The sequence below is a fragment of the Streptomyces sp. NPDC059092 genome, assembly GCF_042756365.1.
Lineage (GTDB): Bacteria > Actinomycetota > Actinomycetes > Streptomycetales > Streptomycetaceae > Streptomyces.
Window position 1 is genome coordinate 56,588 of record NZ_JBHZEJ010000009.1, and the last position, 56,272, is coordinate 112,859.

Here is a 56,272-nt window from a genome sequence, read left to right on the forward strand (position 1 = left end):
AGGTCGGCCAGCTCCCGGTCTGCTACGACACCGACAGGGACGCGGCCGTCGCCCGCGCCCACGACCAGTTCCGCTGGGCGGTCGGCCCCTGGCCGGTGAACTCGGAGCTGCCGAACCCGGCGGCGTTCGCCGGGGCCACCGGTCACGTGCGCCCTGAGGACATCGCCGAGGCCATTCCGTGCGGCAGCGATCCGGACGTCTTCGCCGCGGCGGTGCAGCCGTACATCGAGGCGGGCTTCACGGAGATCGCGCTGATCCAGATCGGCGGCGACCACCAGGAACCGTTCCTCGACTGGTCGGAGAAGACGCTGCTGCCCGCGCTGCGCGCACTCTGAGGCTCCCCGCCCGAGGCTCCCCGACCACCTGTTCCCCGGCCGCCCGTTGTCCAGCCGCCCGCCCCGCCGGTGTCTCTCCGGTACTCCCGCTGTCCTGGCGCCTGGCCGCCTCTCCCACCGGGGGCCGGAGGTCTCCCGCCGGCGCCGGAGGGTGGAAGGCCGCGGTTCGGTTCAGGGCTGTCGGAGTGCTTGCTTCCGCGCCGCGGCGGCGGCGTCGACCTCGGTGGTCTCGCTCCGGGTGCTCAGCCTGCCGCCGGCGCTCTCCAGATGCGCCCGGATGAACCACTGGAAGAGTTCGAGGCTGCGGAGGTGCTGGATCAGCATGTCCTGGCTGACCGGGTCCAGTTTGTCGACCGCTCCGACCGCCTGCCGGTGGTCGGCGACGATGCCCGCGTACACGACGTCCAGCGCCCCGAGATGTTCGATGGCCTCGGCCCGGCCGACGGCGTAGTCGTCCCAGGCGCGCTCCCGCACCAGGGCGCCCGGGGTCCCGGCGGGCGAGCCGCCGAGGGTGGAGATGCGTTCGGCGGTCTCGTCCACCATGACGCGCACCGCGTCCACCTGCGGGTCCAGCATCTCGTGCACCGCGATGAAGTGCGGCCCGACGACGTTCCAGTGGACGTGCTTGAGGGTCAGGGCGAGATCGTTGAGAGCGTGCAGCCGCATCCTGAGCAACTGGATGGTCTCGCCGCCCTCCGAGGCCGTCATACCCGGCACGGTGTACCGCGGGTCGTTCTCCGATGTCATGAGGTTTCCCTTCTTGTCGGCCTCATTCGGTTCGCCCCATCGGGTACCACCGGCTCGCCCACCCAAACCCCGCGCCGGCCCCCCGCCGCCACACCCCGCCCCTCCCCGCAGCCACACCGCACCGGTCCCGGCCGACGCCTCCACGCGGAAGCCGTACCGGGACCATCAGCCGGAGAACGCCGGCTCAGCGCCCGAGCGCCCGGGCGAGCTGCTGCTTGGTCATCGAGGAACGGCCCTCGACGCCACGCTTCCTGGCCTCCGCGTAGAGCTGGTCCTTCGTGGGCCCCTCGGCCCCGCTGTGGGAGCGCTGACCACCACGCTGCGAGGGCGACTTCGGGTCGCGCAGGGAAGTCCTGCTCGCGGTCCTCGACTCCCCCGCCCTGGCCCGTTCCTTGTTCACCGTCCGCGCCGCGATCTCCTTCGCGCGTCCGGCGGAGGTGCCACGCTTCTCGGCGCCCTCCTTGACGTGCTCGTACTGGCGCTCGCGCTTGGCGCTGGAACCACTCGGCATGACATTTCTCCTCACGGTCGGGCGGCCCCTTTCACGGGCTGCCTGGGGTCGGTCCGCCTCCCGGTGCCGTGCCTCCGGCGTCCGCAACGCGTACCCACGGCCGGCGGGTTCTCACATCACGGGCGTCACGGACATCACGGGTCGGGCCCGACGGGTCCTGCCCCCACTCCACGCGCCCGGGCCTGGACACGCCACAGGGAGACGGCCGGACGAGTCAGCCCGAGGAGGGCCGGGGCCGACCGGGAGGCTGGGTGAGGGATTCGCGGGTAGCCGGTCGCCATGAACAGCGACACACTGGCAATGACGTACGCCGCGTCGTCCGGAGCGGTGGTGCTTCTTCCGCTCGTCTTCGGCGTCGTGGTGGTCGGCGTCCTCATCGGCGCGTTCGTGCTGGGCCGGCGCGTCCGGGCCCGGCAGCCCCGCCCGCCCCTGCCCGAGGAGCAGCCGACGCGGCCCCCGGGCGGCCCGCCCGGCGAGGTCTCCGAGCCGTCCGAGGAGCAGAAGGGCAGGGACGGGGGTTCCTTCGGCAACCGATGACGGAAGCTGACAGCGACGGCGGTCGACGCTCCCCGGGCGCTCCCCATGGAGAGCTGCGGACCACTTCCGGAGTTCGGCGACACCGATGTCCCTGAGCGCCAGTTCGCCGAGGTGAGGCAACACCTGCCCCCACATCCGATACCGCGTGCTCTCCAGCGTTGGAGAGGGTGGACCTGCCCGAGGAGCTGCTGGAGGTGTTCTCCTGGACCGGCGCCGAACAGGCGTTCCTTCCAGCTCCCCGACCTGCCCGGCGGCCTACGGCCCCTCCGGGACAAGCACGCGGCCGACGACCGGTGAGGCCCTTGGTTCAGAGGGCGGTATGCGGGGCGAGGAGGCTGGTGCCGCACCAGTTCTGCTGACGGAGGTGGTCGAGCACGGCTGCCTCCGCCGAACCTGGGTGGCGGCGTGTACCGACGATGACGGGTTCGGTCAGGGAAGGCAGGAACGGGCGGGCTAGCTGTTCGAAGCTTTCGGGCACGGCCGATGCCGGAACCACGGTGACGCCCAAGCCCTGGGCTGCCAGTCGCACGGCGGTGGAGATCTGTGACGCTCGGGCCACCGTGGGCGGGCTGATGCCCGCGTCGGCGAGCAGGCGGGCGAGGTATTCGTCGAGCAGGCTGGCGCGGCGGAAGCGCACCCATCCCTGTGTCGCAAGGTCTGCCACGCGCAGGGCCCTGTCGCTGGCGAGGAGCGGGTGTCCCTCGGGCAGGACAGCGACGTAGGTCTCCTCGCCCAGGGGGTGGATGTCGAATGTGCAGCCGGTGGGGATGCGGTGGACGAGGACCATGTCGAGCGTTCCCTGGCGGGCCAGCCGTTCCATATCCGCCGGATCGGGCTCCTCGTGGAGAATGACCTGGAGTTTCGGGTGGCGGTGGCGGAGCCGGCCCAGTGCCAGAGGGAGCTGTCGTGCTCCCAGGCCCATGTGGACGGCGATGATGAGTTCACCGGCCAGTTCCCCGGAGGCGGCACGGGCAGCCAGGACGGCTCTGCGGGACGCAGCGGTCGCGATCTCTGCCTCGGCGAGGAAGGCGCGTCCGGCCATGGTCACTGTGACCCCGCCCGATGTCCGAGTGAACAGCTGCACACCGAGGTGCTTTTCCAGAACGCCGATCTGCTGCGACAAGGACGGCTGTGTGACGCGCAGAAGCTCAGCAGCCGCTGTCATGGAGCCTTCTTCGGCCACAGCCAGAGCGTATTCGTACTGCCGCAGGTTCATCCGTTTCCACCTCCCGGTGACATAGGCAATGCCAATCTCAAGTATGCGCTGACACTATTTGTCTCTATGTCTCGCGGATCCTACCGTGGCGCATGTCCGGTGGATCGCCGCCGCCGAAAGCGGTGGCCATCAGGGCGAGAGCCGGTACGGGCGTGCCTGTGAGGGGCCCGTGGCGGCGAGGCCGCCCGGCGGGTTCTGTTCGACAACGCATCGTCCCGATCCCGGGCAGTTGCCCCTGCGGCCCGCGTCACCCGGACGCTCACCAACATGGACGGGAGGGGCAATCATGGCAAATCAGACAGGTGTTGGCCGCGGCGACGGGGTATCGCCGAAGAACGCCGATTCGAGACTGGCGGGAAAGGTCGCGCTCGTGACGGGTGCTTCCAAGGGCATCGGGGCGGGCATCGCGCGGGAATTCGCTGCGGCCGGAGCGTCGGTCGTGGTCAACTACGCCTCCAGTGCCGCCGGCGCCGAGCGGGTGGTACAGGACATCCAGGCGCGAGGGGGGACCGCGATCGCCGTGCGGGGCGACGTGTCGGTGCCCGCGGATGTCGAGCGCCTCTTCGCCAGGACCGTGGACGCGTACGGCCGGTTCGACATCCTCGTCAACAATGCCGGTGTCTATCACGCACAGCCGCTGGAGACCGTCACGCAGCAGGAGATCGACCGTCAGCTTTCCGTCAACGTGACCGGACCGATCCGTACGATCCAGGAGGCCCTCAAGTACTTCGGGTCCGACGGCGGGTCGGTCATCAACATCGGATCGCTGGACAGCGCCCGCGCGGTGCCGGGGATGTCGGTGTACGCCGCGACGAAGGGCGCCGTCGATGCCTTGACGCGAGTCCTGGCCGCCGAGCTCGGCCCTCGCGGAATCCGGGTGAACACCCTGGCCCCCGGCGGTGTGGAGACGGAAGGCATCCACGCGGCCGGCTTCATCGGCAGTGACGCCGAGACGGACATGATCGGGCGCACCCCCCTGGGCCGTATCGGTCAGCCCAAGGATCTGGCGCGGGCGGCGGTCTTCTTCGCCTCCGACGACGCCGCATGGGTCACCGGAGAGCACCTCACCGCCTCTGGCGGCCTGCGAACCTGACACACCCTGACAACGCCGGAGTACGCAGACCCGCTCCGTGGGATCCCCCATGGGGACGCTGCTTTCGATCATCAACCGCTGCCGAGGGAAGCGAGCCATCGCCGCAGGTGCCGGTAGTCGTAGCCCTTGTCCCCGTGCAGCTTGTCGGGCCGTTGGCGTCGGGGGCCGCGACGGGAGCGGATGGGCGGGATGCCGCGGACCAGCGGGATGAGAGCCTGGCTGTCGTGGAGGCCGGCGGCGGAGATGCCGATCGACAGGGGCGGACCGTGGCGGTCGACGCGGAGGTGGATTTGCGATCCCTTCTTGCCGCGGTCGGTCGAATTCGGTCCCGTCAGCTGCCCCCTTTGAGCGCCCGGACACTGACGGAGCCGATCGCGCACCGGGATCTTCAGCCCACTTCACCCGCAGTCCGACAGCCCCGGCACCATGTCGGATGGCGTTGGTGACCAGTTCGGAAACGGCGAGGACGACTTCCTCGGCCCGGGCGTCCCGCAAAGGCTGACAGAGAGGACGCTCTCACGGGGCAACTCACTGCCCCGTGGCAGGACCTCCGCGCCGACGAATCGGCCCTCAAGCCGCCTCGGACCCCCTGGTCAGCGGCACCCCCGGCACCTCCGCTCCTGGGACTTCCCAGGGACTTTCAGCTCTGTCCAAGGGACTTCCGAGGGATTCTTCGCCGTCTAAAGCGGCAAGCCGCTGAAAGATCAGAAAGGGCCTCCGACGCAGGTCAGAGGCCCCTTCCGAGATAAAGCCGCAGGTGGCGGCAGACGAGTCGGGCTGTACGCCGGATTTTGTCGCTCGGTCGCCTCGCGGCGGCCGGGGAGACGGCCATCCATCTAGGACCGGCGTTGCCGCCGGTCTCGTGCGGTCTACCCGCGGACTCGGGCGGGCAGCCCTCGATCGTCCGCGCAGGGACGCCGTTCCTCGCGGAACGACGACCCCTCTTGACCTTGCTCCGGGTGGGGTTTACCGAGCCGTCCGGGTCACCCCGGACGCTGGTGGTCTCTTACACCACCGTTTCACCCTTACCGGGGACCGCCCTCTTCGAGAAGAGCACAGCCCCGGCGGTCTGTTTTCTGTGGCACTGTCCCGCGGGTCACCCCGGGTGGGCGTTACCCACCACCCTGCCGTGTGGAGTCCGGACGTTCCTCGGCAAGATCGAAGATCTTGACGCGGCCGTCCGCCCGGCTCGTCTGCCGTACTGGCCATCGTACCCGGCGGAGCCACCGGCCTCGGCCGCGACTTGACCCTGCCGCGACGTCAGGGTTTGTACTGACCCCATGAGAATCGCCGAGATCGCCGCCCTCATCGGGGTCACCTCCCGTGCGGTACGCCACTACCACCACGTGGGCCTGCTGCCCGAGCCCGCGCGCCGGCCCAACGGCTACCGCGACTACTCGGTCCGGGACGCCATTCTCCTGGCCCGGATCCGGCGCCTGACCGAGCTGGGGCTCTCCCTGGACGAGGTGCGGGACGTCCTCGCCGACGACGCCGGGCGCGAACTCACCGAGGTGCTGGGCGAACTGGACGCCGATCTGGCCCGGCAGGAGGCGGAGATCCGGGCCCGGCGGCGCCGGCTCGCCGAGCTGATGGAGTCGCCGCCGACCGCCGACGGGCCGCTCTCCCCCGGGCTCGCGCGGTTCCTGCACTCCCTGCCCGCCGTCGACTCACCCGCCGCCGCCACGGACCGCGCGCTGCTCGTCCTGCTCGACCGGCACGCCGGCAGGGGCGAGGCAGCGGGCGATCGGCGGGTGGGCGAGGCCGAGGGCGCCGGGACGTTGTACGACGCGCTGCACTCCCTCGCCACCGCTCCTGAGACCCTCGGCCTCTACCGGCGGCTCGACGAACTCGCCGACGCACCGCCCGACGACCCCAGGATCGGCCCTCTCGCGGACGAACTGTCCGCGCTCGCCACCGACGAGATCCTGGCCGCGGTGCCGGCCGGCGACGGGCCGTCCCTCGACGGGTTCGGGGACGCCCTGCTCGCCGAGTTCGGCCCGGCGCAGGCCCAGGTCGTACGCCGGACCATGGAGTCGCTGGCGGAGCGGGTACGGGGGCGGGCGTCGTGAAGCGCCGGAGACGGCTCACCGCTGTACGGCGGCTGGCCGCGGGCGAGGTACGGGGCTGGGGCAGCCTCGCGCGCTGGGCCGCGCGACGTACGCACGGGGTCGACGCGGGCGACCGACCGGCGCCGTACACCGGGCCGCAGACGGCGATGCTGTACGGGCTGCTGTTCGTCGCCGTCGTCGAGACGGTGGCGCTGGCCCTGCTGATCCCCTGGCCGCTGGTGCATCTGATCGCCCTGGTACTGGACGTGTACGCGGTGGTGTCGGTGCTGGCGCTGCACGCGGGCTGTGTGACGCGGCCCCATGTACTGGCCCCGGACGGGTCGTTGCGGATCCGCTACGGCACGCTCTTCGACCTGCGGATCCCGGCGGCGGCCATCGCCTCCGTACGGGTCGACCGGCGCTTCCCGGACGGCGGGCTCCTCCAGTACGCCCCGGCGGAGGGGGACGGGGAGGCGGGCGCGGACGGCGGCGGGGTGCTGGATCTCGTCGTGGGCAGCCAGACGTCCGTACGGGTGGAGCTGGCGGCGCCCGTCCCCTTCGTACGGCCGCTCGGCGCGACCGGCCGGGCACAGGTGATCCGCTTCCACGCCGATTCTCCCGAGGAGTTGGTGAAGGCGCTCAGGGAGGCGCTGCCGCCGGCGCCGTCCCCGGGTGTACGGGGGTGAGAGCGGGCAGGAGCGGGAGAGCGGAAGGGCCGCGTTCACCTACGCTGACGCGAGGGGCGCTCCCTGCCGCCCCGTACCGTTCACGTCCCGCCGAGGAGAACCACCGTGCTCGTGCTGTTGCCGCCGTCGGAAGGAAAGGCCGCTTCCGGGCGTGGCGCTCCGCTGAAGCCGGAGTCGCTGTCGCTGCCCGGCCTGGCCGGGGCGCGCGCCGCCGTACTGGACGAGTTGGTGGAGCTGTGCGCCGCCGACCAGGACAAGGCGCGCGACGTGCTCGGGCTGAGCGAGGGGCTGCGCGGCGAGATCGCCAAGAACGTGGAGCTGCGCACGGCGGGCACCCGGCCGGCCGGGGAGATCTACACCGGCGTGCTGTACGACGCGCTGGGCCTGGCCACGCTCGACCCGGCCGCGCGCCGGCGGGCGGGGAAGTCGCTGCTGGTCTTCTCCGGGCTGTGGGGCGCGGTACGGATCGGCGACCGCATCCCCTCGTACCGCTGCTCGATGGGGGTGAAGCTGCCGGGCCTCGGCGCGCTGGGCGCGTACTGGCGCGCGCCGATGGAGTCGGCGCTGCCGGAGGCGGCGGAGGAGGCCGGGGGCGGGCTCGTACTGGACCTGCGGTCGTCGGCGTACGCGACGGCGTGGAAGCCGAAGGGGGAACTGGCGAGCCGTACGGCGACGGTACGGGTGCTGCACGCGCAGACCGATCCGGTGACCGGCGTGGAGAAGCGGTCGGTGGTCAGCCACTTCAACAAGGCGACGAAGGGCCGGCTCGTGCGGGATCTGCTGACCGCGGGCGCCCGGCCGAAGGATCCCGAGCGGCTGGTGGAGACGGTACGGGAGCTGGGGTACGTGGTGGAGGCGACGGCTCCGGCGCGGGCGGGGCGGCCCTGGGCGCTGGATGTCGTCGTCTCGGAGATCCACTGACGGCGGCCGGTTCGATGTCGGCGTATCGCACCCCCGGCATGGCACCCCTGGCATAGCACCCCCGGCATGGCACCCCCGCACCGCGCCCCCTCGTTGCACTCTGCGCAACGGGCATTGCGCATCGTGGGGGTGGGCGGCAGGATGACCCCATGACCTCCGTGCTCGACCTCGCACCCGTGATCCCCGTCGTCGTCCTCGACGACGCCGCCGACGCCGTACCGCTCGCCCGCGCGCTGGTCGCGGGCGGGCTGCCCGCGATCGAGGTGACCCTGCGCACGCCCGCCGCGCTGGAATCGATCCGCGCGATCGCGGCGGAGGTGCCGGACGCGGTGGTCGGCGCGGGCACGGTCATCACGCCGGGCGCCGTGACCGACGCGGTGACCGCCGGCGCGCGCTTCCTGGTCAGCCCGGGGTGGACGGAGACGCTGCTGACCGCGATGCGTGACTCGGGCGTGCCGTTCCTGCCGGGGGTGTCGACGACGTCCGAGGTCGTGGCGCTGCTGGAGCGCGGGGTGACGGAGATGAAGTTCTTCCCGGCGGAGGCGGCGGGCGGCAGGCCCTACCTGAAGTCCCTCGCGGGCCCGCTCCCCGCGGCCCGCTTCTGCCCCACGGGCGGCATCACCCCCGCCTCTGCGCCCGACTACCTCGCTCTGCCGAACGTGCGCTGCGTCGGCGGTACGTGGCTGCTCCCGGCGGACGCGCTGGCGTCGAAGGACTGGAGCCGGGTCGAGGCGCTGGCGCGTGAGGCCGCCGCGCTGGGCGGGAAGCGCGGGGCCTGACCCGCCCCTCCTGATCCGCTCCTCTTGGATCCGCCCCTCTTGATCCGCTGCCCTGGTCCGCGTCCCGATCCGCGTCGTGGCCCGCGACTGATCCGCGTCGCGGGCCGTTCCGGGCGGCTCAGGCCAGGTCCGCCGTGGCGTACTCCTCGACCGGGCGGTAACCCAGGCGCTGGTACAGGGCGCCGGCCGTCGGGTTGGCGTTGTCGGCGAAGAGCAGCACCTCGCCCGCGCCCGTCTGCCGGGCCGCCTCGCTGACCGCGACGGTCACCCCCGCCGCGTAGCCACGGCCGCGGTGGGCGGGCGGGGTGTAGACCGGGGCGACGCGGATCTGCCCCGCGATGAGCGGGGCGTGGCCGGCCAGGGAGACCGGAACGCCGTCCACCTCCCAGAGGAGCAGCCGCCGTTCCTCGATCCGGGCGACCGTCCGGGCGGTGCGCTCGGTGCCGGGCGGGCTCCCGATCTCCTCGGCGAACGCCGTCAGCCACTCCACCGCCAGGGGGACGTCCTGGCTTCCCGCGTACCGGGCGCGGCCCTCGGGCGCGGGGTCCGGCGGGGTCAGCTCCCCGAGCCGGAAGAGCCGCATGCCGTCGGAGAGCCGGTACGGGGGCGCGTTCGTCTCCCCGGACCGCCGGGGCGTCCACGCGGCGCCGAAGGCTTCGACGTCGGCGACCCGGCCCCGTACACCGGACGGCGGGGTGCCGTTCTCCGCGGGGGTCCCGGCGAGTGTCCGGGCCAGTTCGGCCGCCGCCCGCGCCGGCATCGTGCCGAGGAACGGCGGGTGCGGCGGGGTCTCCACGAAGGCGCCGGTCACCGGGGCGTTCGCGGTCTCCCGCCACCAGCCGAACCGTACGGGTCCGGCGTCGGCCGCGCGGGCCGCCCCGCCGCCGGTCCGCAGCGCTTCGCTGACCGTGAGCAGGATGGTGTGACGCGCGGCATCGGCCGCCAGGTAGGGGTCCGCCGCCCGGCGGAACTCATCGACGTCGCCGGTCAGTTGCCAGTTCATGGCGGCCATCGTCCTACAGCGGACCCGGCCGGGGCCACGCCTTTTGAGGCGAGGCCGTCAGCGCAGGTGCGAGGTGTCGTTGAAGAGCCGCACCGACGCGTTGCCGTCCGCGTAGTACGCCACGACCGAGACGGACGCCGCCGACAGCTCCATCCGGAACAGCGACTCCTGCGGGGCTCCGAGGGCCACCCGTACCAGCTCCTTGACGGGGGTGACATGCGTGACCACCAGGACCGTACGGCCCCGGTACCGGTCGAGCAGCGCGTCACGGGCCGCCGCGACGCGCCGTCCGACCGTCGCGAAGCTCTCGCCGCCGCCGGTCGGCTCGACGTCGGGCGAGGCGAGCCACGCGGTCAGGTCGTCCGGGTAACGCTCCGTCACCTCGCCGAAGGTCAGGCCCTCCCACGCGCCGAAGTGCGTCTCGCGCAGGCCCTCTTCGATCCGTACGTCGAGACCGAGCCGGTCGGCGACGGCCTGTGCCGTCTCGCGGCAGCGGCGCAGCGGGGACGAGACGATGTCCTGGACGGTGCCGCGCGCGGCGAGCGCGGTGGCGATCGCGTCGGCCTGGCGGCGGCCGATGGCCGACAGCTCGGGGTCGGTGCCGCCGCTGCCGGAGAAGCGCTTGTCGGGGGTGAGGGCGGTCTCGCCGTGCCTCAGCAGGACGAACGTGGCGGGGGCGCCGAGGTCCGCGTCACCCCAGCCGACGGACGAGGACGACTCGGAGGAGAGCGGGACGTCCTCCGTCGCGCGGGTGGCACCGGCGGCGGGGCGGGGGCCGGTCGGTGCGGCCGTGCCCGCCACGGACAGCTCCGTCTGTGCGGCACGCCCGACGGCCGCCGTGGCGTCAGCCTCGGCTCCCTCGCCGGCGAGCGCCGCGCGGGCCTTCGCCGCGCCCGCGGCGGCGTCCCCGGGCGGCCCGGAGGGGAGAGCGGCGGAGGCGGAGGCGGCCGAGCGCGCCGCGCTCGTGTCCAGGGCCGCCATGGAGGCCGACGCCTCCCACCGGCGGCCCTGCTTGCCCGCGTCCATCGCCTCGTTGGCCAGCCGGTCGGCGTGCTTGTTCCGCTCGCGCGGGATCCACTCGTACGTGACCTGGTCCGGCGGGAGGATCCGTCCCGCCTCGGCGGCCAGGGGCTTCATGTCCGGGTGCTTGATCTTCCAGCGGCCCGACATCTGCTCGACGACGAGTTTGGAGTCCATCCGGACGTGCACCCGCGCCTCCGGGTCGAGCGCCTTCGCGGCCTTCAACCCGGCGACCAGTCCCTTGTACTCGGCGACGTTGTTCGTCGCGACACCGATGTACTCGGCGGCCTCGGCGAGCGGTTCGCCGGTGGTCTCGTCAAGGACGACGGCGCCGTACCCGGCGGGTCCCGGGTTGCCCCGGGAGCCGCCGTCGGCCTCGACGATGAACGTCCGCATCAGTGGGTCACAGCCCCGAGTCGGCGGTACGGACCAGGATGCGGCGGCAGTTCTCGCAGCGCAGCACCGCGTCCCTGGCAGCTGCCTTGACCTCGTTGACCTCGGTGATGTTCAGCTCCAGCTGGCAGCCCTCGCAGCGGCGCCGGAAGAGCCGGGCCGCGCCCACCCCACCCTGCTGGACGCGGAGCTTCTCGTACAGCTTGAGCAGGTCCGCCGGGACGGAACCGGCGACGATGCCGCGCTCCTTGGTCACGGTCGCGGTCTCGGCGTCGAACTCCGCGAAGGCGGCGTCCCGGCGCGCGGCGGCGTCGTCGGTCTTGGCCTGGACGGCGGAGACCCGCTCCGTCAGCTCGGCGACGCGCTCCTGCGCGGACTCGCGGCGCTCCATGACCTCCAGGACGACGTCCTCCAGATCGCCCTGGCGCTTGGCGAGGGAGACGATCTCGCGCTGGAGGTTCTCCAGGTCCTTGGGCGAGGTGACCGAGCCGGAGTCCAGGCGCTGCTGGTCCCGTACGGCGCGCTGGCGCACCTGGTCGACGTCCTGCTCCGCCTTGGTCTGCTCGCGGGCGGTGTCGCTCTCCTCGGTCGTCGCGGCGACCAGCAGGTCACGGAGCTGGGCGAGGTCCTTGGTGAGCGACTCGATCTCGGCGTGCTCGGGCAGCGAGGTGCGCTTGTGGTCGAGCTGCGACAGCCGTACGTCGAGGGCCTGGACGTCGAGGAGTCGGATCTGGTCTGCGGGCGCGGCGTTCAGTTGGGGGCTCCTGAGGAGTGGTGGGCTGACCAGGGGTCGGTGACCGTCTTCGAGACGTGGACCCGCAGGTCCCAGCCGTGGCGGTCGGAAATCTCGTCGAGCTGGGCGGCGGCCTGCTCGCACCAGGGCCATTCGGTGGCCCAGTGCGCGGCGTCGACCAGCCCGAGCGGGCTGTGCTGCGTGGCCTCGGAGACCGGGTGGTGGCGCAGGTCGGCGGTGAGGAACGCGTCGACGCCCGCCGCCCTGACCTGGTCGAAGAGACTGTCGCCCGAGCCGCCGCTGACCGCGACCGTACGGACGAGGGCGTCCGGGTCGCCGGCGACGCGGACGCCCTGCGCGGTGGCGGGCAGCCGGTGCGCGACACGGGCGGCGAAGTCGCGGAGGGTGGCGGGGCGGTCCAGCTCGCAGATCCGGCCGAGGCCGCGCCGCCCGGAGGGGTCGGTGGCGTCCGGGACGAGGGGCCGTACGACCCGCAGGTCGAGGGCGCCGGCGAGGGCGTCGGAGACGCCGGGGTCGGCGCTGTCGGCGTTGGTGTGCGCGACGTGCAGCGCGATGTCGTTCTTGATGAGGGTGTGCACGACGCGGCCCTTGAAGGTGGACGCCGCGACCGTCGTCGTACCGCGCAGATAGAGCGGGTGGTGGGTGACGATCAGATCGGCGCCGATCCGCACGGCCTCGTCGGCGATGTCCTGGACGGGGTCGACCGCGAACAGGACGCGGGTGACCGGGGCGTCGGGATCGCCGCAGACCGTGCCGACGGCATCCCACTGCTCGGCCCGCTCGGGGGGCCAGAGGGCGTCGAGCGCGGCGAGTACGTCGGCGAGACGGGGCGCGGAGGGGACTGGAGGCACGGAGCAAAGGCTACCTGCCCGCGCTGTCGCGCCCACCACGCCTGTGGATACCGCCGGTACCCCGCCCCGCCGCGCACCCGCTCGCCCCGGTCCTTCGGCTCGGCGCCCCGTCCTCGCCCCGCCCGCGCCCCTTCCGGTCGCGGCCGGCCGGCCGCGCGCCCGGCTACTTGACGAGGTAGCCGCGCAGGTCGTCCAGGACCAGCTCGGCGGCCGTCACGCCCAGCCCGAGGTACCAGGTCTCGTCGTCGACGTCCTTGGCGTGACCGTCCTTGACGGCCTTCAGGTTCTTCCACAGCGGGTTGGAGCGTGCGCTGTCGCGCTGGGTCTTCTCCGGGTCGCCGTAGACCCCGGTGAAGATCCAGTCGGCGTCCGCGTCGTCGATCTTCTCCGGGCTGATCTCCACGGCCAGGTCCACGATCTGCTGGTTCTTGGGGCGCGGCAGGCCGACGTCGTCGAGGATCGTGCCGATGAAGGACGCCTTCGCGTAGAGCCGCAGCCGGTCCGGCATGTAGCGGACCATCGAGACGGTCGGCTTGTCCGGGCCGATCTCCTTGCCGAGGGCTGCCGCCTTCTCGTCGTACGCGGCCAGGGCGGTCTTCGCCTCGGCGGTGCGGTCCAGCGCCTGGGCGTTGAGGAGGTAGTTCTCCTTCCAGGTGAAGCCGGGCCGGATGGAGAAGACCGTGGGGGCGATCGCCGAGAGCGCCTTGTACTTGTCCGCGGCACGGAGCTGGCTGCCGAGGATCAGGTCGGGCTTGAGGGCGGCGACGGCCTCCAGGTTGAGGTTGTTGATCGTGCCGACGTTCTTCGGGCTGCCCGCGCCCTTCTCCAGGTAGCCGGGAAGCGAGGCGTCGCCCTCGGTCGGGGCGTAGCCGACCGGCTCCACCCCCAGCGACACGACGTTGTCCAGCTCGCCGACGTCGAGCACGACGACGCGCTCGGGGCGCTTCTTGAGCTCGGTGGTGCCCATCGCGTGGGTGATCGTGCGGGGGAACTCGCCCGCCTTGGCGTCGCTCCCGTACGAGGCGGTCTTCTTGGCCGCGTCGGCGAAGTCCTTGCCCCCGGTGGCGACGGCCGCCTTCTTCCCGCCTCCGTCGCCGGAGCCGGCTGCGCTGTCGGAGGAGTCGTCGCTGCCGCAGGCCGCGAGGGAGAGTGCGGCGGCGAGAGCGACGACGGCGGCCGTACCACGGCGTCTTACGGACATCTTCAAGCTCCTGACAAGGTCACTTAGGGTCGCCTTACCCTAAGCGTCGTCCTCTTCGGCAGCACACCCGCCCCCGCACTTTCAGTCGAATCGTGCGACGGCCACCCTTATGTGTGAAGTGAGAGGTCTCGTGTTGTTCGGCAGGAAGTACGAAAACTAGCTTCTTCGCCGGAGGTGAACGGATCGATGACTGCCTGTGCTGTCGAGACGGCGGGGCCCACGGAATTCACGGTCACGGCGGACGGGGCGTACGCCGCGCGGCTGGCCCTCAGGGGAGGCACCGGGGACGCGTGGTTCCCGGAGCGGTGGACCCTCGACGGACCCGAGCCGTATGCCGTGCCGCTCCCCCTCGACCAGCCCGAGGAGCCCGACACGGAGGTGCTGCCGCTGACCGACGGGCGGGTGCTGGTGCGCCGCTGGGTCGCGGACCGGCACGATCTCTCGCTGCTGTACCCGACCGGGCCGGGGACGGGGCAGCTCCCGGTGGGCACGGTGCGGAGCCCGGAGCTGACGCTGCTGCCGCCGTCGCCGGACGGCCGGCGCGCGTACGCCCTGTCGGCGGGCGCCCGCTCGACCACGGTCTGGCTGGTGGCGGGCGGCGCGTTCGGCCCTGAGCGGGTCGCCGAGGTGCCGGGGAGGTGCGCGGGCGGGGTCTGGCTCGACCGTACGGGGCGGATACTGGCGCTCGACCGGGAGACGGACGGCGTGGTCAAGGCCGTCGCCGTGGATCTGGCGCGGGGCGGTGAGGTGACGCCGCTGCTCCAGATCACGGAGGAGAGCAACGACCGTCTGCTGCTGGCGGATCCGGACAGCGGGCTGCTGCTGATCCGCTCCGACGCCCCCGGCCACGACCGGCTGGGCTGGGGGGTGCTGGGGAGCCACCGACCCGTGCGGTTCCCCGAGTGCCTGCTGCTCGCCGACCGGGCGGTGACGCCCTTCGCCGTGCAGCCGGGCCAGGTGCTGATGCCGGAGAGCTGCGCGGTGGGGCTGCGGATCGACGGCGCAGCGGGGAGCTGGGTGGGGGTGTGGCGCCCGGCGGGCCGTCAGCTCCACGAGTGGCCCGCGCCGCGGGGGTGGCTGCCGGGGGCCGGGCTGTGGACCCGGGAGGGGGTGCTGCGGCTGCCGTACGCGACGGACGCGGTGCCGTGCGGGGTGGCGTCCCTCCGAGCGCCGGTGGACGCGCCGGTGGACGCGCCGGTGTCCGCCGCCCCTCCGGACGAGTACAGGGTCATGGAATCGGCGCAGTCCGATCGAACGGAATCGGCCGAGGGGGAACCGTCCGGCGCTCCACGGACTCCTGCCATGTGCAGGCCGGTTCCGTTGCAACAGGCGCCTCTCACCGGACGTGGGGCACCTGGTTAGACTCTTCCGGGCCCTGTGCCAGATGATCAGCAAGCGAACACAGCGGGGTGGATTCCCACATGTCTGATACCCGAACCGACACCACGCAGCAGCGGCCGCGGGGAACGGCGACCGCGGCCGGCGTTGACCACGACGGTCTCGGCAAGCACCGCGGCACCGCGGCACCGGCGGAGGACTCCGCGCCTCCCGCCTACGGCCGCCACCGCCGCCAGAACGAGGGCAGGAACGCGGCCTGACAGGCCGGGTCCCCCGACCCGCTCACACGACGTACCGCTCACAGGACGTACAGCTCACACGGCGTACGGCTCACACGAGGTACGGCTCACACGAGGTACAGCCGGGAGGCCGCCGCGGAACGCCCGTGGCGGCCTCCCTGGCGTTCACGTGGCGATGCGCGCGCGTCCGTACAGCGCCGCCTCCCTCACTCGCCCGCGCCTGCCGGACAGGACATTTGTACCGGCGGAGTCCGTACATCCAACTCTGCCGGGCAACAGCGCCGCTCCGTACCGTTTTCGGCATGACGCAGACAACAGACAGCCCGTACGCGGGCGCATTGTCCTCAGGCACTCCCCCGCCCGCCGCGCCGGTCGGCGGGCCCTGGTTCCCGATCGAGGCGTTCCCCGGCCGGCCGCCGCTGTTCGGTTCGTACGCCGTGTTCCCGTACCGCGGCTCGGCGAGGACCGTGTGATGAAGAGGGTCATGGTGAGGAAGACGCGGTGCACGGGACGGCGCGCGGGACGGCCGGGACCGCCGTCCGGTTACGCCCTGCTGCCCTGGCTGCTGCTGGGGCTCGGCTCCTTCTCCAACATCGTGCAGGGCAGGACGCCCAACCCCTGGCTCGACGGTATCGGTCTGCTGGTCTTCAACTCCCTCTACATCAGTGTGGTGTTCCGCGCCTTCGACCGGACCAGCCGGGACAGCCGCGCCACCCGGTGGTCGCTCGTCGCGATGGGCGTGATGACCTTCGGGCTCGCCGCGGCCTACGGCGGAAGCTGGCTGCTCTTCCTCCCGCTCTTCGGGCTCGCCTGCGGCAGTGTGCTGCGGGGCCGCGCGCTGGCCTGGGTGGGGGCCCTGGTGAGCGCCGCCGCGGCGGTCACCGCCGCGTACCACGACGGGTGGGGCGCGGTCAGCATCGCGTACGGCACGTTCATCTCGATGATGGTGACCTCGGCGCTCCTCACCCTCTCCGAGACGGTGAGGGAGCTGCGCGACACCCGCCTGGAGCTGGCCCGTTCCGCGGTGGACCAGGAGCGGCTGCGGTTCTCGCGCGATCTGCACGATCTGCTGGGCCACACGATGTCCGTGATCGTCATCAAGGCGGAGGCGGCCCGCAGGCTGGCGTCGCGCGATCCGGACGCGGCACTGAGCCAGGTCGCGGACATCGAGTCGGTCGGCAGACAGGCCCTGGCCGAGATCCGGGAGGCCGTCACCGGCTACCGGGAGGGCAGTCTCGCCACGGACCTGGACCGGGCGCGCTCCGCGCTGAGCGCGGCCGGGATCGCACCGGACGTGCGGCGGTCGGGGCCGCCGCTGGAACCCCAGGCGGAGGTGCTGCTGGGCTGGGTCGTACGCGAGGCGGTCACCAACGCCGTACGGCACAGCGGCGCGGCCCACTGCACGATCACCGTGGACGGCACGGCGGAGCGGGTACGGCTGACGGTCGTCGACGACGGGACGGGCGGCGCCGGGCAGAGCGCGGAGACCGCGGAAGGCGGAGGGAGCGAGCGGGCGGGCGGTACGGGGCTGAAGGGGCTGACCGAACGCCTCGCGGCGGTCGGCGGATCCCTGGAGGCGGGCCCGGCGCGCGGGGCGGGCGGAGTTCCGGGGGCGGGCTTCCGGGTCGTCGCCGTGCTGCCGGTGGACCCCCTCGCCGCCACCGGGCGCCCGCTGGACGACGCGCCCGCGCGGACCTGAGCCCGGGAGTTGTCCACAGGGCCGCTGTCGTCACAGCGCCGCGGGCGGTCGCGGCCCTAACCTGTGCTCGTGACGGAGATGCCCGAGGACCAGCGACCGGCCAAGTGTGTACGTGTGCTCCTCGCCGAGGACCAGGGCATGCTGCGGGGCGCCCTCGCCCTGCTGCTCGGGATGGAGGCGGACATGGAGGTGGTGGCCCAGGTGGCGCGGGGTGACGCGATCGTGGACGCGGCGCTCACCTCGCGTCCCGATGTGGCGCTGCTCGATATCGAACTGCCGGGTCTGAGCGGGCTGGACGCCGCCGCCGCGCTCCGCACCGAGGTGCCGGAGTGCCGGGTGCTGATCCTGACCACGTTCGGCCGGCCCGGTTATCTGCGGCGGGCGATGGAGGCGGGCGCGGCGGGGTTCCTCGTCAAGGACGGCCCGGTGGAGGAGCTGGCCGCCGCGATCCGCCGGGCGCTGACGGGCGAGACCGTGATCGATCCCGCCCTGGCCGCCGCCGCGCTGAGCGCCGGCCCGAGCCCGCTCACCGCGCGGGAGCGGGACGTGCTCAACGCGTCCGTGGACGGCGCGACCGTCGCGGACATGGCGCGAGCGCTGCGTCTGTCCGAGTCGACGGTGCGGAACTACCTGTCGGCGGCGATCGGCAAGACCGGCACCCGTAACCGTATGGAAGCCGTACGGGCGGCCCGCCGTCAGGGCTGGCTCTGACGGGCCGCCCCCGTCACGCGCGTCCGTGACTGACGGAAGCTATGCGTCCGACGAGGCGCGTGGCAGCCACAGCATCATCAGGGCCACCGCCCCGAGCAGCACCCCGCACCCCGTCCTGAAGGCGAGCGCGTACCCCTCGGTCAGCTCCTGTGGCCCCGTGCCGCCCGCCGTGCGGGACGCGGCGACCGTGGAGAGGACGGACAGGCCGAGCGCGCCGCCCATCGTGCGGGACGTGTTGACCAGCCCGGAGACCAGGCCCGCGTCGCCGGGTGCGGCGCTCCCGGTGGCGAGGGCGGCCAGCGGGGTGGTGGCCAGGCCCAGGCCGGTCATCATCAGGATGCCGGGGCCGAGGATCGCCGAGAGGAACGTTCCGTCGGCGGTCATCGTGGACTGCCAGCCGAAGCCGGCCGCCGCCACCAGCGTTCCGGTCACCGCGAGGGCGCGTGCCCCGGTCCGTGCCATCAGCCGGGGCGCGAGCTTCGAGCCGAGCACCACGCTCAGCGAGCTGGGGACGAGCGCGAGCCCGGCTTCCAGCGGTGTGTAGCCCAGGACGTTCTGGGCGTACACCGTCATGAAGAACCACATGCTGAAGGAGGCCGTGCCGCAGACGAACAGCGCCGCGTTGGCCGCCGACACAGCCCGGATACGGAACAGCCCCAGCGGCATCAGCGCCTCCCTGGTCCGCGCCTCCACCAGTACGAACACGCCGAGCAGCAGCACTCCGCCCAGCAGCGGCAGCAGCGTCGGCGCCCGGCCCCAGCCGCGCTCCTCGGTCTGCACGACGCCGTACGCCACCGCCGCGAGCCCGGTCGTGACCAGTACCGCGCCCGGCAGGTCGAGGCGGCGGCCCGCGACGGCCCTGGACTCGGTCAGCCAGAGCGCGGCGCCCGCCAGGACCAGGACGCCGACCGGCACGTTGATCAGCAGCACCCAGCGCCAGGAGAGCAGGTCGGTGAGGAGGCCGCCGACCAGACCGCCCGCCGCACCGCCGCCCGCGCCGACCGCCGTCCAGGTGCCGATCGCGCGGGTCCTGGCGGCGCCGGCGGGCACGGCCGAGGTGAGAATGGTGAGGGTCGCGGGGGCCAGTACGGCCGCGCCGAGCCCCTGTACCGCGCGGGCGGCGATCAACTGCCACCCCTCCTGGGCCAATCCGCCGGCCGCGGAAGCGAGCGTGAAGACCGCGAGCCCGGCCAGGAAGGTCCGCTTCCGGCCGAAGAGGTCGGCCGCGCGCCCGCCGAGCAGCATGAAGCCGGCGAAGGCGATGGCGTAGGCGTTGAGGACCCATTGAAGCCCGGGGGCGGAGAGCCCGAGGTCCGCGCGCATGGACGGCAGGGCGACGTTGACCACCGACACGTCGAGGACGACGAGGAACTGTCCGGCGCAGGCGGCCAGGATCACGGCCCAGGTGCGGGCCCCCGGTCTCCCGCCCTCGGGAGCGGCGGATCCGGGAGCGCGGGGTGGGGGAGCGGCGGATCCGGGAGCGGCGGGTGGGGGAGCGGCGGATATGGAGTCGGCGTCAGTTTTCGATGGGGAATCTGGCTCTGAGGAGGCTCGGACCATGGCCGTCATGGTCGCAGCAGACGAGTGCCCCGTACATGGATATTTCGCCGGGGACGTGGGCTCCGGCGAGGCGAGGCCGATCCGTTCACACAGCGTTTACCGGAATATGGCCGCCGGAGCCGGAATACGGCAGCGGCGGCCCGGGTTGCACTGAGAAGCTTTCATAGTGCACGCACTTGACGGCCGGCCCGGTCGTGTCAAGGACCGCGCCGGGGTCCGCACCCCCACGCCGCACGTCTGACCCGCACGAACGACCCGTACCAGCGCCACCAGCACCGAAGCCGTACACACGCGTGTACGCACCCCCCGCACTCCCCTTGTACGCCCCTTTGTACACACCCTTTTTCTTTTTTCTGCCCCGGAGGCCGCACGTATGCCGCAGACGACGACCGATCAGCACGCCGGGGGTCTCCCGGATCCGCGACCCCGCAAAGCCGGCGGCATCGTCCCCGTCCTCGCCTTCGCGGGCATCACCGTCGCGGTGATGCAGACCCTGCTCGTTCCCGTCATCAAGGACCTGCCCACCCTTCTGGGCACCTCGCCCGCCAACGCCACCTGGGTCATGACGGCGACCCTCCTCGCGGGCGCGGTCGCCACCCCGATCATGGGGCGGCTCGGCGATCTCTACGGCAAGCGGCGCATGCTGCTCGTCAGCCTCGCCGTCATGGTGGTCGGCTCGCTGATCTGCGGTGTCACCGACGACCTGGTGATCATGATCGTCGGCAGGGCGCTCCAGGGCTTCGCCATGGGCGCGATACCCCTCGGCATCGGCATCATGCGTGACGAGCTGCCGCGCGAGAAGCTCGGCTCGGCCATGGCGCTGATGAGCTCGTCCATCGGCGTGGGCGGCGGACTCGCCATGCCCGTCGCGGCGCTGATCGCCCAGAACGCCGACTGGCACGCCCTGTTCTTCGCCGCCGCCGGTCTCGGCACGCTGTCGATCGGGCTCACCGTCGCCTTCGTACCGGAGTCCTCCGTACGCGCACCCGGCACCTTCGACTGGCTCGGCGCGCTCGGACTCTCCGCCGGGCTCGTCTCCCTGCTGCTGCCGGTCACCAAGGGCAGCGACTGGGGCTGGACCTCCGGCACCACGCTCGGACTCTTCGGCCTGTCCGCCGCCATCCTGCTGCTGTGGGGCGTGATGGAGCTGCGCAGCGCCGCCCCGCTGGTCGACCTGCGCACCAGCGCGCGCCGTGAGGTGCTGCTCACCAACCTCGCCTCGATCATGATCGGGGTGGCCTTCTACGCGGTCACGCTCGTCCTGCCGCAGCTCCTCCAGCTCCCCGCCTCGACCGGTTACGGCCTGGGCCAGTCGATGGTGGTCGCGGGTCTGTGCGTGGCCCCGCTCGGCCTGACGATGATGCTCACCGCGCCGCTGTACGCGCGGATCTCGGCCCGCCGCGGCCCGAAGGTCACGCTGATCATCGGCATGCTGATCATCGCGCTGGGGTACGGAGCGGGCCTCGGCCTGATGAACGCCGCCTGGCAGACCGTGGTCATCTCGGTCGTCCTCGGCGCGGGCATCGGACTCGCGTACTCCTCGCTCCCCGCCCTGATCATCGGCGCCGTCGACCCGTCGGAGACCGGTGCGGCCAACGGTCTGAACACCCTGATGCGCTCCATCGGCACGTCGATGTCGAGCGCGGTGATCGGCATGGTGCTGGCCCACACCTCGGTCCGGACGGGCGGGGCGGCGCTGCCGTCGATGCACGGCTTCCGCATCTCGTTCATGATCGCCACCGGCGCGGTGCTGATCGGCCTGGTGCTGGCGGCGTTCCTGCCCGGTCAGCGGTCCGCGCTCCGGCCGGAGCCCTCGGCCGTCGGCGAGGAGCCCGGGTACCCGGCGGTCGAGCACCGGACCACCCTGGTCGCCGGCTCCGGCGGCTTCACCGGGCGGGTACTCGACGCGGACGGCGCGCCGGTCGCGCGGGCGAACGTCACGCTGATCGACCGGCGCGGCCGGCAGGCGGGCCGCACCACGGCCGACGCGGAGGGCCGCTACACGCTGCTGCCGCCGGGCGCCGGGCCCTACGTCCTGGCGGGTACGGCCTCGGGGTACGCGTCGCACGCGTGCCCGGCGGAGTACCGGGGCGACGGGGTGGCGGTCACGGTCGACCTGCCCCTGGGCCGGGGAGAGGCACAGGGGCAGGGGCAGGGCGCGCAGGAGCACAGCTCCGCGGTCACGTCCTGACGCCCGGGGCCGCGCGCCCGGACCGTACCCCGGCCGGGGGCACGGTCGGGGTCCCGGCCCCGGCCCCGGTACAGTCGCGGCCGTACGGCACCATGGACGCGCCCGGCACCTGACACACCGCCGGATCCGTCCGAGGAGAGAATCCCCATGACCGGAACGTCCGCGGCGGCCGAACCGTCCGCAGCGCCCGCGCCCGGACCCGCGCCGGACGTCCTCGCCGCCTTCGAGGCGGCGAAGGGGTTCATGCCCGTCCACGAGGGGCTCGCCCTGTACGCGGCGGCCGTCGGGGCCGGTGCGCTCGGACTGCCGCTCCTGGAGATCGGCACGTACTGCGGGCGCTCCACGCTGCTGCTGGCCGCGGCGGCGCGCGAGGCGGACACCGTCGTCGTCACCGTGGACCACCACCGCGGCAGCGAGGAGCAGCAGGAGGGCTGGGAGTACCACGACACGGAGCTGGTCGACCCCGGCTCCGGACTGATGGACACGCTCCCCGTCTTCCGCTCCGTCCTCCACCGGGCCGGTCTTGAGGACCAGGTGATCGCGGTCGTCGGCCGCTCGCCGCGGGTGGCGCGCGCCTGGGGCGACGGGCGGTTCGGCCTCGTCTTCATCGACGGCGGCCACACCGACGAGCACGCGGGCGGCGACTACGAGGGGTGGGCCCCGCGGGTCGCCGAGGGCGGGCTGCTCGTCATCCACGACGTGTTCCCCGACCCGGCGGACGGCGGCCAGGCGCCGTACCGCGTCTGGCTCCGGGCCCTCGCCTCCGGCGACTTCACCGAGGTGTCGGTGACCGACAGCCTGCGCGTGCTGCGGCGTACGGCACCGGGAGCCGACGGGCTCTGACCCGTCGGAGGGGTCCCTGACCGCCCCAGGGGCCCGACCTGCCCCCGATCGACCCGTGGGGCGTCTAGCATCGCGACGTGTCGTACGACGAGAGCCCGCAGCCCGCACGCCGCCGCTTCGGCAGGCGCCACCTCACCGTCGCGGTCGCCGCACTGGTGCCGACCGGCCTGGCGGGGTGGCTCGTGTGGCAGGGGACGGGCGGATCCGACGGCGCCGGCGCCTCCGCCGCGACGGCCGCCGGACCCGCCGCCTCCGCCTCCGCGCCCGCCTCCCCCACCGACCCCGGCGCCAGGGGCGAAGCCGGTGACGGCGGCGCCGGTCCGGCCGGGCCGCTCGCCGGCAAGGTCGTGGTCATCGACCCGGGCCACAACCCCCGTAACCGGGACCACACCGCCGAGATCAACAAGAAGGTCGACATCGGCACGGCCACCAAGGAGTGCGACACCACCGGCACCGCCACCAAGTCGGACTACGCGGAGGCCGAGTTCACCCTGGATGTCTCCCGGCGGCTGCGCACACTGCTCGCGCGGCAGGGCGCCACGGTCACCTTCACGCACGACGACGACCGCCCGTACGGACCCTGCGTGGACGAGCGCGCCCGTATCGGCAACAAGGCGAAGGCCGACGCCGTCGTCTCCGTGCACGCCGACGGCTCCGCGCCCGGCAACCGCGGCTTCCACGTCATCCTGCCCGCCCTGGTCAAGGGTGGCGCCGCGGACACCGCCGCGATCGTCGGCCCCTCCCGCGAACTCGGCGAGCGCATCGTCGTCGACCTCCGCCGGGAAACCGGCAGCGCTCCGGCCAACTACCTCGGCGACGGTACGGGGTTGGACACCCGCGACGATCTCGGCGGTCTCAACCTTTCGACCGTCCCGAAGGTCTTCGTCGAGTGCGGCAATATGCAGGATTCGGCCGACGCCGCACTGTTGTCCGACGCGGAATGGCGACAGAAAGCGGCACGGGGTCTGGCGGCCGGCATCAGAGGTTTCCTGGAGAAGTAAAGAAGAAGAAGTGAATCGCTGTGAGACCACTGTGAGGGAGTGGCCGGGGAGTAGCTGAGTAAATCCTGAAGGGAGTTGGCGCGGCAATCGGTGAGGCGGTTGGTGCGCACGTCACGGAGGGGACGGAAGCGGGGCCCGGGACGGCCCTTCGATGTCGCGGAACCGCATAACGGACCCTCGTAACGGCCCGGTAGCAGGCCAGATACCCGGCAGACGACCCGATCTGGCAGACGATAGATTCATCCGTACGATAGGGAGCCGCCCCCGAGCTTCGCACCGTGCACCGCGCCATGAGCGGCCCGCGACGACCGCCCCGACGAGACGACTGACGAAGGATTCTTCACGTGAACATCCGCTCCCTCACTAGAGGCGACGGCGTGGTGATCGGAGCAGCGGTGTTGCTGTTCATCGCCTCGTTCCTCAATTTCTACGACTCGACGAGCTTCAGCAGCGGGCCGAAGGCATGGGACATCCTCGGCGTCGTGATGAGCGTCCACATCGCCGGTGTCATCGCCGCGGCCCTGATCGTCCTCTCGCGCGCACTCCCCCAGGTCCCGAAGAAGATCGCGGGTCTGGACCTCGGTCAACTCGGTGTCGCGCTCGCCCTCTTCGTGGCGTGGACCTCGCTCTGGTACCTGCTCGGTGACGGCCGTGCCGGTGGCGGTCAGATCCTCGGCTTCTTCAGCGCCCTGGCCCTCGCCGGCGCCGCTGTGGCGGGCCCGCTCGTCCCCGCGCTGAAGGTCGCCCTCGTCGGCCCCCCGAAGCCGCAGACGCCGCAGCCGTACGGCGGAGCCCCGGGCGGCCCGGGCGGCCCGGGCCAGGGGTACGGCTATCCGGGCGGCCCGCAGCCGTTCGGTACGCAGGGACAGCCGCAGCCGTACGGCGGTGCCCAGCCGGCCGCGCAGCAGGCCCAGCCGTCGGGGGCCGGGGCGGCTCCGGCGGGCGACTTCGCGCCGTTCTGGTTCGCCGTACCGGTGGCGCGTCCGCTCTTCGGTGAGGACGGCTCGCCGTCCCCGATCGCCGAACTCGCGCCGGGTACCTGGTACTTGGCGGTCGAGCAGCGCGGCCCCAGCCTGGTGGCCCAGACGCAGGACGGCCGCCGCGGCGTTCTCCAGGACACCTCGGGCATCCAGCGCGGCTGACCGCTCGCCCTTCAGGCGTACGGAAGAGGCCCTGGCACGGAACTTCTCGTTCCGGGCCGGGGCCTTCCGCGTACGTACCGCCGGTCAGCCGGCGCCGCTGCTGAGCTGCGACAGCGAGGGCACCTTGTCCTTCACCGGCGCGCCCGCACTGTCGCCGGCGCTCTTGATGCCGGTGATGGACTTCTCGAAGCTGCTGATGTCCGAGCCGTTCGCGTCGCCCTTGCGGAGCTTCGTCGCGAGCCCCTTCAGCGAGGCGATCCCGGCCGTCAGCGGTGCCACGGCCTTGGACAGCAGCGGATCGCCCTTGGCGTTCTTGGACGCCGCCTTGAGCCTGTTGTAGGTGAAGGCCCCGGCGAGAGCCGCCTTGACCAGGGCGAACTTCCGCCCGCTCGCGCCCTTCTTGAACTTGCCCGCCTTGTACGGCTTGACGATCCACTGGTACGTCGCCCCGGCCGCGAGCCCGGCGTTGGCGACGAAGCGGGTCTTGGCGAACTTCTGCTTCTCGGCGGAGCTGGTGGGCGAGGCCGCCGCCACCTCGGCGGCCGGTGTCGCCTGGGCGGCCGCTGCGGCCTTCCCGGCACGGGGGGACGAGGCGCCCCCGCACGCGGCCGTCGTCAGCAGCAGGGCGCAGGAGAGCAGCAGGGCCAGTGCGGCGCGGCGCACCGTGACGCGGGGTGCGCCCGGTATGTGAGGGGTGTCGGACATGGGAACCTCCCTGGCAGACTGCCTGTAGCCTCACCGGCGCCCGGCCCCGCCGCCACACGGACTGGGCCGTTCGGGTCTCCCCGGCCGGTGACGGCGCGGGCTCCCCGGCCGACAGCGGCGACAGCGGCGGCAGCGGCAGCGGCGGCCGACGACAGCAGCGGCACCGGCACCGGCAGCCGCACCACAGGCGCTCAGGTCAGCGGCAGCAGTCCGGTTCCAGGCCGTGCGGCAGCCGCTCGCCGCTGAAGACGGCGGTCGTCGCCTCGTCGCCGCCCAGAGCGGCCACCGCCAGCAGCAGTGAGCCGGCCGTCCACGTGGTCAGCTCCTCCGGCCACATGCCGCGCTCGTCGCCCTCGAAGACGTACCCCGTCCAGTACATCCCGCCGTCCGCGCGCAGGTGCTGGATGGACTGGAGCACTTCCAGGGCGCGGTCGGACTCCCCCATCACCCAGAGCGCCAGGGCGAGTTCACAGCTCTCGCCGCCCGTCACCCAGGGGTTGGGCAGGACGCAGCGCACCCCGAGTCCCGGCACGACGAAGCGCTCCCAGCCCGCCTCGATCCGGGCCGTGGCCGGTGCTCCGGTCACGGCACCTCCGAGCACCGGGTAGTACCAGTCCATCGAGTACCGGCTCTTGTCGAGGAACCGCTCGGGATGGTCGCGGATCGCGTGCGCGAGCGCGCCGGCCGCCAATTCCCAGTCGGGCTGCGGCTCCTCGCGCTCCTCGGCGATCGCGAGCGCGCAGCGCAGCGCCTGGTGCACCGAGGAACTGCCCGTCAGCAGCGCGTCGTCGAGCGGGGTGCCGTCCGCCTCGCGCTTCCAGCCGATCTGGCCGCCGGGCCGCTGGAGTTCGAGGACGAACTCGACGGCCGCGTGGACGACGGGCCACATCCGGTCGAGGAACGCGTCGTCGCCGGTGGCCAGGTAGTGGTGCCAGATGCCGACGACCGGGTACGCGCAGAAGTTGGTCTCCCGGCCGGCGTCGGCGGGGAGGCTCACCTCGCGGTCCGCGTCGGCGTAGGCCGCGTACCAGGACCCGTCCTCGTTCTGGCGCCGGGCCAGCCAGTCGTACGCCCGCGCCGCCGCCTCGTGCTCGCCCGACGCGTCCAGCGCCATGGCCGCCTCGGTGTGGTCCCACGGGTCGAGGTGGTGTCCGCGGAACCAGGGGATCGCGCCGTCGGGCCGCTGTACGGCGAGGATCCCGGCCACGGTCTGCGCGGCCTCCTCCGCGGTGAGCACGCCGGGCAGGACGAGGTGTTCGGTGGCACCCGGGCCGGGACCGCGGCCGGGCAGGGTCACTTGAGGGCCGCCGCTGAGGCGTCTACCGAAGGCGCCGGCGCGCCGGGCGCGGGCAGGTGCGGTTTGGTCGCGTACGCCACGAAGCTCTTGCCGACGACGGGGTTGAGGAGCTGTTCCGCGACCCGGGTGGCGGCGGGCTTCTTCATGATGTCCCAGACCAGCAGCTTGTGGTAAGCGCGGACCGGCAGCGCCCGGTCGTTGTCGACCCCGAAGGCGCACTTGAGCCACCAGTACGGCGCGTGCAGCGCGTGCGCGTGGTGGGTGCCGTACGGCTTGAGTCCGGCCTCCCGCATCCTGCCGAGCAGTTCGTCCGCCTTGTAGATGCGGATGTGGCCGCCCTCGACCTCGTGGTACGCGTCGGAGAGCGCCCAGCACACCTTCTCGGGGCCGTAGCGCGGGACGGTGACGGCGATCCGGCCGCCGGGGCGCAGGACCCGGACCATCTCGGCGAGCACGCCCTTGTCGTCGGGGATGTGCTCCATCACCTCGGAGATGATCACGACGTCGAACGACGCGTCGGGGAACGGCAGGTTGAGCGCGTCGCCCTCCATGGCGGTGGCCGTGGCGCCCCGCGGAACCTCGCCCTCCGCCTTCATCGCGGCGAACCACTTGGCCACCTCGCGGATCTCCTCGCCGTTCCGGTCGAGGGCCACGACCTGAGCGCCGCGCCGGTAGCACTCGAAGGCGTGCCGGCCCGCGCCGCACCCCAGATCGAGCACGCGGTCGCCCGCGGCGAGCGGGAAGCGGGTGAAGTCGACGGTCAGCACAGGGTCGTCCTGCTTTCGCGGTCGAGGGGGCGGAGGTGGCGAGGGTGGCGGGGGAGGCGGGTACGGGCGTACGGGCCGGCCATCAGCGGCGTCCGCCGCCGGGGGGCGCGTCGGACCGTACGGTGGCGGCGGGCGCGGACACGGCGGCCCCGGGGCCCCGTCTCCCGTGCCCCTGCCGGGCGATGGCCTCGCGGTACAGTTCGGCCGTCCCCTGCGCGGCCCTCGCCCAGGTGAACCGCGCGAGCACCCGCTCACGGCCCGCCGCGCCCAGCCGGGCGCGCAGCTCCGCGTCGTCGAGCAGCCGCCCGAGCGCGGCGGCGAGCGCGCCCGCGTCGCCCGGCGGCACGGCGAGGCAGGTCTCCCCGTCGGCCCCGGCGACCTCGGGGATCGCCCCGCCGGTGGTGGCGACGAGCGGGGTGCCCGTGGCCATGGCCTCGGCGGCGGGCAGCGAGAAGCCCTCGTACAGGGACGGCACGCACGCGATCCGCGCGCTCCGCACCAGGTCGACCAGTTCGGCGTCGGAGATGCCCTTGACGAACTCGACGGCGCCTTCGAGCCCGTACCGTTCGATGGCCTGCGCGACCGGGCCGTCCTCGGCGCGTCTGCCGACCACGACGAGGTGGGCGTCGGGGTGTTCGGTACGGAGCTTGGCCAGCGCCTCGACGAGGTGGACGAGGCCCTTGAGCGGGACGTCCGCGCTGGAGGTGGTGACGATCCGGCCGGGGATCTCCGCCACGGCGGGGTCCGGCGAGAACAGCTCCGTGTCGGCGCCGATGTGCACGACCTCGATCCGGTCCGCCCGCACCCCGAGGTGGTCGGTGATCTCCTGCCGGGAGGAGCCGGAGACGGTGAGGACGGACGGCAGCCGGCGCGCGACCCGCTTCTGCATGCGGGTGAAGCCGTACCAGCGGCGTACGGAGGCCCGGCGGCGCCAGTCCTCGGCGGCGGCCAGGTCGAGCCGCCGGTCGACGGTGATGGGGTGGTGGATGGTGGTGACCAGGGGTGCGCCGAGGTCGCCGAGCAGCCCGTACCCGAGGGTCTGGTTGTCGTGGACGACGTCGAACTGTCCGGCGCGGGCGGCGAGATGGCGGCGGGCGCGGAGCGAGAAGGTCAGCGGCTCGGGGAAGCCACCGGTCCACATGGTGGCGACCTCGACGGCGTCGATCCAGTCCCGGAACTCGGCGCGGCGCGGCGTACGGAACGGGTCGGGCTGCCGGTAGAGGTCGAGGCTGGCCAGCTCGGTGAGGGGTACGCCCTCGTCGAGTACGGGGTAGGGCTGGGCGCCGATGACCTCGACGCTGTGGCCGAGGCGGGCGAGTTCGCGGGAGAGGTGGCGTACGTAGACGCCCTGTCCGCCGCAGAAGGGGTTGCCCTTGTAGCTGAGGAGGGCGATGCGCAGGGGCCGTTCGCCGTCGCCTCCGCCGTCCTCGGCGCCCCGGTCGTCCTGGGATTCCGGCCCGGTGCCCGCCGCTATGGCCTCAGCGGTCACACTCGGCCCCCTTCATCGCTGCGCTCTCCGTTGTGGGCAATGTCGCCGGAGCGTAGCCGCTGTCGACAATCTAGAACAAGTTTCAGACCCGGCCGCCCACAGCCATCGAATCTACCGGCAGGTAGCGTCGGTGTACCCGCCGGAACAGGTGATTCGCGCCACGGCGGGCGTCTGCCATGCTGTGCGCCCGTAAAGGTTCGACCCGCAGAGGTTCGAAGGGAGCGGCACCGATGGCAACGGCCTCGCGCCGCTGTACGACCGCGCTGACGGAACGCCAGGAGGCACGGCGGCGGCGCATCCTGGACGCCACGACACGGCTCGCCTGCCGGGGCGGGTTCGACGCCGTACAGATGCGCGGGGTCGCCGAGGAGGCGGAGGTGGCGCTCGGCACGCTCTACCGCTACTTCCCGTCCAAGGTCCATCTGCTCGTCGCCACGATGCAGGACCAGCTCGACCGGCTCCACACCACGCTCCGCAAGCGGCCCCCGGCCGGTGACAGCCCGTCGGAGCGGGTCGCCGGGACGCTGCTGCGGGCGTTCCGTTCGCTCCAGCGCGACCCGCAGCTCGCGGACGCGATGATCAGGGCGCTGACCTTCGCGGACCGGGGGGTCAGCGACGAGGTGGAGACGGTGTCGCGGCAGACCACTGCGATCATCCTGGACGCGATGGCCCCCCACACCGCCCCCCGGACCGCCGCCGCGGCCCGGACGCGGTCACTGACCCCGGAGCCGACGCCGGAGCAGCTCTCCGCGGTCCGGGTCATCGAGCACACCTGGCACGCCACACTGATCGCCTGGCTGTCGGGCCGCGCCTCGGTCGCGCAGGTACGGACGGACATCGAGACGGCCAGCCGGCTGCTCGACCTGACGGCGCGCGGCGGCCCGGAGCCCGGCTAGAAGCACCCCGGTGGAGTGGGCCGTCCGGGGCCGGAATGGAGCCGTCCCGCGGGCTTGAGGGGTGCGTACGGGTGAGGAGGCGTCAACTCCACGTAGCGGGCGGTGTACCGTGCTCGGTCGTTGCGTCCGCCCGTTCACCGGAGGAGTGAGGTCCCCCATCTCTGCCGTACCGCCGTACGTCCCTCTCAGCGTCGAGATCGTCACCGGCCCGGACCGTGTCCTGGTGCAGGTCAGCGGTGAACTGGACTGCGACACGGGCCCCGACCTCTTCGCCGCCCTGGCCCCGCTGGCACACCGGTACGTCGAAGTGGACTTCAGCCAGGTCCCGTTCATGGACTCCACGGGCCTCGGCCTCCTCCTGAGCCAGCGCCGCGCGAGCCGCCGGGCGGGCGGTGACCTGTCCCTGCTCCGCTGCTCGCCTCCGGTACGGCGGGTTCTCGACGTCACGCACACGTTCGCCCACCTGACGGCCCCGTGCGACACCACGCCCGGCCCCACGGGGCCCGACGCCCTCTGACTCCCTTGGTTCCAGCCGGTTACGGTCCGCTATGAACCGTCACGGAAATCGTATGACTGTTCAATTGGCGCATGTACACAGCAAAGGCGCTGGGATTTCCGGCCGTCCCCCCGCGTCGTTCCGTTGCCGTCTGGCTGATCCCGATGCTGTGGACTCATTGCCTCGGCCTGTGGGGGCTGTCCCGGCAGGACAGCGTGTGGCGGGACGAGGCCGCGACCTGGCAGGTGGCCCGGCGCTCCACGGCCGAGATACTCCACATGCTGGAGAACGTCGACGTCGTGCACGGGTGTTACTACCTGCTGATGCACGGGCTGTTCGCCGGGTTCGGGCCCGGCACCACGACGCTGCGGCTGCCTTCGGTGCTGGCCACGGGGGTGGCGGCGGCCTGTGTGGCGGTCATCGGCCGCCGGCTGGCCGGGGCGGTGGTGGGGCTGGCGGGAGGGATGGCGTTCGGGCTGCTGCCGGCCGTGCAGTTCTATCTCCAGGAGGGCCGGCCGTACGCCCTGGTCGCGGCCGGGGCCGGGATCGCGACGCTGCTGCTGGTGACCGTGGTCCAGGGGCGGGCCCGCACGGTGCACTGGGCCGCCTACGGCGGGACCGTCCTGGTGTGCGGGCTCCTCAACTGGCTCTCGCTGCTGATGCTGCCGGCGCATCTGGTGACCCTGCTCTGGACACGGGCAGGGCGCGACGTGTGGACACGCTGGGCGGCGGCCTGCGCCGTCGCCGTGGCGGGTGTGCTGCCGCTGGCCCTCTTCAGCCGGAGCCAGTCCGTGCAGGTGTCCTGGATCCCGCCGCTGACCTGGCACATGGCGATCGGGCCCGCCGTCCTGCTGCTGATCGGTGGTGCCGGCGCCCTGCTGGACCGGCCGCGGGCGGGCCGGCCGTCGGTGGCGGCCGTCGGGCTGCCGTTGCTGGCGGTGCCTCAGATCGGCCTCATGGGGCTCTCCCTGATCCAGCCGCTGTTCCTGGACCGGTACGTCCTCTTCAGCCTGCTGGGTCTGGCCCTGCTGATCGGTACGGTCGTCGGCGCGGCGGTCCGGGCCGCACGGCCGCGCTTCCCGGCCGTGTCGAGGTGGCTCCTCCCCGCCGTGGTCGCCGTCGCGACGGTGGCGCTGCTGCCGCAGTCGCTGGCCAAGCGGTCCCCGGCGAGCCGGGTGGACGACGTCCTGGCGATGGCGTCGGACGTGCGGCGGATGAAGAAGAGGACCGGCGGCGCGGTGCTCTTCGTACCGGCGGCGCGCCGCGACACCAGGTCCGTCTCCCCCGGCGCCTTCTCGGGGCTGCGGGACATAGCGCTGTCGGAGAGCCCGGAGAGGTCCGGGACGCTGAAGGGTGTGGAGGCGGACCCGGGCCGGATACGCGCGGCGATGCTGGCCCAACGGCGGATCCTGCTGGTGACGGACGCGCCCCGGGTGGCGAGACCGGTGACGGCCGCACGGGACCGGATGAAGATCTCGGTGCTGGAGAAGTACTTCACGGCGGTGGCCGACGAGCAGGTCCGCGGCCGGCGGGTGACGGTGTACGAACGGCTCGCGCCGGCCCGCTGACCGCACGGCCCCGTACCGGACGGGGGTGTGGGCATGGGCGTGGCGTGTGGGCGCCCCACGCACGGGGCACCCACACGCCACCGGCGCAGGCGGGTCAGCGGATGCGGACCACCTGCGGGTCGTGGTCGCTCGCCTGGTCGGCGAACTCGGCGTTGATGTGCACGACCTCGTAGTCGGGCTTCTTGACGCCCGGGCTGACCAGGATGTGGTCCAGGGTCTGCGAGTTGCCGTCGTACACGTAGCTGTAGCGCTCGTTCTTCGGGAGCTTGTCCATCAGGTCCGTGAGGACCTTGCCCCGGGTGAGGGCGGCGACGGGCTTGGAGAACGGGTAGTCGTTCAGGTCACCGAGGACGACGACCTTGGCCGTCGCGTCCTGGGAGAGCAGCTTGGTCACGAAGGTGTTGACCTCCTTGGCCTGCGCCAGGCGCTGGGTCTCGGAGCCGAGGACCGGCGGCTGGAAGCGGCTGTGCAGCGACTGGTCGCCGCCCTTGGAGTTGAAGTGGTTGCCGATGACGAAGACCTGCTCGCCCCGGAAGGTGAACTCACCGACCAGCGGCTTGCGGCTGTTCTTCCAGGCGTCGGCGGTGGGGTTGATCCGGCCCGGGGAGACGGAGAGCGTGATGCCCCGGTCCTTGGCGTTCTTGCCGGACTTGGGCGCCTTGACGACCTGCGTGGCCGTCGTGGCGTCGCCGCCCGGACGGTCCACGAAGCTGACGCGCCGGGGGTTGAAGAGGAAGACGTTTCGGATGTTGCCGCCGGGCTCACCGCCGTCGACCTTGTCCTGCGGGTCGACCGAGCGCCAGTCGTACGTCGGGCCGCCCTGGGCCTTGATCGCCGCGATGAACTGCGCGAGGGTCTTGTCGGCGGCGACCGTGCCGTCGTCCTTGGCGCCGTTGTTGTCCTGGATCTCCTCCAGGCTCACGACGTCGGGCGAGGAGAGGTTCTTGACGACGCCCTCGGCCAGCCGGTCGAACTTCGACTGCGGGTCGGTCGGGTCGAGGTTCTCGACGTTGTACGTGGCCACCGCCAGCTCGTCGGCCTTGGCCTTCTTCGCCACCTCGGGCTTGAGGCCGCCGGACTTCACCGTGCCGAGGGTGGTGGCCTGGAGGCCGTAGCCGCCGTAGTTGGAGTAGTCCAGCACGCCGGTCGTCGGGCCGGTGAGCGTGTCGCCCACGTTGGCCGCGGCCTTCTCGCCGGTGAGCGAGGCGACCAGCAGACGGCCCGAGTTGGGCTGGTCGTACGAGCCGTAGAGGGTGCCGCCGCGCGGGGTGGCGTTCTGCTTGGGCTTGGTGGTGACCCAGGTCTCGCCGTACGCGTTGGAGGCGCCGACGACCCGCGTGTCCTTGACCTGGACGCGCATGCCCTCGCGGGACTCCAGCCAGTCCAGGGCGAACTTGTTGGGCTTCAGGTCCAGCGGCTCGATGTTCAGGCCCTTGACCTGGGGCGCGTACGCCTCGGGCAGCGTCTTCCCGTCGATGACCTCGGCGGCGGGCAGCGCGTTGCCGGAGGACAGGACGGTGGAGGTGGGGGCGGTCAGCTCCGTGACGGACTGGTTGCCGCTCGCGGCGCCGCCCGGGTAGTACTCGGTGACCTTGGCGCTGACCAGGACCGAGTCGCCGACCTTGACCTGCGGGGTGACCGAGCCGGTGAAGACGAACACGGCCTCGCTGGTCGCCGGGTTCTTGTCCGGGGTCGGGTCCTGGAGCCAGTAGCCGCGCGAGGAGCCGGTGGCGCGTACGGCGGTGACGATGCCGGGCACGTCGGTGACGGTGGAACCGGCGAGCGGGGAGATACGGGTGGTGCCCTGGATGTCGTGGACGCGCAGCTCACCGGGGGTGGTGCTGGTGGGCGAGGGGGTCGGGGTCGGCTCCGGGCCGCCGCCCGTGCCCGCGCTGTTGCGGGGGGAGGGTGTGGCGCCCGTGAAGTCGGCGGAGTTGTCGTCGGTGTCGGTGAGCGCCGCGTTCCTGGCGACCGAGGTCGTGTTGCCCGCGCCGGTGGCCGGCGTGGCCTCCCGTACGACGGCGGTGCCGAAGCCGACCAGGTCCTTGACCGTGGCGTCGGCCGTGCAGTCGGCGGCGGTCAGGCAGGCCAGCGCGGTGGTGGAGTGGACGAGCGCGACGGTGCCGCTGCTCGCCGACATCGCGATCGTGCCGGCCGCGTCCGGGGTGGGCAGGGCGGTGTCGCCGCCCGCGCCCTTGCCCTCCTCGACGAGGTAGCTGCCGCCGGCGGGGATGGCCCCGGTCAGCGGGGTGACCTGCCACTTGGAGCTCGCGGTGGGCGAGCCGCTGAGGTACTGGACGGACCAGCCGGTGAGGTCGAAGGCGCCGCTGCCCGCGTTGCCCAGCTCGATGAAGTCGTTGGTGAGGGAGGCTCCGGAGTTGCCGCCGCCGCCGAAGACCTCGGCGATCACGGCGTCCGGCGACGGGGTCGCCTGGGCGGTGAAGGGCAGGACGACGAGGGAACCGGCGAGACCCACGGGCAGCGCCAGCGCGACGATCTTCGCGCGGCGGCCACGGAAGGCCGGGGGTATGGAGGAAGACACGAGTGACTCTTTCTGTTACTTGGGCTGCGACTTCCGGCGGGCCCCCCGTGGGTTCCTTCGGTGACGTCGCGGATGAGCGGGATGGCGGAAAAGTCGGCTCAAGATACGCGCGTAGATACTGCCCGAACAAGAGGTCTCGCACACCAAGGGGCAAGTGTTTCCCGACTGTTCGCCGGATTTAACCTGGTTGTCGGGTAGGACCGCTCCGGACCCTCCCTCCGCCGCCGCCGCGGACGAGCCGGGGCCGGGCGGGTGCCGGGGCCGGGGCCGGGGAGCCCGGCGGGACCGGGCCGGTAGAGTGGGCGCGTCGTCATCATGCCCGTATGGAGGGAAGCCGGTGCGAAACCGGCACTGGCCCGCAGCCGTGAGCCGCCGTCGCCGGCGGCGAGTCGGAATGCTCCGTACGCGGTCGTGACCGGCTCATGCCATCGGCAGCCGCCGGGGCAGGCATCGTCGAGGTTCACGAGGCCGGAGTCTGGTACTTGAGTGTGCCTGGTGTCCGGCTCCCGCAGGAGAGGCCCAGTCGCCATGACCACCGTTCGCCGCTGCACCGCGGCGCTCGCCGCATCCGCCGTGCTGTGCGTGGTGTTCGCGCCGGCCGCCTTCGCGGGCGGCGACGTACCTCCTCCCGCCGCCGGTTCCTCCCCTTCCTCTTCCCCCTCACCGTCCGAGCCGGCGCCGGCGCCGGTGGTGAAGCCGCCGCACGGGCTGTACGGCGACAAGGACCCCACGTACGACGGCGTCTGGCGGCAGTCCCTCGCCCTGCTGGGCCAGGCCGCCGCGGGCGTCCGGCCCTCCAACGACGCGGTGCGCTGGCTGAAGAAGCAGCGGTGCGCGAACGGCGGGTTCGCGGCGTTCCGCGCCGACCCGGCCGCGCCGTGCGCCGCGAGCACCCCGGTCGACTCCAACTCCACGGCGGTCGCCGTCCAGGCGCTCTCCTCGCTCGGCGACCAGCGGCCCTTCATGGCGACGAGCGTGGCCTGGCTGCGCTCCACCCAGAACACGGACGGCGGCTGGGGCTACACCCCGGGCGCGCCGAGCGACGCCAACTCCACCTCCCTGGTGATCGGCGCGCTGACCTCCGCCGGCGTACGGCCCACCGCGATGCGCGTGCCGCAGAGCGACCCGGACGGCAAACACGCGTACGACGCGCTCGTGGACCTCTCGATCCCGTGCGACGCCGGTTCGGGGGCGGACGCCGGGGCCTTCGCGTACCAGCGGGACCAGAACGGCAAGCTGACCGCGAACGACGACGCCACGGCGGCGGCCGTACTCGCCGGGCTCGGCAAGCGGCTGGTCAGCGCGCCCGTCACGGCGGGACCCGCGCCCGCCTGCGTACCGTCCACCGGCTCGAAGCGGCCCTCCCCCGAGCGGGCCGCCCGCAACGGCGCCGCCTATCTGGCCGGGGTGCTCACCGCCACCGGCCACCTCGACCAGCCGCCGCTGCCCGGCACCGAGGGCGGCGACGCCGCCGCGCCGGCACCGGACATCGGGAACACGGCGGACGCGGTGGTCGCCCTGACGGCCGCCGGTTACGGGGACCAGGCGACCGGCGCCCTGGAGTGGCTGAAGAAGAACTCGGGGACGTGGGCCCAGGAGCAGGGGCCCGCCGCGTACGCCCAGTTGATCTTCGCCGCCTACGCGACCGACACCGACCCGCGTAATTTCGGCGGTATCGACCTCGTGGAGCGGCTGAACGCGACCGGCCCCGCCCCCAAGTCCGTGACGCCTCCGGAGCCACGCCCCGGCAACGCCGCGGAGAGCGCGATCGCCGACGGCGGCGCCGCGGTGCTCCTGTGGGTCGCCGGGATCGGCGTGGTCGCGGCGCTCGGAACCGCGTTCCTGCTCAGCCGCAGGAAGAGCCGGCAGCCGTGATACGCCGCCCGCCGCGTCCGGGACGTCCGGCGCGCTCACCACGTCCACCGCGTTCGCCACGTCCACCGCGTTCGCCACGTCCGCTCCGTGCGCTCCGTCCGCTCCGTCCGCTCCGTGCGGCGCGGTACGCGACGGCCGCCGTGGTGGCGCTGGGGATCGTGCTCGGCTCCGGGGCGGGCGGCGCGCAGGCCGCCGGTTACCGCTACTGGTCGTTCTGGCAGGCCACCGGCGGGAGTTGGACGTACGCCACCCAGGGCCCGGCCGTGCTGCGCCCCGCCGACGGCACCGTCGCCGGCTTCCGCTTCGCGGTGAGCGCGGACAGCGGGGACGCGGCCCGGCCCCGTACCGCGCCGGACTTCGCGGCGGTCTGCGCCGCCACCCCGGCGCGGGACGGCGCCAAGCGGATCGCCGTCGTCGTCGACGCCGGTACGGCGGCGGACGCCCCGGCCGGGGAGGAGCCGCCCGCGCCCATGGCGCGGTGCGCGCGGGTCGGCGCGGACGCCACCGCCGCCGACGCGCTCGCCTCGGTGGCGAAGCCGCTGCGCTACAACAGCGCCGCGCTGCTCTGCGCCATCTCCGGCTACCCGGAGTCGGGCTGCGGGGAGCAGGTGCCGGACGGCGCGGCGGCGGACACCCCGTCCTCGCCGGAGACTCCGTCCTCGGCGAACGCCCCGTCCTCCGGTGCGTCCTCCCCCACGCCCACCACCGACCGTACGCGGGCCGCCGAGCCGGAGCAGGGCGGCGGCGGCCCGTCGCTCGGCCTCTTCGCGGGCCTCGCCGCCGTGGCCGTGCTCGCCGCCGCCGGGGTGTGGCAGGCGCGCCGCCGGCGCGGCTGAACCGCCCCATGGACCGCACGACGCACCGCCCCGTGGGCTCCGCCTCCCCCCGCCGTACGGTGCGGGCGCCCGAGGCTAGCCGGTTCAACGCCCTGCACGCCGGGGCCTGGTGGCTCTGGGCGCTCGGACTGGCGGCGGCCGCCTCCCGTACGACCAACCCCCTGCTGCTCGGACTGATCGTCGCGGTGGCCGGCTATGTGGTGGCGGCCCGCCGTACGGACGCGCCCTGGGCCCGTTCGTACGGGGCCTTCGTCAAGCTGGGGCTGGCCGTGCTCGCCGTCCGGCTGCTGTTCTCCGTCTTCCTCGGCTCCCCGGTGCCCGGCGCGCACGTCCTGTTCACGCTGCCCGAGGTGCCACTGCCCGGCTGGGCGGCGGGGGTGCGGATCGGTGGCCGGGTGACGGCCGAGCAGGTCGTGTTCGCGCTGTACGACGGCGCGAAGCTGGCCGCCCTGCTGATCTGCGTGGGCGCCGCCAACGCCCTCGCCAACCCGGTCAGGCTGCTCAAGTCGCTGCCGGGCGCGCTCTACGAGGTGGGCGTCGCCGTCGTCGTGGCGATGACCTTCGCGCCGAACATGGTCGCCGACGTCGCGCGGCTGCGCACCGCCCGCAGGCTGCGCGGCCGGTCCGCCGGCGGGGTCGGGGCGGTGCTGCGGATCGGGCTGCCGGTGCTGGAGGGCGCGTTGGAGCGTTCGGTGGCGCTCGCGGCGTCGATGGACGCCCGGGGGTACGGCCGTACGGCACAGGTCCCGCCCGCCGTACGCCGCACCACCACCGCGCTCACCCTCGGCGGGCTGCTGGGCGTCTGCGCGGGCGTGTACGGGCTGCTCGCCGCGACGGGCGGCGGATACCGGCCCGCCCTGCTGGCGGCGGGGGCCGTCGCCGCGGCGGCCGGGCTGCGGCTCGGTGGGCGGCGCTCGGTCCGTACCCGCTACCGGCCGGACCGCTGGGGCGCCCGCGCCTGGCTGGTCGCGGCGTCGGGCGCGGCCGTCGCGGGCGCCCTGATCGCGGCGGGCGTCGCCGATCCGGCGGCGCTGCACCCCGGGGTCGTCCCGCTGGAGGCACCGACGCTGCCGCTGTGGCCGGCGGCGGGGGTGCTGACCGGGCTGCTGCCCGCGTTCGTCGCGCCCGCGCCAGGGCCACCGCCGCTACCCGAGGAGCCGACACCGTGATCCGATTCGAGCAGATGTCGGTGGAGTACGCCGACGGCGCCGGAGGCGGTTCCACGCCCGTGATCAGCGGGGTCGACCTCACCGTGCCCGAGGGCGAACTGGTGCTGCTCGTCGGCCCGTCGGGGGCCGGCAAGTCGACCCTGCTGGGGACGGTCTCCGGCCTCGTCCCGCACTTCACGGGCGGCACGCTGCGCGGCCGGGTCACCGTCGGCGGCCGGGACACCCGTACCCACAAGCCGCGCGAACTCGCCGATCTCGTCGGCACGGTCGGCCAGGACCCGCTCGCCCATTTCGTCACCGACACCGTCGAGGACGAACTGGCGTACGGCATGGAGTCGCTGGGCCTGGCGCCGGACGTGATGCGCCGCCGCGTCGAGGAGACGCTCGACCTGCTGGGCCTGGCCGAGCTGCGCGACCGGCCCATCGCCGCGCTCTCGGGCGGGCAGCGGCAGCGGGTCGCGATCGGCTCCGTACTGACCCCGCACCCGAAGGTGCTGGTGCTCGACGAACCGACGTCGGCGCTGGACCCGGCGGCGGCCGAGGACGTGCTCGCCGTGCTGCAACGGCTGGTGCACGACCTCGGCACGACGGTCCTGCTGGCCGAACACCGCCTGGAGCGGGTGGTGCAGTACGCGGACCAGGTCATCCTGCTGCCGGGCCCCGGCCGCGCCCCGGTGATCGGCGCGCCGGAGCGGATCATGGCGGTGTCGCCGGTGTGTCCGCCGGTGGTGGCGCTCGGCAGGCTGACCGGCTGGGAGCCGCTGCCCCTCTCCGTACGGGACGCCCGGCGCAGGGCGGCGGGGCTGCGCGAACGGCTGGCCGGGGCGGAGCCGGTGGCGGTCGCTCCCGTACGGACACGGCCGGCCACCGGCACTCCGGGCTCCGGCGCTCCGGACTCGGCCCCGGATCCGGCTGTACGGCGGGGGCTCGGCGCGTTGTTCCACCGGCGCCCCGCGCGCGCCGGGGAGGGGACCGGGGCCGCCGCCCCCGTGGCGGTCGACGGGCTGCGGGTACGGCACGGGCGGACCGAGGCGCTGCGCGCCGTGTCGCTGACCGTCGCGCCCGGCGAGACGGTGGCCCTGATGGGCCGCAACGGCGCGGGCAAGTCCACCCTGCTCGCCGCCCTGGTGGGGACGGTCGCGCCGGCCGCCGGGACCGTACGCGTCGGGGGCCGCGACCCGCACCGTACGCCGCCGCGCGAGCTGGTCCGGCAGGTCGGTCTGGTGCCGCAGGAGCCGCGCGACCTGCTGTACGCCGACACGGTCGCCGCCGAGTGCGCGGCGGCGGACGAGGACGCGGGCGCGCCGCCCGGCAGGTGCCTGGCCCTGGTCGGAGAACTCCTGCCGGACATCGCGGGCACCACGCATCCGCGCGATCTCTCCGAGGGGCAGCGGCTGGCGCTGGCGCTCGCCGTGGTCCTCACGGGACGGCCGCCGCTGCTCCTCCTGGACGAGCCGACGCGCGGTCTCGACTACGCGGCGAAGGCGCGCCTCGTCGAGCTGGTGCGCGGCCTCGCGACCGAGGGGCACGCGGTCGTCCTGGCGACGCACGACGTGGAGCTCGCCGCCGAACTCGCCCACCGGGTGGTGATCCTGGCCGACGGCGAGGTCGTGGCGGACGGCCCGACGCCCCGGGTGGTGATGTCGTCGCCCGCGTTCGCTCCGCAGGTGGCGAAGGTCATGGCGCCGCACGAGTGGCTGACGGTGGCACAGGTGCGTACGGCGCTCGCCGCGACGGCGGAGACCCCGTGACCGGGCGGACCGAGCCGGCCGTACAGGCCGAAGATCCTCGGCGGGCGCGTGGGGCGCGTGCGGTACGCGCCGTACGGCTGGGGCCTCGCGCGGTCTGCGCCCTCGTCCTGACCGGCGCGATCGGGGTGGCCGCCTTCGGCTGGCCGCTCCTCGCGGGCCCCGACTCCGGGCTCGCGCACTCCGGCGACGCCCCGTGGCTCTTCGCCGCGCTGCTCCCGCTGCTCGTGGCGGTGGTCGTCGCGACCATCGCCGACTCCGGTCTGGACGCCAAGGCGGTGGCGATGCTGGGGGTGCTCGCCGCCGTGGGCGCCGCGCTGAGACCCCTGGGCGCGGGTACGGCGGGGCTGGAGCCGATGTTCTTCCTGATGGTGCTGAGCGGCCGGGTCCTGGGGCCCGGATTCGGCTTCGTGCTCGGCTCGGTGACGATGTTCGCGTCCGCGCTGCTGACGGGCGGGGTCGGTCCCTGGCTGCCGTTCCAGATGCTGGCGATGGGCTGGTTCACGATGGGCGCCGGGCTGCTGCCGGGCCACGCCCGGCTGCGCGGCGGGGCCGAGCGGGCGATGCTCGCGCTGTACGGGGCGGGCGCGGCGTTCGCGTACGGCACGGTCATGAACCTCCAGGGGTGGACGTACCTCGGCGGGCTGTCCTCCGGCATCTCCTTCCAGCCGGGCGACCCGGTCCAGGCCAACCTGGCGCGCTTCCTCGCGTACTGCGCGGCGACGTCCTTCGGCTGGGACCTGGGCCGGGCCGTGCTGACGGTCGTCCTGACGCTGACGGTCGGCCCGGCCCTGCTCAGGGCGTTGCGCAGGGCGACGCGCCGGGCGGCGTTCGACGCCGAGGCGGTCTTCGAGAAGGGGACGGCCTCCGAGGAGGTGGTCTCCGAGCGGACGGTCTCCGAAGCGGCGGTCTCCGAAGGGGCGGTCTCCGAAGGGGACCGAGGGGAGAGGCGGGCGGCCGGGGAGGGCCCGATCGTCCGCCCCTGAGCCCCGTCCGCCCCGCCCGCCCCGCCCTGCTCCGCTACTCCCGCGCCGCGCCCGCGGCCTTCGCCGTCACCCCCGCGCCGGTACCGGCCCCGGCGCTGTTCACTGCCGGGGTGGCATCGTCGGCGGGCTCGCGGCTCCTCGGGAAGGGGTCGGTCTTCGGCACCACCCGTGGCAGCAGCCGCCTCGGCCCCGCCAGCAGATACGTCAGTCCGAAGCCCGCGCCCACGACCGCCGCGCCGCCCACCGCGTCCAGCACCCAGTGGTTGGCGGTGGCGACGATGGCGCACACCGTGAAGAGCGGGTGGAGCAGCCCGAGGAGCTTCATCCACGTCTTGGGCGCGAGGACCACGATCACCACACCGCACCACAGCGACCAGCCGAAGTGCAGCGACGGCATCGCCGCGTACTGGTTGGTGAGCGCCGTCAGCGCGCCGTAGTCCGGGTTGGTGAGGTCCTGCGGGCCGTGCACGGTGTCGATGAACCCCATCCCCGGCATCAGCCGCGGCGGCGCGAGCGGGTAGAACCAGAAGCCGATGAGCGCCAGGACGGTGGCGAAGCCGAGGGAGGAGCGGGCCCAGCGGTAGTCGGCGGGGCGGCGTACGTACAGGACACCGAGGATGGTCAGCGGCACCACGAAGTGGAACGACGTGTAGTAGAAGTTGAAGAAGCTCTCGGCCCACTTGACGTCCACGACCGCGTGGTTGACCCAGTGCTCGATGTCGATCCCGAGCGCCCGCTCGATCCCGTGGACCTGGCGGGCGTGTTCCTCCGCCTCTTCCCGGCCGCCCGTGGCGACGAGGCGGATGTGTGAGTACGCCGAGTAGCCGACGCGGATGACCAGCAGTTCGAGCAGCAGGTTGGGCCGGCTGACCAGCCGCTTCCAGAACGGTGCCAGCGGGACCCGGCTCCAGCGGGCGGGCTCGGCCCGCGCGTACTCGGTCGGGACGGGCCGGTCGAAGTAGGGCGAGGCGCGCGTCAGGAACGGCACCGCGCAGGCCGCCGCGAGCGCCGCGATCAGCGGCACGTTCTCCCGGAGCGGGGCGAGCACCGCCATGTTCGGCAGCATCATCTTGCCCGGCAGCGTCATCACCAGCACCACCACCGCGGGCCACACCAGCCGGTCCCCGGCCCGGGTGCCGACCCGGCCGACCAGCGCGAGCAGCACCCACAGCAGCTGGTGCTGCCAGGCCGTCGGGGAGACCGCGATCGCGACGCAGCCGGTCAGCGCGACGGCCAGCAGGAGCTGTCCGTCGCGCGCGTAGCGGGCCGCCCTGCGCAGGCCGAGTACGGCGACGACGGCCGCGAGGACGATGACGAGCACGACCTCCAGCGGCCCTTCGAGACCGATCCTGAGCAGCGCGCCGTGCAGGGACTGGTTGGCGAGGCTGTCGGCGCGCTCGCCGAGCCCCGCGCCCGCCACGTGGTGCACCCAGTACGCCCACGAGTCGCCGGGCATCGCCGCCCACGCCAGCGCGGTCAGCGCCGCGAAGCTCCCCGCCGAGGTCAGGGCGGCCTGCTTCCGGCCCGTCAGCCACAGCAGCGGTGTGAAGAGGAGGACGGCGGGCTGGAGGGCCGCGCCGAGGCCGATGAGGACGCCGGAGGCGCGTTCGCCGCGTACGGCGAAGCAGCCGAGCAGCACCAGCAGGACGGGGATGATGCTGGTCTGGCCGAGGGAGAAGCTGTTGCGCACGGGCAGCGAGAGCATGAGCAGGCTGATCGCGACGGGCGCGGCGAGCAGCCCCGTACGGCGGGACAGTTCACCCGGGAGCGCGCGGCGGGCCACGACCAGGCCGAGGGCCACGACCAGCAGCAGGGTGCCGAGGGTCCAGGCGACGCCGAGGCTCTCCTCGGCCGACCTGGCCAGGGGTTTGAGGACCAGCCCGGCGAACGGCGTCCCGGTGAACCTTCCGGTGTCGTAGAGCGATCCCGTCACGTGGAGGACGCCGTTGTCCCCGATCCAGGTCTCCAGATCCGTGAGCCGTTCACCGGGCGGCTGTCTGAGCACCACCGCCGCCTGCCGTACCGCCAGCACCGCGGCGAGCAGCCAGAGCACGATGCGGGCCGTACCGAAACCGGTCCCCGCCGTACCTGCCGCCACCCCGCCGTGCACGCTGTGTTCTGCATTCACCACGCCGCGCCGACCCTCCGTCCGATAAACCCCGTCCTTGGGGCATAGAGCGTCGCACTGCCCCGTGGAGAAGACCACGGCAACCCCCTCTTCGCCTGAGCGTCACCCCGGTTTCCGTCCGACGTACAGGACATCGGGGGCCGCGGGAGATGCGCGGGAGGTACGGGCGGGATCAAGATGAGGCCGCACACGCATCTCGCACATCACGTTCGTCACGCACCTCCGAAACGATTGAGAGGCCCGCATGTCACAGGAGACCCAGGGACAGCACGGACGGTGGAACGCGGTCGACCAGTACTTCACCGATCACCTCGCCCCCGCCGACGTGGCCCTGTCGGCCGCACTCGCCGCCAGTGAGGCGGCCGGTCTGCCCGCCATCAACGTCGCCCCGAACCAGGGCAAACTGCTCCAGATCCTGGCCCGTGTGCAGGGCGCCCGTACGATCCTGGAGATCGGCACGCTCGGCGGCTACAGCACCATCTGGCTGGCCCGCGCGCTGCCCGAGGACGGCCGGCTGATCTCCCTGGAGTACGACCCCGCCCACGCCGACGTGGCCCGGGGCAGTCTGGCGCGCGCCGGGCTCGACGGGATCGCCGAGGTACGGACGGGGGCCGCGCTGGACACGCTGCCCGTGCTGCTGGCCGAGGGCGCGGGCCCGTTCGACTTCGTCTTCATCGACGCCGACAAGCGGAACAACCCGCAGTACGTGGAGTGGGCGCTGCGGCTCACCCGGCCGGGCAGCGTCATCGTCGTCGACAACGTCGTACGGGGCGGGGCCGTCACCGACCCCGACAGCACGGACCCCTCGGTGCTGGGGACCCGGCGGATGATCGAGGAGATGGCGAAGAACCCGCGGCTGTCGGCGACGGCGGTGCAGACGGTCGGAATCAAGGGGCACGACGGGTTCGCGCTCGCCCGTGTCCTGGGCTGACGTCGTGGGCTGATGTCGTGGGCTGATGTCCTGGGCTGATGTCCTGGGCTGATGTCCTGGGCTGACGGGGTTTCCGGGTGTGCGGCGCGCGGGGCACGTGCGGAGGCGGCGGGCCGTCCCTTGCCCGCCGCCTCCCGTCTTCGTACGGGCGCTTCCCTCAGACCCGCAGCAGCCGCTGCGTCATCTCGCGGTAGTTCTGGAGGGCGAGCCGCAGCTCCTCCGTGTCGGAGCCCTCCGCCGCAGCGGCGTCGCGCTCCCCGTCCCAGCCGGCGCGCAGCGAACGCGGCCGTTCGGCGAGCGCGGTCGTGAGCTGCCGGGCGGCGTCTTCGAGCACGCCCGCCGCCTCCTCGACCGAGCGCCGGGGCCCGTCGACGAAGGAGTTCAGGGCCTCTTGGAGCCGCTCGGAGAGCCGTTCGCTCTCGCCCTGGGGGAACAGCCGCCCGTCCGGGGCCCCGGCGTCCTGCCCGGCCTTCGCGGTGGGCACGGCGCGCGCGGAGACCGCCTGCCGCGGCTGCGCCGGGGCCTGTACCGGCAGAACCCGTGTGGGCGGGGCCTCCGTCGGCGGGGCCGGGGCCGCCGGGGTCTCGGGAGCCTCGGGGGGCCGGGTACCGCCGGCCGGCGCGTCGGGCGCGTGGAGCGGCCTCACCGGGGTCACCGCGGTCTGCTGCTCGCGTGCCGCCTTCGTCCGTGTCTCGTCGTCCTTCGTGTCACTCTTCCGCTGGTCGCTCATCACGCACCACTCCCTTTGGGCCGCAGTGAGAAGTTCCGGTTCCGCCCGGTGCCCCGGGTCGTGCGGCCGTGGCCGCCTTCGTCGTCCGGGTGGGCGAGGATCAGTCGTTCGAAGAGTTCCCGCGCGCCGACCATGGCCTCGCGCAGCTCCTCCGTGGTCGTACCGCGGCCCTCGTCCGAGACCGCGTGGTGCACCCGGCGGTAGCCGTCGACCGCGGTCGCGTGGTGGACGGAGAGGGCGTCCACCTGGTCGTCGTAGTGCGCCCCCTCGGGGTAGCCGCGCTCCTGCGCCAGCCGGGCCACCAGTCGCTCGGCCTGCGCGACGGCCTCCCGCGGCGCGTCGACGAACCGCTCCTGAAGGCCGGCCCACTCGGCCACGTACTGTTCGCGCTTCTCGTCCGGGAGAGGCTGGTGCCGCAGCCGGCCATGGCGCTCGACCCGCTCGTGCAGCTCGCGCTCGGCGGCCTTGGAGTCGCCGTCGTGCCGGGCCAGCACACGGTCGTACTCCGGGCCGAACCGGCGCTTCAGCGCGCCGCGTCCGCCGGCCGCGCCAGGTCCCGTGTAGAGGACCGCGGCCACGATCGCCGCGAATCCCACGATCAGAGCGACGACGATCAGAACAGTGGACATGTGTGCCTTCCTGGTTCTCGGCCGGCTCGCGCCGCGCCGTGTCGTGTCGGCTCTTGCTCGTGGAGTCGGGTTGCCCGTAATCCGTTGGCCAAACGACGCCGGGCGCCGGTAGGAAGACGACCATGAACTGGTCGGTACGCCCCGAGTCCTTCGCCACGCCCGACGCCGTCCGGCTGCGTCGCGCCTATTACGCCGAGGTCGCGGGCCGGTACTGGCGGCGGCCCGCGACGGAGGCGGAGGTCGACGAGGGCCTGGCGGGCGACCCGCCCGATCACCTCACCCCGCCCACCGGGGAGTTCGTGGTCGGACGGTACGGCGACCAGGCCGGCCGGGGCGGATCCGTGGCCGCGTCCTGCGGCGGGGTGCGGATGCTCGACCCGGCGACCGCCGAGCTGACCCGGGTGTACGTGAGTCCCGCCGCGCGGCGGTCGGGCGGCGGCGCGGCGCTGCTGGCCGCCCTGGAGGACGCGGCGCGGCGGCTGGGGGCGCACCGGCTCGTCCTCGACACGCGGCTGGATCTGGTCGAGGCGCGGGGGCTGTACGTGAAGCACGGCTTCCGGGAGATCCCGGCGTACGGCTCGGGACCGTACGGGGAGATCTGGTACGGCAAGGAGCTGACCGTACCCAGCGCGCTGTAGACGGGCTCAGGCGGCGTGGTCCCTGGGCGGCGGCGGGGCCATGGGCTGCTCGGCGTCGGAGCCGCACAGTTCGCCGTTCAGCTCCCGCACCAGCGCCACCAGATCGGTCGGCCGGTCGGCTCCCCACCAGTCCCCCAGCAGTTCGACGAGCGATTCCTCCCGGGCCGCGGCCAGCGCCTCGGCCGTCTCCGCGCCCCGTTCCGTGAGCATCATCTCCACCCCTCGGCGGCGGGTCAGCCCGCGCTCCTCCAACTGCCGGGACGCGTCGGTGATGGTCCGCAGCGACACGGTCGCGCGCTCCGCGAGCGCGGCGGGCTGGACGACGCCCTCACGCCGGACCCGCAGCAGCAGCCAACTGGCCACCGGGAGCAGGTCGTACCCCGCCTTCCGGGTGATCTCCTCGTAGACGCGGCGGCGGCCCTCGCGCGTGCCGAGGACCGACAGGGCGCGGGCCACCTCGTCGCGCGAGGAGCGTTCGACGGGGTTGGACGCCAGGGTCTCGGTGATCTCCGGGGCGGTCACGGAGCCGCGCAGCGTGTCCTCCTTCAGGAACCAGGCGATGACGAAGGCCAGGAGCGCGACCGGCACGCCGTACAGGAAGACGTCGGTGATGGACGTCGCGTAGGCGTGCAGTACGGGGCCGCGCAGCGCGGCGGGGAGCAGGCCGAGGGAGTGCGGGTCGGCGGCGAGCTGCCCGGTCCCGGCGCCGGGCGGCAGGGGCTTGCCGGCGAGGGCGTCGGCGAGCTTGTCCCGGAGCAGGTTGCTGAAGATCGTGCCGAAGACGGCGACGCCGAAGGAGGCGCCGATGGAACGGAAGAAGGTCGCTCCCGAGGTGGCGACGCCGAGGTCCTGGTAGCTGACGGCGTTCTGCACGACCAGAACGAGGACCTGCATGACGAACCCGAGCCCGGCGCCGAAGACGAAGAGGTAGACGCTCATCTGCCACGTACCGGTGAACTCGGTGAGCTGGTGGAGCAGGAGCAGCCCGACGGCGGTGAGACCGGTGCCGAGGATCGGGAACGCCTTCCAGCGGCCGGTACGGCTGACGATCTGGCCGGACAGGGTGGAGGTGATCAGCAGGCCGAGGACCATGGGCAGCAGGTGGACACCCGACAGGGTGGGGCTGATGCCGTGGACGATTTGGAGGAACGTCGGGAGGTACGTCATGGCGCCGAACATCGCGAAACCGACGATGAAGCTGATGCAGGCGACGAGCGTGAACGTCCTGAGGCGGAAGAGGCGCAGGGGCAGTACGGGCTCGGCCGCGCGCCGTTCGACGCGGATGAAGAAGGCGAGCAGCCCGAGGCCGAGGGCGGCGAGCCCGATGGTCTCGACGGAGCCCCAGGCCCAGGTGGTGCCGCCGAGGGAGGCGACGAGGACGAGGCAGACGGCGACGGACGCGATGAGGAAGGTGCCGAGGTAGTCGATGGTGTGCCGGGCCCGGTGGACCGGTATGTGGAGGGAGGCGGCGATGACGAGCAGCGCGACGACGCCGAGGGGCAGGTTGATGTAGAAGACCCAGCGCCAGCTCAGATGCTGGGTGAAGAAGCCGCCGAGCAGCGGGCCGAGGACGCTGGTAGCCCCGAATACGGCACCGAACAGGCCCTGGTACCTGCCGCGTTCGCGGGGCGGGACGAGGTCGCCGACGATCGCCATCGAGAGCACGATCAGCCCTCCGCCGCCCAGGCCCTGGAGGGCGCGGAAGCCGATGAGCTGCGGCATGTTCTGCGCGATGCCGCAGAGCGCGGAGCCGATGAGGAAGATGACGACGGCCGTCTGGAAGAGCTTCTTCCGGCCGTACTGGTCACCGAGCTTGCCCCAGAGGGGGGTGGCGGCGGTCGAGGCCAGCAGATACGCGGTGACGACCCAGGAGAGGTGTTCCAGACCGCCGAGGTCGCTGACGATGGTCGGCAGGGCGGTGGAGACGATGGTCTGGTCGAGCGAGGCGAGCAGCAGCCCCATGAGCAGCGCGCCTATGGCGACGAGGACGGTGCGCGGACTCCGCCCCGTGCCGGGGGCCGCGTCGACGGCCGGGGTGGTCACTTCCTGAGCCATGGGACAACTCCTCGGGTGCACTGGGTCGCCTGGGCCGGCCCGGGTCGGCCGGGTCCGCTCGATGCGTCGTGGGGGGCGTTTTCGGGGCGGTTTCGGGGCGTCGTCGATGTGCCGGAAGGGCACCGACGGACCGCCGCCGGGCCGTTGTCCGTGCGCCGTCGGTCCACTGGATATCCATCCTGGCCGCTCTGTCCCGTTATGGCCTGCCGAGCGGCGGCCGATGCCGCTCGGGCGCGCGTACGCCCTTCATGCGGGGGCTGCATAATCGGCGGCAGTTCAAGGGGAGGGGAACCCAAGGTGTCAGGACAGCTCTGTCCCGGATGCGGTACGCCGCCGGGAGCGGAGGGCAGACCCGGCTGCGGCTGCGGGAAGCCCGCGCCGCCGCCCGCGGAACAGCCCGTACAGCCCGTACGGCCCGTGCCACCCGCTGCCGTACAGCCCGTGCCACCCGCTGTCGCGCGCCCCGCCGATCCGCGTGCGCCATCCGCCGGACCGCCCGCTGAAGCGCACGCGCCATCCGCGCCATCCGCTGAAGCGCACGCCCCGCCCGCCGATCCGCACGCCCCGCCCGCCGCCCAGGACGCGCCGCCCACCGAACAGGGCGCCCGGTCCGCGCAGGACGTGGAGATCGCCGAGTCCGAGGACTTCCATCCGCTGCGCGTACGGCCGTACGTGAAGCTCGGCGACCTGGACGCGGGGGCGGCGGTGCCGACCGCTTTCCGTACGGCGGGCCCGCTGCCGCCGCTCACGCCCACCGCCCTCCCCGCGCCGGCCGTGGCCGCCGCCGCGCCGCCGGCCGCGCGGTTCCCGCCCACCCCGGCGCCTGCGGGACGCCGCACCGCGCTGCGGCTGCTGGCGGTCGGCACGGCGGCGGTCGCGGTGGTCGGTACCGCGGCCTTCGCCGGGGGGCTGTTCACGGGGGCCGACCGCGACGACCACGCGGCGCCGGACACGATCAGCACCTGGCTGCCGTCGGCCGACGACGGGACGGCGGAGGAGCCGTCCGCGTCCGCATCCCCGTCGCCCACCTCTTCGGCGGCGCCCCCGGCCGTGGCGGAGTCGCCGTCGGTCGAGGTCACGCCCTCCGCGCCGCCGTCCTCCCGCGCGCCGGAACCGTCCGCCTCCAAGAAGCCGCCGGCCACGGCCACGCCGAGCCGACCGGCCGCGACCTCCGCCACCGCGCAGCCGGGCGGGGAGACGGGCTCCACGCTCGCGACGGGGGACTCGGGGGACGAGGTCGTGGAGCTCCAGTTCAGGCTGGCGTGGGTCGGGCTGTTCTACGCGCAGCCGACCGGCCAGTACGACCGGAGCGTCGAGGACGCCGTACGCCGCTTCCAGCAGACGCGGAACCTCCAGGACGACTCCCCGGGCGTCTACGGCCCGCGCACCCGGCTCGCCCTGGAGACGGAGACCCAGGGGTACGGCAAGGGGTACGGGCAGGGTGGCCAGGGGTCCGGAAAGGGCTATGGGCAGGGGTACGGCGCGCAGGGCTGACCGCTCTTTGTACAATGACGAAACAAAGTGGCTTCGCCCGTTCACCTGACCGACGGGTGGAGTCACTTTGTCCCGGCCCCGTGTGCCCGTACGGTCGTACGGCCCCCTTCATGCCCCGCCCCGCCCTTCGGAGATGCCCGTGAAGCTCGACGCCGTCAAGGCCCTGCTCCTCGACATGGACGGCACCCTCGTCAACTCCGACGCCTCCGTCGAGCGCTGCTGGACCCGCTGGGCGCGGGCCCACGCGCTGGACCCGCGGGAGATCATGAAGGTCGTCCACGGCCGCCAGGGGTACGCCACCATGGCCGTCCTGCTCCCGGACCGCCCGATGGAGCAGAACCTCGCCGACAACCGCGCGATGCTCGCCGAGGAGATCGCGGACACGGAAGGCGTGGTCCCCATCCCGGGCGCCCCGGAGTTCCTGGCGTCGCTCGCCACCCTTCCGCACGCCTTGGTGACCTCGGCGAACGTGCCGCTGGCCGAGGCCAGGATGAGCGCCGCCGGGCTCCCGATGCCGAAGATCCGCGTCACGGCCGAGGACGTCGGGGCGAGCAAGCCCGACCCGGAGGGCTTCCTCCTGGGCGCGGCCACGCTCGGCGTACCGGCGCGGGACTGCGTGGTGTTCGAGGACTCCGAGGCGGGCATCGCGGCGGCGCGGGCGGCGGGCATGCGCGTGGTGGGCGTGGGGCCGCGCGCGGCGGCCATGGCCCCGGACGCCCATGTCGAGGACCTGAAGGGGCTTCGGGTGGAACTCCTGCCTGACGGCGAACTGGCCCTGCACATCAGCGCGTAACGGTAAGGCGCCTCTTCCTGAGGCCGGCTCTTCCTACGACGCCCTTCCTACGCCGCCCTTCAGACGCCGCCCTTCAGACGCCGCCCTTCCTACGCCGCCCTTCAGACGTCCCTGTTGAGGCGCCCCCGCGCCACCAGTTCCAGCACCACGCTCACGGCGACGGCCTGCACCGCCATCAGCGCCACGAGCACGAAGAGCTGAACCGCCCCCGCCAGCACGGGTGACGCCCCGCCCAGCAGCATCCCCACGAACGCCCCCGGCAGCGTGACGAGCCCCACCGTCCGCGTCTGGTCGAGCCCCGGCAGCAGCGCGTCCGACGCCGCCGGCCTGGCCACCTCCATCCGCGCCTCGCGGTCGAGCAGCCCGAGCGCCATCCCCGCCTCGACCTCGCCGCGTCGCGCGTGGAGTTCGTCGAGGGCCCGGCGCCCGCCCAGGACCGTCGCGGTGAGCGCGCCGCCGATGAGGATGCCCGTCGTGGGGATCAGGGCGATGCCCTTGGCCGGTACGACGCCGGTGAACAGCAGCACCGTGATCACCGGCGCGACGCCCGCCCCGATCGGCAGGGCGGCCCACCACCAGGTCCCGTTCGCGGTGACGCGCCGCCCGGCCGTCCGTACGGCGACGGCGTACATGAGCGCGATGAAGCCGAGCAGCGGCGGTACGGAGCCGACCACCCAGCCGATCACCAGGGAGACCGCGCCGAGTTGGAGCGTGGCCCGCACCCCGGCGACCGCGATCTCGCGCCCCCGCCCGAGACGGGCGAGTCCGGCCACGGCCACCGCGGCGATCAGCAGCAGGCCGAGCACGACTCCGAACGTGATATCGACCCGCAGCAGCACGTGCCCATCCTAGCCGCCACCAAAGTCAACTTTGCCCACGTAAGCCCGAATTGTTTTCCCGTCAGAAACAACCAGAACCCACCAACCCCTTGATGTGACGTGTCCATGTCGCCACTCTGTTACCTGAAGCCCCCCTTCCGGAAACCCGCCGAGGCCACGATCGGGACCGGGCTCACCGGCCGAGCCCCTCAGCTCCGCAGCTCTTCAGCTCCGCACCACGGCCTCACGTCAGGTTCCGCAGGTTCCCCCCACTTCAAGGGAGTTCGCATGTCTGGTGTCTACGCGCGTCGAATGCGCCGCTTCGCCGTTCTCGCGGCGACCGCCGCCATCGCCACCGCCACCACCCTGCTCACCGCCCCCGCCGCGCAGGCCGCCATGCCGACCCCGGTCAGCGCCGCCACGGCCCGCACCTACCTCGGCACACTCACCGTCCAGGCGGAAGGTTCCTCCAGCGGTTACAGCCGCGACCTGTTCCCGCACTGGATCACCCAGTCCGGCGCCTGCAACACCCGTGAGGTCGTCCTCAAGCGCGACGGCACCAACGTCGTCCAGGACTCCTCCTGCGCCGCCACCAGCGGCACCTGGCACTCCGTGTACGACGGCGCCACCTGGACCGCCGCCTCCGACGTCGACATCGACCACATGGTGCCGCTCTCCGAGGCGTGGAAGTCGGGCGCCAGCAGCTGGACCACCGCGCAGCGCCAGTCGTTCGCCAACGACCTGACCCGCCCGCAGCTCATCGCCGTCACGGACAACGTCAACCAGTCCAAGGGCGACAAGGACCCGGCCAACTGGCTGCCGCCCCTCGCCTCGTACAAGTGCACCTACGTCCGCGCCTGGGTGCAGGTGAAGTACTACTACAACCTCAAGGTGGACTCCGCCGAGAAGACCGCGCTCACCAACGCCCTCAGCGGCTGCTGACCCACCGCCGCCCGGACCACCGCCACCACCTCTCCCCCACCCCCTCCGTCGTTCCGTACGAACCTTCCGTACCGTACGGAACGACGGGGACGGGCGAGGACGCCGGAGAGGACACCGATGACCGGTCTGCGTGTGGGGCCCCTGCTGCGGTACGTCGACGGGGAGGGCGCCGGGACGGCGACCGTCTGGGTCGAGGCGGACCGCCCGGCCGGCGCCGAGGTCCGGTGCGCCGACGGCGCGGGCGGCGCTTCCCGTACGTTCCATGTCGCCGGCCACCACTACGCGCTGATCCCGGTGACCGGCCTCACCCCCGGCACCGCCACCCCGTACGAGGTGCTGCTCGACGGCCACCGCGTCTGGCCTCCCGAGGACACCCGCTTCCCGCCCAGCACGATCCGCAGCCCGGCACCCCCCGGGGCGGCCCCCGGCGAACTGCGCGTCTCCTTCGGCTCCTGCCGCTGGGCGTCACCCCCGCACGGCGAGCCCGACCCGGTCGGCCCCGACGCGCTCGACACCCTGGCCACCCGGCTCGCCGCCGACCCCGCCGCGCCCCGCCCCGACGTCCTGCTGCTCCTGGGCGACCAGGTGTACGCGGACGAGACGTCCAAGGCGACGCGGCGCAGACTGGCCGCGCGCCGGGACCTGAGCGAGGCGCCCGGCGCGGAGGTCGCGGACTACGAGGAGTACACCCACCTCTACGACGAGTCCTGGACGGACCCGGACGTACGGTGGCTGCTCTCCACCGTGCCCAGTTGCATGATCTTCGACGACCACGACCTGATCGACGACTGGAACACCAGCGCCTCCTGGCTCGCCGACATGCGGGCGCTGCCGTGGTGGCAGGAGCGGGTGCTCGGCGGGCTGATGTCGTACTGGGTCTACCAGCACCTCGGCAACCTCTCCCCCGCCGAACTCGCGGCCGACGAGCTGTACGCGGCCGTCCGCGCGGCGCCCGACGGAACGGAGCTGCTGCGGGCGTTCGCCTCCGAGGCTGACCGCGACCCGGCGGGCGTGCGCTGGAGCTACCGGCGCGACTTCGGGCGGACCCGGCTGCTGATGGTCGACTCGCGCGCCGCCCGCGTGCTCGACGAGCAGCGGCGCGCGATGCTGGACGAGGACGAGGCGCGGTGGGTACGCGAACAGGCGCTGACCGACCGGGACGCGTACGACCATCTCCTGATAGGCACCTCCCTCCCCTGGCTGCTGCCGCCCTTCATCCACGACCTGGAGTCCTGGGACGCCGCGCTCTGCCGGGGCGGACACGGGCCGCGCTGGGCGCGCTTCGGTGAACGGCTGCGCAGGGCGGCGGACCTGGAGCACTGGGCGGCCTTCCCCGAGTCCTTCGAGGAACTGGCCGCGTTGATCGCGGAGGTGGGCGCCGGGGACGCGGCGCCGGCCACCGTGTGCGTGCTGTCGGGCGACGTGCACCACGCCTACGTCGCCGAACCGTCGTGGCAGGGCGGCTCAGGGACGGACACCCGGGTCGTGCAGCTCACCTGCTCCCCCGTGCACAACTCCGTCCCCGCCGTCATGCGGCTCGGCTTCCGCTTCGGCTGGAGCGGTGCGGGACGGTGGCTGGGGCGCGCGCTGGCCCGGCACGGCCGGGTCGCTCCGCCGCAGGTCACCTGGGGCAGAACGGGCGGGCCGTGGTTCGGGAACCAGCTCATGACGCTCACGCTGCGCGGCCGTACGGCCGGGCTCACCCTGGAGCGGGCCCGCGCCGGACGGACCGGGGACGGGCAGACCGGGGACCGGCGGGCGGCGGCGGAGCTGGTGGTCGTGGAGGAGCGGACCCTGACCCCCCGGGACGCGCGCGCGGCACCGTAGGGCCTCTCGTCCGGGCCGGGCAGTCCGTCCGGGCAGTCCGTCCGGGCAGTGCCTTCCGTCCGGGCCCGGCCGGGTGCGCCCGAGATGCGCGACCTCCGCAACATCCCTTCAAATTCCCCACAGTATCGGCCCGTTGGCGTTCACGTACCCTTCGGGTGATCATTCCCACACGATGTGATCCTTCACCCAAGGGTTCGAACTCACCACACAGCAACGGCATGATGAGGCGGACCATCTGCTTCCAGCACCCCCCATGCCCCGGGAGTCACAGCTTTGTCCGATGTACGGCAGTACCCGCACCGCTCTCTCGCCGTCGTCGGCGTCGGCCCCCGTGGCACCTCCGTCCTGGAAAGACTCTGCGCGTCCGTGCCCGAACTGGCGCCGGACGTCGCGCTGACGGTGCACCTCGTCGACCCCGCGCCGCCGGGCGCGGGCCTGGTCTGGCGTACCGATCAGTCCCCCGAGCTGCTGATGAACACGGTGGCCTCGCAGGTGACCGTGTTCACCGACGCGAGCGTGGAGTGCGAGGGGCCGATACGTCCGGGGCCCAGCCTGTTCGAGTGGGCGGCGGGCCGTCCCGCCGAGCGGCTGGGTCCCGACGACTATCCGAGCCGGGCCGCCTACGGCCGCTATCTGGAGTGGGCGTTCCGTACGACGGTGGAGGCAGCGCCCGCGACGGTGACGGTGGAGGTGCACCGGGCGCGCGCCGTACGACTGGATGACGACGCCGACATCGGGGCCTTCGACCGGGCGGCCCCCGGCGCCCCGCGCGTTTCACCCGTTGTGACCGGTGTGCCCGGCGCGTACGCTCCGTACCGGCCGACGCAGAGTCTCACCCTCGACGATGGCACGACGATTTCCGGTCTCTGTGGGGTCGTGCTCGCCCAGGGCCATCTACCGGTGGTTTCCGGTCAGACCCAGGCGACGCTGGCGGAGTTCGCAGCCCGTCACCGGCTGCGATATCTGCCGCCCTCCAATCCGGCCGATCTCGACCTGTCCGGGATCGCCCCGGGCGAGCCGGTGCTGCTGCGCGGACTCGGGCTGAATTTCTTCGACCACATGGCGCTCCTGACGGCCGGGCGCGGCGGCATGTTCGCGCGGGACGCGGGCGGCGTTCTCGTATACCACCCGTCGGGGCGCGAACCGCAGTTGTACGCCGGGTCGCGGCGCGGGGTGCCGTACCAGGCACGCGGCGACAACGCGAAGGGGCCTTCGGGCCGGCACCTGCCGCTGATGCTGACCCCGGACGTGATCGCGCTGTTCCGCAAGCGGGCGGACGCGGGCGATCCGCCGGACTTCCTCCAGGAGATATGGCCCCTGGTCGCCAAGGAGGTGGAAGCCGTCTTCTACGGGGCGGCCTTCGGATGGCCCGCCCCGGGGCAGTCGCCCTCCGGCGCGCCGGACACCGGCCCCGGTTCGCTGCTGGACCGGTTCCTGTCGGCGCCGCACGGCAGCCCGCGGGAGGCCGCGGTCCTGGACGAGGCGGGGATCGCCGTCGCCGACCGCTGGTCGTGGGAGCGGATCTCCCGTCCGTACGGTGACGAGACCTTCCGCGACCCGGCGGACCACCGCGCCTGGCTGCTGGCCCATCTGCGCAAGGACGCGGCGGAGGCGGCGCTCGGCAATGTCGCGGGTCCGGTCAAGGCGGCGCTGGACGTCCTGCGCGACCTGCGCAACGAACTGCGGCTGATCGTGGACCACGCCGGTCTCTCCGGCGTCTCCCGCCGCGACCATCTCGACCGCTGGTACACGCCGCTGAACGCGTTCCTCTCCATCGGGCCGCCGCGCCGCCGCATCGAGGAGATGGCCGCCCTGATCGAGGCGGGGGTGCTGGACGTGATCGGCCCGCGGATGGCCGTACGGGCGGCGGACGGCGCCTTCCTGGCCGAGTCCCCCGACATACCGGGCTCCGCCGTCCGGGCGACCACGCTCGTGGAGGCGCGGCTGCCGGAACCGGATCTGAGGCGGAGCTGTGATCCGCTGCTCTCGCGGCTGCTGAAGACGGGGCAGTGCCGACCGCACACACTCGACGGTTACGAGACGGGTGGGATGGATGTAACACGCCGTCCCTACCGTCTGATAGATCGCCAAGGA

Annotated in this window: 50 protein-coding genes, 1 other RNA gene, 1 pseudogene and 1 riboswitch (2 of these 53 cut by a window edge); of the genes and pseudogenes, 31 read left to right on the forward strand and 21 right to left on the reverse strand. The window is 73.2% G+C overall.

Annotated elements, in window-relative coordinates; all coding sequences use genetic code 11:
* Positions 1-335: the final stretch of an LLM class F420-dependent oxidoreductase gene (locus ACFXPL_RS08125; RefSeq protein WP_384914362.1), read on the forward strand. The gene continues 631 nt to the left of window position 1, outside the view; 335 of the gene's 966 nt are visible here — the last part of the coding sequence; the start codon falls outside the window, past its left edge; the stop codon is at positions 333-335.
* Positions 336-506: 171 nt separating this feature from the next.
* On the opposite strand, the gene ACFXPL_RS08130 is transcribed toward ACFXPL_RS08125, so the two are convergent.
* Together ACFXPL_RS08130 and ACFXPL_RS08135 are read right to left on the reverse strand one after the other, a co-directional pair.
* On the reverse strand, positions 507-1,082 hold the full coding sequence (locus ACFXPL_RS08130) for a Dps family protein (protein WP_384914365.1): 576 nt from the start codon (positions 1,080-1,082) through the stop codon (positions 507-509).
* A 184-nt stretch (positions 1,083-1,266) separates the two neighbouring features.
* Positions 1,267-1,593, reverse strand: a complete 327-nt coding sequence (locus ACFXPL_RS08135) for a plasmid stabilization protein (RefSeq protein WP_384914368.1) — start codon at positions 1,591-1,593, stop codon at positions 1,267-1,269.
* Between the two features lie 279 nt (positions 1,594-1,872).
* On the opposite strand from ACFXPL_RS08135, the gene ACFXPL_RS08140 reads away from it, so the two are divergent.
* A complete protein-coding gene (locus tag ACFXPL_RS08140) occupies positions 1,873-2,130 on the forward strand; it encodes a DUF6479 family protein (RefSeq protein ID WP_384914371.1) in 258 nt (85 codons plus the stop codon).
* A gap of 307 nt (positions 2,131-2,437) precedes the next feature.
* On the opposite strand, the gene ACFXPL_RS08145 is transcribed toward ACFXPL_RS08140, so the two are convergent.
* Entirely contained in the window at positions 2,438-3,346 is a 909-nt protein-coding gene (locus ACFXPL_RS08145) for a LysR family transcriptional regulator (protein WP_384914373.1), read from the reverse strand.
* Positions 3,347-3,431: 85 nt separating this feature from the next.
* On the opposite strand from ACFXPL_RS08145, the gene ACFXPL_RS08150 reads away from it, so the two are divergent.
* Positions 3,432-4,439, forward strand: coding sequence for an SDR family NAD(P)-dependent oxidoreductase (locus ACFXPL_RS08150; protein WP_384914376.1), 1,008 nt, complete (start codon positions 3,432-3,434; stop codon positions 4,437-4,439).
* Positions 4,440-4,519: 80 nt separating this feature from the next.
* Here the strand turns inward: ACFXPL_RS08150 and ACFXPL_RS08155 are convergent.
* Both ACFXPL_RS08155 and rnpB read right to left on the reverse strand, forming a co-directional pair.
* Positions 4,520-4,824: pseudogene (locus ACFXPL_RS08155) on the reverse strand (transposase); the annotation flags it as partial.
* 379 nt (positions 4,825-5,203) lie between these two features.
* An RNA gene (gene rnpB, locus ACFXPL_RS08160) (RNase P RNA component class A) lies at positions 5,204-5,631 on the reverse strand.
* Positions 5,632-5,719: 88 nt separating this feature from the next.
* Between rnpB and ACFXPL_RS08165 the strand changes: the two genes are divergently transcribed.
* The 4 genes from ACFXPL_RS08165 to eda all read left to right on the forward strand — a co-directional run bounded on the left by ACFXPL_RS08165 (position 5,720) and on the right by eda (position 8,873).
* The gene (locus ACFXPL_RS08165) at positions 5,720-6,508 is read left to right on the forward strand and encodes a MerR family transcriptional regulator (RefSeq protein ID WP_384914379.1); all 789 of its coding nucleotides are present in this window, start codon (positions 5,720-5,722) and stop codon (positions 6,506-6,508) included.
* Positions 6,505-7,173: a hypothetical protein gene (locus ACFXPL_RS08170; protein WP_384914381.1), complete on the forward strand. Its 669-nt coding sequence runs from the start codon at positions 6,505-6,507 to the stop codon at positions 7,171-7,173. Before ACFXPL_RS08165 ends, ACFXPL_RS08170 begins: the two co-directional genes overlap by 4 nt.
* A 105-nt stretch (positions 7,174-7,278) precedes the next feature.
* Positions 7,279-8,094, forward strand: a complete 816-nt coding sequence (gene yaaA / locus ACFXPL_RS08175) for a peroxide stress protein YaaA (protein ID WP_384914384.1) — start codon at positions 7,279-7,281, stop codon at positions 8,092-8,094.
* A gap of 149 nt (positions 8,095-8,243) precedes the next feature.
* On the forward strand, positions 8,244-8,873 hold the full coding sequence (gene eda, locus ACFXPL_RS08180) for a bifunctional 4-hydroxy-2-oxoglutarate aldolase/2-dehydro-3-deoxy-phosphogluconate aldolase (RefSeq protein ID WP_384914387.1): 630 nt from the start codon (positions 8,244-8,246) through the stop codon (positions 8,871-8,873).
* Positions 8,874-8,991: 118 nt separating this feature from the next.
* On the opposite strand, the gene ACFXPL_RS08185 is transcribed toward eda, so the two are convergent.
* The 5 genes from ACFXPL_RS08185 to ACFXPL_RS08205 form a co-directional block, all read right to left on the reverse strand.
* Positions 8,992-9,876, reverse strand: a complete 885-nt coding sequence (locus tag ACFXPL_RS08185; RefSeq protein WP_384914390.1) for a GNAT family N-acetyltransferase — start codon at positions 9,874-9,876, stop codon at positions 8,992-8,994.
* A gap of 57 nt (positions 9,877-9,933) precedes the next feature.
* Positions 9,934-11,292 carry a bifunctional RNase H/acid phosphatase gene (locus ACFXPL_RS08190; RefSeq protein ID WP_384914393.1) on the reverse strand — a complete coding sequence of 453 codons (1,359 nt, stop codon included), beginning with the start codon at positions 11,290-11,292 and terminating at the stop codon, positions 9,934-9,936.
* A gap of 7 nt (positions 11,293-11,299) precedes the next feature.
* Positions 11,300-12,043, reverse strand: coding sequence for a zinc ribbon domain-containing protein (locus ACFXPL_RS08195; protein ID WP_384914615.1), 744 nt, complete (start codon positions 12,041-12,043; stop codon positions 11,300-11,302).
* The gene (locus tag ACFXPL_RS08200; RefSeq protein WP_384914397.1) at positions 12,040-12,894 is read right to left on the reverse strand and encodes a Nif3-like dinuclear metal center hexameric protein; all 855 of its coding nucleotides are present in this window, start codon (positions 12,892-12,894) and stop codon (positions 12,040-12,042) included. Before ACFXPL_RS08200 ends, ACFXPL_RS08195 begins: the two co-directional genes overlap by 4 nt.
* A 163-nt stretch (positions 12,895-13,057) precedes the next feature.
* Positions 13,058-14,095: an ABC transporter substrate-binding protein gene (locus ACFXPL_RS08205; protein ID WP_384914400.1), complete on the reverse strand. Its 1,038-nt coding sequence runs from the start codon at positions 14,093-14,095 to the stop codon at positions 13,058-13,060.
* 186 nt (positions 14,096-14,281) lie between these two features.
* Here ACFXPL_RS08205 and ACFXPL_RS08210 point away from each other — a divergent pair, with 186 nt between their 5' ends.
* The 5 genes from ACFXPL_RS08210 (at position 14,282) to ACFXPL_RS08230 (ending at position 18,082) form a co-directional block, all read left to right on the forward strand.
* Entirely contained in the window at positions 14,282-15,457 is a 1,176-nt protein-coding gene (locus tag ACFXPL_RS08210) for a hypothetical protein (RefSeq protein ID WP_384914402.1), read from the forward strand.
* Positions 15,458-15,516: 59 nt separating this feature from the next.
* Positions 15,517-15,693 carry a hypothetical protein gene (locus ACFXPL_RS08215; protein ID WP_384914405.1) on the forward strand — a complete coding sequence of 59 codons (177 nt, stop codon included), beginning with the start codon at positions 15,517-15,519 and terminating at the stop codon, positions 15,691-15,693.
* 281 nt (positions 15,694-15,974) lie between these two features.
* Positions 15,975-16,145, forward strand: coding sequence for a hypothetical protein (locus ACFXPL_RS08220; RefSeq protein WP_384914408.1), 171 nt, complete (start codon positions 15,975-15,977; stop codon positions 16,143-16,145).
* Positions 16,146-16,156: 11 nt separating this feature from the next.
* Positions 16,157-17,371 (forward strand): sensor histidine kinase, encoded by a 1,215-nt coding sequence (locus ACFXPL_RS08225; RefSeq protein ID WP_384914409.1) that lies wholly within the window; start codon positions 16,157-16,159, stop codon positions 17,369-17,371.
* A gap of 78 nt (positions 17,372-17,449) precedes the next feature.
* A complete protein-coding gene (locus ACFXPL_RS08230) occupies positions 17,450-18,082 on the forward strand; it encodes a response regulator (RefSeq protein ID WP_384914619.1) in 633 nt (210 codons plus the stop codon).
* A gap of 39 nt (positions 18,083-18,121) precedes the next feature.
* Here ACFXPL_RS08230 and ACFXPL_RS08235 read toward each other — a convergent pair whose 3' ends face one another.
* Positions 18,122-19,651, reverse strand: coding sequence for an MFS transporter (locus ACFXPL_RS08235; RefSeq protein WP_384914412.1), 1,530 nt, complete (start codon positions 19,649-19,651; stop codon positions 18,122-18,124).
* Between the two features lie 364 nt (positions 19,652-20,015).
* Here ACFXPL_RS08235 and ACFXPL_RS08240 point away from each other — a divergent pair, with 364 nt between their 5' ends.
* From ACFXPL_RS08240 to ACFXPL_RS08255, 4 genes are all read left to right on the forward strand, one after another.
* The gene (locus tag ACFXPL_RS08240; protein WP_384914415.1) at positions 20,016-21,833 is read left to right on the forward strand and encodes an MFS transporter; all 1,818 of its coding nucleotides are present in this window, start codon (positions 20,016-20,018) and stop codon (positions 21,831-21,833) included.
* 147 nt (positions 21,834-21,980) lie between these two features.
* Positions 21,981-22,676, forward strand: a complete 696-nt coding sequence (locus ACFXPL_RS08245) for a class I SAM-dependent methyltransferase (protein WP_384914418.1) — start codon at positions 21,981-21,983, stop codon at positions 22,674-22,676.
* A gap of 77 nt (positions 22,677-22,753) precedes the next feature.
* Positions 22,754-23,677 (forward strand): N-acetylmuramoyl-L-alanine amidase, encoded by a 924-nt coding sequence (locus ACFXPL_RS08250; RefSeq protein WP_384914421.1) that lies wholly within the window; start codon positions 22,754-22,756, stop codon positions 23,675-23,677.
* A gap of 344 nt (positions 23,678-24,021) precedes the next feature.
* The gene (locus ACFXPL_RS08255) at positions 24,022-24,819 is read left to right on the forward strand and encodes a hypothetical protein (RefSeq protein WP_384914424.1); all 798 of its coding nucleotides are present in this window, start codon (positions 24,022-24,024) and stop codon (positions 24,817-24,819) included.
* Positions 24,820-24,903: 84 nt separating this feature from the next.
* Here ACFXPL_RS08255 and ACFXPL_RS08260 read toward each other — a convergent pair whose 3' ends face one another.
* The 4 genes from ACFXPL_RS08260 to ACFXPL_RS08275 form a co-directional block, all read right to left on the reverse strand.
* Positions 24,904-25,524, reverse strand: a complete 621-nt coding sequence (locus tag ACFXPL_RS08260; protein ID WP_384914427.1) for a hypothetical protein — start codon at positions 25,522-25,524, stop codon at positions 24,904-24,906.
* Between the two features lie 196 nt (positions 25,525-25,720).
* Positions 25,721-26,815, reverse strand: coding sequence for a prenyltransferase (locus ACFXPL_RS08265; protein WP_384914622.1), 1,095 nt, complete (start codon positions 26,813-26,815; stop codon positions 25,721-25,723).
* Between the two features lie 2 nt (positions 26,816-26,817).
* Positions 26,818-27,588, reverse strand: coding sequence for a methyltransferase domain-containing protein (locus ACFXPL_RS08270; protein ID WP_384914429.1), 771 nt, complete (start codon positions 27,586-27,588; stop codon positions 26,818-26,820).
* An 82-nt stretch (positions 27,589-27,670) separates the two neighbouring features.
* On the reverse strand, positions 27,671-29,077 hold the full coding sequence (locus tag ACFXPL_RS08275; RefSeq protein ID WP_384914432.1) for a glycosyltransferase family 4 protein: 1,407 nt from the start codon (positions 29,075-29,077) through the stop codon (positions 27,671-27,673).
* A 230-nt stretch (positions 29,078-29,307) separates the two neighbouring features.
* Between ACFXPL_RS08275 and ACFXPL_RS08280 the strand changes: the two genes are divergently transcribed.
* The 3 genes from ACFXPL_RS08280 to ACFXPL_RS08290 all read left to right on the forward strand — a co-directional run bounded on the left by ACFXPL_RS08280 (position 29,308) and on the right by ACFXPL_RS08290 (position 32,037).
* On the forward strand, positions 29,308-29,973 hold the full coding sequence (locus ACFXPL_RS08280; protein ID WP_384914435.1) for a TetR family transcriptional regulator: 666 nt from the start codon (positions 29,308-29,310) through the stop codon (positions 29,971-29,973).
* A gap of 145 nt (positions 29,974-30,118) precedes the next feature.
* Positions 30,119-30,490 carry an STAS domain-containing protein gene (locus ACFXPL_RS08285; protein WP_384914438.1) on the forward strand — a complete coding sequence of 124 codons (372 nt, stop codon included), beginning with the start codon at positions 30,119-30,121 and terminating at the stop codon, positions 30,488-30,490.
* 71 nt (positions 30,491-30,561) lie between these two features.
* Entirely contained in the window at positions 30,562-32,037 is a 1,476-nt protein-coding gene (locus ACFXPL_RS08290) for a hypothetical protein (protein WP_384914441.1), read from the forward strand.
* A gap of 94 nt (positions 32,038-32,131) precedes the next feature.
* Here the strand turns inward: ACFXPL_RS08290 and ACFXPL_RS08295 are convergent, their stop codons facing one another.
* Positions 32,132-34,579: an endonuclease/exonuclease/phosphatase family protein gene (locus tag ACFXPL_RS08295; RefSeq protein ID WP_384914444.1), complete on the reverse strand. Its 2,448-nt coding sequence runs from the start codon at positions 34,577-34,579 to the stop codon at positions 32,132-32,134.
* A 329-nt stretch (positions 34,580-34,908) separates the two neighbouring features.
* Positions 34,909-34,977: riboswitch (cobalamin riboswitch) on the forward strand.
* A gap of 130 nt (positions 34,978-35,107) precedes the next feature.
* Between ACFXPL_RS08295 and ACFXPL_RS08300 the strand changes: the two genes are divergently transcribed.
* The 5 genes from ACFXPL_RS08300 to ACFXPL_RS08320 all read left to right on the forward strand — a co-directional run bounded on the left by ACFXPL_RS08300 (position 35,108) and on the right by ACFXPL_RS08320 (position 41,193).
* Positions 35,108-36,454 (forward strand): prenyltransferase/squalene oxidase repeat-containing protein, encoded by a 1,347-nt coding sequence (locus ACFXPL_RS08300; protein ID WP_384914447.1) that lies wholly within the window; start codon positions 35,108-35,110, stop codon positions 36,452-36,454.
* Between the two features lie 143 nt (positions 36,455-36,597).
* The gene (locus ACFXPL_RS08305; protein WP_384914449.1) at positions 36,598-37,290 is read left to right on the forward strand and encodes an SCO2322 family protein; all 693 of its coding nucleotides are present in this window, start codon (positions 36,598-36,600) and stop codon (positions 37,288-37,290) included.
* An 8-nt stretch (positions 37,291-37,298) separates the two neighbouring features.
* Entirely contained in the window at positions 37,299-38,459 is a 1,161-nt protein-coding gene (locus ACFXPL_RS08310) for an energy-coupling factor transporter transmembrane protein EcfT (RefSeq protein ID WP_384914452.1), read from the forward strand.
* Positions 38,456-40,210 (forward strand): ABC transporter ATP-binding protein, encoded by a 1,755-nt coding sequence (locus ACFXPL_RS08315; protein ID WP_384914455.1) that lies wholly within the window; start codon positions 38,456-38,458, stop codon positions 40,208-40,210. The genes ACFXPL_RS08310 and ACFXPL_RS08315 overlap by 4 nt, the downstream gene beginning before the upstream one ends.
* Complete coding sequence (locus ACFXPL_RS08320; protein WP_384914457.1) at positions 40,207-41,193, forward strand: ECF transporter S component; 987 nt, start codon at positions 40,207-40,209, stop codon at positions 41,191-41,193. Before ACFXPL_RS08315 ends, ACFXPL_RS08320 begins: the two co-directional genes overlap by 4 nt.
* Before the next feature lie 34 nt (positions 41,194-41,227).
* Here the strand turns inward: ACFXPL_RS08320 and ACFXPL_RS08325 are convergent, their stop codons facing one another.
* Positions 41,228-43,246 (reverse strand): bifunctional glycosyltransferase 87/phosphatase PAP2 family protein, encoded by a 2,019-nt coding sequence (locus tag ACFXPL_RS08325; protein WP_384914625.1) that lies wholly within the window; start codon positions 43,244-43,246, stop codon positions 41,228-41,230.
* Between the two features lie 319 nt (positions 43,247-43,565).
* Here ACFXPL_RS08325 and ACFXPL_RS08330 point away from each other — a divergent pair, with 319 nt between their 5' ends.
* On the forward strand, positions 43,566-44,252 hold the full coding sequence (locus ACFXPL_RS08330) for an O-methyltransferase (RefSeq protein ID WP_384914460.1): 687 nt from the start codon (positions 43,566-43,568) through the stop codon (positions 44,250-44,252).
* Positions 44,253-44,409: 157 nt separating this feature from the next.
* On the opposite strand, the gene ACFXPL_RS08335 is transcribed toward ACFXPL_RS08330, so the two are convergent.
* Positions 44,410-44,982 carry a hypothetical protein gene (locus tag ACFXPL_RS08335; RefSeq protein WP_384914463.1) on the reverse strand — a complete coding sequence of 191 codons (573 nt, stop codon included), beginning with the start codon at positions 44,980-44,982 and terminating at the stop codon, positions 44,410-44,412.
* Positions 44,982-45,611, reverse strand: a complete 630-nt coding sequence (locus ACFXPL_RS08340) for a hypothetical protein (protein WP_384914465.1) — start codon at positions 45,609-45,611, stop codon at positions 44,982-44,984. The genes ACFXPL_RS08335 and ACFXPL_RS08340 overlap by 1 nt, the downstream gene beginning before the upstream one ends.
* A gap of 122 nt (positions 45,612-45,733) precedes the next feature.
* Between ACFXPL_RS08340 and ACFXPL_RS08345 the strand changes: the two genes are divergently transcribed.
* Complete coding sequence (locus ACFXPL_RS08345) at positions 45,734-46,249, forward strand: GNAT family N-acetyltransferase (RefSeq protein WP_384914468.1); 516 nt, start codon at positions 45,734-45,736, stop codon at positions 46,247-46,249.
* A 6-nt stretch (positions 46,250-46,255) separates the two neighbouring features.
* Here the strand turns inward: ACFXPL_RS08345 and ACFXPL_RS08350 are convergent, their stop codons facing one another.
* Positions 46,256-48,304 carry a DHA2 family efflux MFS transporter permease subunit gene (locus ACFXPL_RS08350; protein ID WP_384914471.1) on the reverse strand — a complete coding sequence of 683 codons (2,049 nt, stop codon included), beginning with the start codon at positions 48,302-48,304 and terminating at the stop codon, positions 46,256-46,258.
* A 441-nt stretch (positions 48,305-48,745) separates the two neighbouring features.
* Between ACFXPL_RS08350 and ACFXPL_RS08355 the strand changes: the two genes are divergently transcribed.
* Both ACFXPL_RS08355 and ACFXPL_RS08360 read left to right on the forward strand, forming a co-directional pair.
* Positions 48,746-49,798, forward strand: coding sequence for a peptidoglycan-binding protein (locus ACFXPL_RS08355; protein WP_384914474.1), 1,053 nt, complete (start codon positions 48,746-48,748; stop codon positions 49,796-49,798).
* Between the two features lie 133 nt (positions 49,799-49,931).
* Positions 49,932-50,591: an HAD-IA family hydrolase gene (locus ACFXPL_RS08360; protein WP_384914477.1), complete on the forward strand. Its 660-nt coding sequence runs from the start codon at positions 49,932-49,934 to the stop codon at positions 50,589-50,591.
* A gap of 101 nt (positions 50,592-50,692) precedes the next feature.
* Here the strand turns inward: ACFXPL_RS08360 and ACFXPL_RS08365 are convergent, their stop codons facing one another.
* Complete coding sequence (locus ACFXPL_RS08365) at positions 50,693-51,430, reverse strand: ABC transporter permease (protein ID WP_384914481.1); 738 nt, start codon at positions 51,428-51,430, stop codon at positions 50,693-50,695.
* A 267-nt stretch (positions 51,431-51,697) separates the two neighbouring features.
* On the opposite strand from ACFXPL_RS08365, the gene ACFXPL_RS08370 reads away from it, so the two are divergent.
* From ACFXPL_RS08370 to ACFXPL_RS08380, 3 genes are all read left to right on the forward strand, one after another.
* Positions 51,698-52,351, forward strand: a complete 654-nt coding sequence (locus ACFXPL_RS08370; RefSeq protein ID WP_384914484.1) for an HNH endonuclease family protein — start codon at positions 51,698-51,700, stop codon at positions 52,349-52,351.
* Positions 52,352-52,468: 117 nt separating this feature from the next.
* The gene (locus ACFXPL_RS08375) at positions 52,469-54,178 is read left to right on the forward strand and encodes an alkaline phosphatase D family protein (protein WP_384914486.1); all 1,710 of its coding nucleotides are present in this window, start codon (positions 52,469-52,471) and stop codon (positions 54,176-54,178) included.
* 273 nt (positions 54,179-54,451) lie between these two features.
* Positions 54,452-56,272, forward strand: partial view of an FAD/NAD(P)-binding protein gene (locus tag ACFXPL_RS08380; RefSeq protein WP_384914488.1) — the 5' portion only. The gene runs 213 nt beyond the window's last position; only the first 1,821 of its 2,034 coding nucleotides appear in the window; its start codon is at positions 54,452-54,454; the stop codon falls past the right edge of the window.

Bases quoted from the DNA above. Each gene is read 5' to 3' on its own strand.
- ACFXPL_RS08360 (WP_384914477.1), top strand. From the start codon at position 49,932: ATGCCCGTGAAGCTCGACGCCGTCAAGGCCCTGCTCCTCGACATGGAC.
- ACFXPL_RS08235 (WP_384914412.1), bottom strand. From the start codon at position 19,651: ATGACGGCCATGGTCCGAGCCTCCTCAGAGCCAGATTCCCCATCGAAA.
- ACFXPL_RS08245 (WP_384914418.1), top strand. From the start codon at position 21,981: ATGACCGGAACGTCCGCGGCGGCCGAACCGTCCGCAGCGCCCGCGCCC.
- ACFXPL_RS08230 (WP_384914619.1), top strand. From the start codon at position 17,450: ATGCCCGAGGACCAGCGACCGGCCAAGTGTGTACGTGTGCTCCTCGCC.
- ACFXPL_RS08280 (WP_384914435.1), top strand. From the start codon at position 29,308: ATGGCAACGGCCTCGCGCCGCTGTACGACCGCGCTGACGGAACGCCAG.
- ACFXPL_RS08210 (WP_384914402.1), top strand. From the start codon at position 14,282: ATGACTGCCTGTGCTGTCGAGACGGCGGGGCCCACGGAATTCACGGTC.
- ACFXPL_RS08165 (WP_384914379.1), top strand. From the start codon at position 5,720: ATGAGAATCGCCGAGATCGCCGCCCTCATCGGGGTCACCTCCCGTGCG.
- ACFXPL_RS08300 (WP_384914447.1), top strand. From the start codon at position 35,108: ATGACCACCGTTCGCCGCTGCACCGCGGCGCTCGCCGCATCCGCCGTG.
- ACFXPL_RS08130 (WP_384914365.1), bottom strand. From the start codon at position 1,082: ATGACATCGGAGAACGACCCGCGGTACACCGTGCCGGGTATGACGGCC.
- ACFXPL_RS08345 (WP_384914468.1), top strand. From the start codon at position 45,734: ATGAACTGGTCGGTACGCCCCGAGTCCTTCGCCACGCCCGACGCCGTC.
- ACFXPL_RS08370 (WP_384914484.1), top strand. From the start codon at position 51,698: ATGTCTGGTGTCTACGCGCGTCGAATGCGCCGCTTCGCCGTTCTCGCG.
- eda (WP_384914387.1), top strand. From the start codon at position 8,244: ATGACCTCCGTGCTCGACCTCGCACCCGTGATCCCCGTCGTCGTCCTC.
- ACFXPL_RS08330 (WP_384914460.1), top strand. From the start codon at position 43,566: ATGTCACAGGAGACCCAGGGACAGCACGGACGGTGGAACGCGGTCGAC.
- ACFXPL_RS08215 (WP_384914405.1), top strand. From the start codon at position 15,517: ATGTCTGATACCCGAACCGACACCACGCAGCAGCGGCCGCGGGGAACG.
- ACFXPL_RS08350 (WP_384914471.1), bottom strand. From the start codon at position 48,304: ATGGCTCAGGAAGTGACCACCCCGGCCGTCGACGCGGCCCCCGGCACG.
- ACFXPL_RS08340 (WP_384914465.1), bottom strand. From the start codon at position 45,611: ATGTCCACTGTTCTGATCGTCGTCGCTCTGATCGTGGGATTCGCGGCG.
- ACFXPL_RS08310 (WP_384914452.1), top strand. From the start codon at position 37,299: ATGGACCGCACGACGCACCGCCCCGTGGGCTCCGCCTCCCCCCGCCGT.
- ACFXPL_RS08225 (WP_384914409.1), top strand. From the start codon at position 16,157: ATGGTGAGGAAGACGCGGTGCACGGGACGGCGCGCGGGACGGCCGGGA.
- ACFXPL_RS08145 (WP_384914373.1), bottom strand. From the start codon at position 3,346: ATGAACCTGCGGCAGTACGAATACGCTCTGGCTGTGGCCGAAGAAGGC.
- ACFXPL_RS08290 (WP_384914441.1), top strand. From the start codon at position 30,562: ATGTACACAGCAAAGGCGCTGGGATTTCCGGCCGTCCCCCCGCGTCGT.
- ACFXPL_RS08335 (WP_384914463.1), bottom strand. From the start codon at position 44,982: ATGAGCGACCAGCGGAAGAGTGACACGAAGGACGACGAGACACGGACG.
- ACFXPL_RS08260 (WP_384914427.1), bottom strand. From the start codon at position 25,524: ATGTCCGACACCCCTCACATACCGGGCGCACCCCGCGTCACGGTGCGC.
- ACFXPL_RS08375 (WP_384914486.1), top strand. From the start codon at position 52,469: ATGACCGGTCTGCGTGTGGGGCCCCTGCTGCGGTACGTCGACGGGGAG.
- ACFXPL_RS08135 (WP_384914368.1), bottom strand. From the start codon at position 1,593: ATGCCGAGTGGTTCCAGCGCCAAGCGCGAGCGCCAGTACGAGCACGTC.
- ACFXPL_RS08185 (WP_384914390.1), bottom strand. From the start codon at position 9,876: ATGAACTGGCAACTGACCGGCGACGTCGATGAGTTCCGCCGGGCGGCG.
- ACFXPL_RS08190 (WP_384914393.1), bottom strand. From the start codon at position 11,292: ATGCGGACGTTCATCGTCGAGGCCGACGGCGGCTCCCGGGGCAACCCG.
- ACFXPL_RS08205 (WP_384914400.1), bottom strand. From the start codon at position 14,095: ATGTCCGTAAGACGCCGTGGTACGGCCGCCGTCGTCGCTCTCGCCGCC.
- ACFXPL_RS08220 (WP_384914408.1), top strand. From the start codon at position 15,975: ATGACGCAGACAACAGACAGCCCGTACGCGGGCGCATTGTCCTCAGGC.
- ACFXPL_RS08240 (WP_384914415.1), top strand. From the start codon at position 20,016: ATGCCGCAGACGACGACCGATCAGCACGCCGGGGGTCTCCCGGATCCG.
- ACFXPL_RS08140 (WP_384914371.1), top strand. From the start codon at position 1,873: ATGAACAGCGACACACTGGCAATGACGTACGCCGCGTCGTCCGGAGCG.